General features: G+C 40.5%; 55 protein-coding genes (2 of these 55 cut by a window edge). 33 read left to right on the top strand and 22 right to left on the bottom strand.

Annotated features, from left to right (window positions below; genetic code table 11):
* Together FTU62_RS03005 and FTU62_RS03000 are read left to right on the top strand one after the other, a co-directional pair.
* Positions 1-321 carry the end of an MFS transporter gene (locus FTU62_RS03005; RefSeq protein ID WP_180101799.1) on the top strand. Its footprint begins 885 nt before the window's first position, so the window shows 321 of its 1206 coding nt (coding positions 886-1206); its start codon lies beyond the left edge, outside the window; it ends in the stop codon at positions 319-321.
* Entirely contained in the window at positions 321-1214 is an 894-nt protein-coding gene (locus FTU62_RS03000; RefSeq protein ID WP_180034494.1) for a LysR substrate-binding domain-containing protein, read from the top strand. Before FTU62_RS03005 ends, FTU62_RS03000 begins: the two co-directional genes overlap by 1 nt.
* Before the next feature lie 120 nt (positions 1215-1334).
* Here FTU62_RS03000 and FTU62_RS02995 read toward each other — a convergent pair whose 3' ends face one another.
* Positions 1335-2243, bottom strand: a complete 909-nt coding sequence (locus FTU62_RS02995; protein ID WP_180101798.1) for a DUF4349 domain-containing protein — start codon at positions 2241-2243, stop codon at positions 1335-1337.
* A 215-nt stretch (positions 2244-2458) separates the two neighbouring features.
* Here FTU62_RS02995 and FTU62_RS02990 point away from each other — a divergent pair, with 215 nt between their 5' ends.
* Positions 2459-3067, top strand: a complete 609-nt coding sequence (locus FTU62_RS02990; protein WP_180101858.1) for a glutathione S-transferase family protein — start codon at positions 2459-2461, stop codon at positions 3065-3067.
* 212 nt (positions 3068-3279) lie between these two features.
* On the opposite strand, the gene FTU62_RS02985 is transcribed toward FTU62_RS02990, so the two are convergent.
* The 3 genes from FTU62_RS02985 to FTU62_RS02975 all read right to left on the bottom strand — a co-directional run bounded on the left by FTU62_RS02985 (position 3280) and on the right by FTU62_RS02975 (position 6216).
* Positions 3280-3924, bottom strand: coding sequence for a hypothetical protein (locus FTU62_RS02985; RefSeq protein ID WP_180101797.1), 645 nt, complete (start codon positions 3922-3924; stop codon positions 3280-3282).
* Between the two features lie 122 nt (positions 3925-4046).
* Positions 4047-5651: a bifunctional 3-(3-hydroxy-phenyl)propionate/3-hydroxycinnamic acid hydroxylase gene (locus tag FTU62_RS02980; protein WP_180101796.1), complete on the bottom strand. Its 1605-nt coding sequence runs from the start codon at positions 5649-5651 to the stop codon at positions 4047-4049.
* Positions 5652-5994: 343 nt separating this feature from the next.
* The gene (locus FTU62_RS02975; protein WP_078191424.1) at positions 5995-6216 is read right to left on the bottom strand and encodes a hypothetical protein; all 222 of its coding nucleotides are present in this window, start codon (positions 6214-6216) and stop codon (positions 5995-5997) included.
* 568 nt (positions 6217-6784) lie between these two features.
* Here FTU62_RS02975 and FTU62_RS02970 point away from each other — a divergent pair.
* The 4 genes from FTU62_RS02970 (at position 6785) to FTU62_RS02955 (ending at position 11224) form a co-directional block, all read left to right on the top strand.
* Entirely contained in the window at positions 6785-7798 is a 1014-nt protein-coding gene (locus tag FTU62_RS02970; protein WP_180101795.1) for a GTP-binding protein, read from the top strand.
* A gap of 65 nt (positions 7799-7863) precedes the next feature.
* Positions 7864-8394 carry a YaeQ family protein gene (locus FTU62_RS02965; protein WP_168379277.1) on the top strand — a complete coding sequence of 177 codons (531 nt, stop codon included), beginning with the start codon at positions 7864-7866 and terminating at the stop codon, positions 8392-8394.
* Between the two features lie 507 nt (positions 8395-8901).
* The gene (locus FTU62_RS02960) at positions 8902-9240 is read left to right on the top strand and encodes an FKBP-type peptidyl-prolyl cis-trans isomerase (protein ID WP_078191421.1); all 339 of its coding nucleotides are present in this window, start codon (positions 8902-8904) and stop codon (positions 9238-9240) included.
* Between the two features lie 187 nt (positions 9241-9427).
* The gene (locus FTU62_RS02955; RefSeq protein WP_180101857.1) at positions 9428-11224 is read left to right on the top strand and encodes a diguanylate cyclase domain-containing protein; all 1797 of its coding nucleotides are present in this window, start codon (positions 9428-9430) and stop codon (positions 11222-11224) included.
* A gap of 129 nt (positions 11225-11353) precedes the next feature.
* Here the strand turns inward: FTU62_RS02955 and FTU62_RS02950 are convergent, their stop codons facing one another.
* The gene (locus FTU62_RS02950) at positions 11354-11800 is read right to left on the bottom strand and encodes a GNAT family N-acetyltransferase (RefSeq protein ID WP_180101794.1); all 447 of its coding nucleotides are present in this window, start codon (positions 11798-11800) and stop codon (positions 11354-11356) included.
* Positions 11801-12235: 435 nt separating this feature from the next.
* Between FTU62_RS02950 and FTU62_RS02945 the strand changes: the two genes are divergently transcribed.
* Positions 12236-12724 (top strand): hypothetical protein, encoded by a 489-nt coding sequence (locus FTU62_RS02945; RefSeq protein ID WP_180101793.1) that lies wholly within the window; start codon positions 12236-12238, stop codon positions 12722-12724.
* Here FTU62_RS02945 and FTU62_RS02940 read toward each other — a convergent pair.
* Genes FTU62_RS02940 through FTU62_RS02930 form a run of 3 tightly spaced genes read right to left on the bottom strand, consistent with a single transcriptional unit; the run spans position 12706 to position 15050 of the window.
* The gene (locus tag FTU62_RS02940) at positions 12706-13269 is read right to left on the bottom strand and encodes a TetR/AcrR family transcriptional regulator (RefSeq protein ID WP_180101792.1); all 564 of its coding nucleotides are present in this window, start codon (positions 13267-13269) and stop codon (positions 12706-12708) included. The two genes, FTU62_RS02945 and FTU62_RS02940, sit on opposite strands and share 19 nt — an antisense overlap.
* Positions 13270-13319: 50 nt before the next feature.
* Positions 13320-14210, bottom strand: coding sequence for an alpha/beta fold hydrolase (locus FTU62_RS02935; protein WP_180101791.1), 891 nt, complete (start codon positions 14208-14210; stop codon positions 13320-13322).
* Between the two features lie 54 nt (positions 14211-14264).
* Positions 14265-15050, bottom strand: a complete 786-nt coding sequence (locus FTU62_RS02930; RefSeq protein ID WP_078192229.1) for a crotonase/enoyl-CoA hydratase family protein — start codon at positions 15048-15050, stop codon at positions 14265-14267.
* Between the two features lie 222 nt (positions 15051-15272).
* Between FTU62_RS02930 and pnuC the strand changes: the two genes are divergently transcribed.
* The 4 genes from pnuC (at position 15273) to FTU62_RS02910 (ending at position 17492) form a co-directional block, all read left to right on the top strand.
* Positions 15273-15863, top strand: a complete 591-nt coding sequence (pnuC, locus tag FTU62_RS02925) for a nicotinamide riboside transporter PnuC (protein ID WP_111885562.1) — start codon at positions 15273-15275, stop codon at positions 15861-15863.
* Between the two features lie 263 nt (positions 15864-16126).
* On the top strand, positions 16127-16426 hold the full coding sequence (locus tag FTU62_RS02920; protein ID WP_180023193.1) for a hypothetical protein: 300 nt from the start codon (positions 16127-16129) through the stop codon (positions 16424-16426).
* Between the two features lie 235 nt (positions 16427-16661).
* Positions 16662-16829 carry a hypothetical protein gene (locus FTU62_RS02915; protein ID WP_180101790.1) on the top strand — a complete coding sequence of 56 codons (168 nt, stop codon included), beginning with the start codon at positions 16662-16664 and terminating at the stop codon, positions 16827-16829.
* Between the two features lie 165 nt (positions 16830-16994).
* Entirely contained in the window at positions 16995-17492 is a 498-nt protein-coding gene (locus tag FTU62_RS02910) for a DUF2505 family protein (RefSeq protein ID WP_078192225.1), read from the top strand.
* A gap of 407 nt (positions 17493-17899) precedes the next feature.
* Here FTU62_RS02910 and FTU62_RS02905 read toward each other — a convergent pair whose 3' ends face one another.
* Entirely contained in the window at positions 17900-19180 is a 1281-nt protein-coding gene (locus tag FTU62_RS02905) for an MFS transporter (RefSeq protein WP_180021219.1), read from the bottom strand.
* 378 nt (positions 19181-19558) lie between these two features.
* On the opposite strand from FTU62_RS02905, the gene def reads away from it, so the two are divergent.
* From def to FTU62_RS02875, 6 genes are all read left to right on the top strand, one after another.
* Positions 19559-20041, top strand: a complete 483-nt coding sequence (def, locus tag FTU62_RS02900; RefSeq protein ID WP_180101789.1) for a peptide deformylase — start codon at positions 19559-19561, stop codon at positions 20039-20041.
* Between the two features lie 191 nt (positions 20042-20232).
* Positions 20233-21444, top strand: coding sequence for a GGDEF domain-containing protein (locus FTU62_RS02895; protein ID WP_180101788.1), 1212 nt, complete (start codon positions 20233-20235; stop codon positions 21442-21444).
* 18 nt (positions 21445-21462) lie between these two features.
* Positions 21463-21915 carry a hypothetical protein gene (locus tag FTU62_RS02890; protein ID WP_180101787.1) on the top strand — a complete coding sequence of 151 codons (453 nt, stop codon included), beginning with the start codon at positions 21463-21465 and terminating at the stop codon, positions 21913-21915.
* A 64-nt stretch (positions 21916-21979) separates the two neighbouring features.
* On the top strand, positions 21980-23257 hold the full coding sequence (locus FTU62_RS02885) for a glutaminase (RefSeq protein ID WP_180101786.1): 1278 nt from the start codon (positions 21980-21982) through the stop codon (positions 23255-23257).
* A 90-nt stretch (positions 23258-23347) separates the two neighbouring features.
* On the top strand, positions 23348-24388 hold the full coding sequence (locus FTU62_RS02880; protein ID WP_180101785.1) for a molecular chaperone DnaJ: 1041 nt from the start codon (positions 23348-23350) through the stop codon (positions 24386-24388).
* A gap of 171 nt (positions 24389-24559) precedes the next feature.
* A complete protein-coding gene (locus tag FTU62_RS02875; protein ID WP_180101856.1) occupies positions 24560-24925 on the top strand; it encodes an endonuclease domain-containing protein in 366 nt (121 codons plus the stop codon).
* A 197-nt stretch (positions 24926-25122) separates the two neighbouring features.
* On the opposite strand, the gene FTU62_RS02870 is transcribed toward FTU62_RS02875, so the two are convergent.
* Positions 25123-25929, bottom strand: coding sequence for a hypothetical protein (locus tag FTU62_RS02870; RefSeq protein WP_180101784.1), 807 nt, complete (start codon positions 25927-25929; stop codon positions 25123-25125).
* A gap of 134 nt (positions 25930-26063) precedes the next feature.
* The gene (locus FTU62_RS02865) at positions 26064-28958 is read right to left on the bottom strand and encodes a valine--tRNA ligase (RefSeq protein WP_180101783.1); all 2895 of its coding nucleotides are present in this window, start codon (positions 28956-28958) and stop codon (positions 26064-26066) included.
* Between the two features lie 184 nt (positions 28959-29142).
* Here FTU62_RS02865 and FTU62_RS02860 point away from each other — a divergent pair, with 184 nt between their 5' ends.
* The 3 genes from FTU62_RS02860 to FTU62_RS02850 all read left to right on the top strand — a co-directional run bounded on the left by FTU62_RS02860 (position 29143) and on the right by FTU62_RS02850 (position 31756).
* Positions 29143-29814: a hypothetical protein gene (locus FTU62_RS02860; protein WP_180101782.1), complete on the top strand. Its 672-nt coding sequence runs from the start codon at positions 29143-29145 to the stop codon at positions 29812-29814.
* A gap of 44 nt (positions 29815-29858) precedes the next feature.
* Positions 29859-30665, top strand: a complete 807-nt coding sequence (locus FTU62_RS02855; protein ID WP_078191399.1) for an SDR family oxidoreductase — start codon at positions 29859-29861, stop codon at positions 30663-30665.
* Between the two features lie 74 nt (positions 30666-30739).
* Entirely contained in the window at positions 30740-31756 is a 1017-nt protein-coding gene (locus FTU62_RS02850; RefSeq protein WP_180101781.1) for a hypothetical protein, read from the top strand.
* 33 nt (positions 31757-31789) lie between these two features.
* On the opposite strand, the gene FTU62_RS02845 is transcribed toward FTU62_RS02850, so the two are convergent.
* The 8 genes from FTU62_RS02845 to sdsA form a co-directional block, all read right to left on the bottom strand.
* Positions 31790-32233: a YbjQ family protein gene (locus FTU62_RS02845; RefSeq protein WP_078192213.1), complete on the bottom strand. Its 444-nt coding sequence runs from the start codon at positions 32231-32233 to the stop codon at positions 31790-31792.
* 3 nt (positions 32234-32236) lie between these two features.
* Positions 32237-32593 carry a YbjQ family protein gene (locus tag FTU62_RS02840; RefSeq protein ID WP_078192212.1) on the bottom strand — a complete coding sequence of 119 codons (357 nt, stop codon included), beginning with the start codon at positions 32591-32593 and terminating at the stop codon, positions 32237-32239.
* 150 nt (positions 32594-32743) lie between these two features.
* On the bottom strand, positions 32744-34198 hold the full coding sequence (gene adeK, locus FTU62_RS02835; protein WP_180034600.1) for a multidrug efflux RND transporter AdeIJK outer membrane channel subunit AdeK: 1455 nt from the start codon (positions 34196-34198) through the stop codon (positions 32744-32746).
* A complete protein-coding gene (locus tag FTU62_RS02830; RefSeq protein ID WP_111885287.1) occupies positions 34198-37377 on the bottom strand; it encodes an efflux RND transporter permease subunit in 3180 nt (1059 codons plus the stop codon). Before FTU62_RS02830 ends, adeK begins: the two co-directional genes overlap by 1 nt.
* 12 nt (positions 37378-37389) lie before the next feature.
* Positions 37390-38655: an efflux RND transporter periplasmic adaptor subunit gene (locus tag FTU62_RS02825; protein WP_180101780.1), complete on the bottom strand. Its 1266-nt coding sequence runs from the start codon at positions 38653-38655 to the stop codon at positions 37390-37392.
* A 42-nt stretch (positions 38656-38697) separates the two neighbouring features.
* Positions 38698-39294, bottom strand: coding sequence for a phosphatase PAP2 family protein (locus FTU62_RS02820; protein ID WP_180101779.1), 597 nt, complete (start codon positions 39292-39294; stop codon positions 38698-38700).
* 152 nt (positions 39295-39446) lie between these two features.
* On the bottom strand, positions 39447-41498 hold the full coding sequence (locus tag FTU62_RS02815) for a site-specific recombinase (protein ID WP_180101778.1): 2052 nt from the start codon (positions 41496-41498) through the stop codon (positions 39447-39449).
* A gap of 31 nt (positions 41499-41529) precedes the next feature.
* The gene (sdsA, locus tag FTU62_RS02810; RefSeq protein ID WP_078191391.1) at positions 41530-42507 is read right to left on the bottom strand and encodes an All-trans-nonaprenyl-diphosphate synthase; all 978 of its coding nucleotides are present in this window, start codon (positions 42505-42507) and stop codon (positions 41530-41532) included.
* Between the two features lie 459 nt (positions 42508-42966).
* On the opposite strand from sdsA, the gene rplU reads away from it, so the two are divergent.
* From rplU to FTU62_RS02760, 9 genes are all read left to right on the top strand, one after another.
* Positions 42967-43278, top strand: a complete 312-nt coding sequence (gene rplU / locus FTU62_RS02805; protein ID WP_078191390.1) for a 50S ribosomal protein L21 — start codon at positions 42967-42969, stop codon at positions 43276-43278.
* A gap of 19 nt (positions 43279-43297) precedes the next feature.
* Positions 43298-43552, top strand: a complete 255-nt coding sequence (rpmA, locus tag FTU62_RS02800; protein WP_067764378.1) for a 50S ribosomal protein L27 — start codon at positions 43298-43300, stop codon at positions 43550-43552.
* Between the two features lie 183 nt (positions 43553-43735).
* Positions 43736-45136 (top strand): YadA-like family protein, encoded by a 1401-nt coding sequence (locus FTU62_RS02790; protein ID WP_218948568.1) that lies wholly within the window; start codon positions 43736-43738, stop codon positions 45134-45136.
* A 232-nt stretch (positions 45137-45368) separates the two neighbouring features.
* Positions 45369-46064: an outer membrane lipoprotein chaperone LolA gene (lolA, locus tag FTU62_RS02785; RefSeq protein ID WP_111885313.1), complete on the top strand. Its 696-nt coding sequence runs from the start codon at positions 45369-45371 to the stop codon at positions 46062-46064.
* A gap of 161 nt (positions 46065-46225) precedes the next feature.
* Positions 46226-47017, top strand: a complete 792-nt coding sequence (locus tag FTU62_RS02780; protein WP_180101777.1) for an RsiV family protein — start codon at positions 46226-46228, stop codon at positions 47015-47017.
* Between the two features lie 117 nt (positions 47018-47134).
* A complete protein-coding gene (gene serS, locus FTU62_RS02775; protein ID WP_078192204.1) occupies positions 47135-48406 on the top strand; it encodes a serine--tRNA ligase in 1272 nt (423 codons plus the stop codon).
* A gap of 73 nt (positions 48407-48479) precedes the next feature.
* A complete protein-coding gene (cysG, locus tag FTU62_RS02770) occupies positions 48480-49880 on the top strand; it encodes a siroheme synthase CysG (protein WP_180101776.1) in 1401 nt (466 codons plus the stop codon).
* 265 nt (positions 49881-50145) lie between these two features.
* Positions 50146-50625 (top strand): tRNA (cytidine(34)-2'-O)-methyltransferase, encoded by a 480-nt coding sequence (locus FTU62_RS02765; RefSeq protein WP_180025806.1) that lies wholly within the window; start codon positions 50146-50148, stop codon positions 50623-50625.
* A 168-nt stretch (positions 50626-50793) separates the two neighbouring features.
* Entirely contained in the window at positions 50794-51294 is a 501-nt protein-coding gene (locus tag FTU62_RS02760; RefSeq protein ID WP_218948566.1) for a hypothetical protein, read from the top strand.
* A 114-nt stretch (positions 51295-51408) separates the two neighbouring features.
* On the opposite strand, the gene FTU62_RS02755 is transcribed toward FTU62_RS02760, so the two are convergent.
* Both FTU62_RS02755 and FTU62_RS02750 read right to left on the bottom strand, forming a co-directional pair.
* A complete protein-coding gene (locus FTU62_RS02755; RefSeq protein WP_180101775.1) occupies positions 51409-53010 on the bottom strand; it encodes a PT dipeptide repeat lipoprotein in 1602 nt (533 codons plus the stop codon).
* Between the two features lie 70 nt (positions 53011-53080).
* On the bottom strand, positions 53081-53476 hold the full coding sequence (locus FTU62_RS02750; protein ID WP_078192198.1) for a hypothetical protein: 396 nt from the start codon (positions 53474-53476) through the stop codon (positions 53081-53083).
* Between the two features lie 152 nt (positions 53477-53628).
* Here FTU62_RS02750 and FTU62_RS02745 point away from each other — a divergent pair, with 152 nt between their 5' ends.
* From FTU62_RS02745 to FTU62_RS02735, 3 genes are all read left to right on the top strand, one after another.
* Positions 53629-54825, top strand: a complete 1197-nt coding sequence (locus FTU62_RS02745; RefSeq protein ID WP_180101774.1) for a cupin-like domain-containing protein — start codon at positions 53629-53631, stop codon at positions 54823-54825.
* Positions 54826-54891: 66 nt separating this feature from the next.
* Positions 54892-55704: a DUF6502 family protein gene (locus FTU62_RS02740; RefSeq protein ID WP_180101773.1), complete on the top strand. Its 813-nt coding sequence runs from the start codon at positions 54892-54894 to the stop codon at positions 55702-55704.
* Positions 55682-56320, top strand: coding sequence for a hypothetical protein (locus tag FTU62_RS02735; RefSeq protein ID WP_180101772.1), 639 nt, complete (start codon positions 55682-55684; stop codon positions 56318-56320). Before FTU62_RS02740 ends, FTU62_RS02735 begins: the two co-directional genes overlap by 23 nt.
* Before the next feature lie 64 nt (positions 56321-56384).
* Here the strand turns inward: FTU62_RS02735 and FTU62_RS02730 are convergent, their stop codons facing one another.
* Positions 56385-57671, bottom strand: partial view of an APC family permease gene (locus FTU62_RS02730; protein ID WP_111885298.1) — the 3' portion only. Its footprint extends 111 nt past the window's final position; 1287 of the gene's 1398 nt are visible here — the last part of the coding sequence; its start codon lies beyond the right edge, outside the window — the gene reads right to left on this strand; its stop codon occupies positions 56385-56387.

Below are 57671 nucleotides of genomic sequence, written 5' to 3'. Positions count from 1 at the left end.
GTGAGTTTTCTCACGAATCAATGGGTGCTTTGGATATCGGCAGTTTTTATGGGCATCGGCTACGGTTCAGTGTTCCCATGCCTGCAAACGGTCGCGATTCAAACGGTAGAAAAAGCCCGAATAGGACATGCAATATCCACCTTTTTTGCCTTGTTTGATATTGGCCTTGCTGTCGGTTCGGTCATTATGGGTGTGCTGATTGCATACTTTGGATTTCAGGCAACCTATTTATTTTGTGCGGTGATGGTGCTGTTCACTTTGTGGATGTATCGTCTATTCGTGGCAAACCAATTTAAACGCAGTGCTTTAGGAGCTGAATAATGGAATTACGACATCTACGATATTTTGTTGCGGTTGCCGAAGAGCTAAATTTTACCAAGGCTGCGCAGCGAATGTGTACTGTGCAACCTTCTTTAAGTCAGCAAATTAAAGACCTAGAACAGGAAGTTGGGGTGCAATTATTGATGCGAACCAACCGAAAAGTTGAGCTGACTGCAGAAGGTCAGGCCTTTTTAAAAGAAGCGCGTTTGAGTTTAGAGCATGCTGAAAAAGCCATGATAGATGCGCGTCAAATCGCGCAGCTCAGTAAAGAACAACTGAATATCGGCTTTGTTCCTGTGGCTGAAATGAAGGTCTTTCCTTATATCATGCCAAATATTCGAGCTCAGTTTCCTGAGTTAAAAATTCATTTTCATAGTTTAATGGATGTCGATCAGATCAGTGCAGTGCGTAAGGGAGAGATTGATATTGCCTTTACCCGTTATGTCGAAGAAAGCCCTGATATAGAATTTGTTCAGATTTTTACTGAGCCTTTGGCGCTGATTGTACCGAAAAATTCGCCTGTTGCAGAACAGCGGCATATCAGCATTAAAAACATGAATAATCAGGATTTTATTATTAGCGATGAACACTCATCACCTGAGCTATACCGAATTATTCAAGATTTCTTTAAGCAAAATAAACTGAATGTGAACTTGGTACAGCATTCGACGAATATTTTGTTAAATGTCAATTTGGTCGGTATGGGCGTGGGATGGAGTTTGGTGCCGTCTTATGTCATTCCATTGCTCGGTGATAAAATATTGGTTAAAAGTACAGTTGAACCCTTGCCGACCATTGGTCTGTATGCGAGCTATCGAAAAGATCGTAAAAATGATGCGATCGAGTTGATTTTAAAAGTATTAAAAGAGCAGTTCTATATGGGCTTTTTCTAAGCCTTTAAATATTGCCCTAAGATTTAAATGAAAAAATCCCGAATTAAGCGCTTCGGGATTTTTTTATTTATCGTATTTTTAATCATAGATTAAATGAAGAATGGAGCTTGTTCAGCTCATTCATTTAAACCATTTTTGTAAATAGGGTTTCATCACACGGTAGGCAATCAAACCGATAAAAATAATCAGATAGAGTGGCCAAATCGTAATGAGAATAACCAGTAGGCTCAACACAAATTGCCAACCTTTTTGAATACCATACCACGCTCTTTGCCAGAAACTATCGCCATTTAACTGCGCAACAGCATCAAGGTTAATATCGATATGTTCACGGACAGTGGCAGGTTGAGTAAAGCCAATCACAATCGTGCTATAGCGGACACGATCTTGAACTTCTAAGCGAGTCAGGCGTGAGATCTCATTGACTTGCGCTGCTGCTACATGGTCTGGCACGACCGTTGTTTGCGACATTTTTTCTTCGAGTAGTTTTAGCTCATAGCGTTTTGCCGAATATTGCTGACGGTTCAAAAAATGCATAAGGGGCAACAGTTGATTAACGAAATGTGCAGCTTTTTCACTTGGCACACGAATGATCATTTCCGCTTGCGGATTTACTTTTTCAAAGATTTTAATTTTGCCGTCAGCAATCGGGTAGGATCGACTCTCTTGCACCACAAAGTCGATATTTTTCTGTTCAATAAAGCCGCCTAAACTTAGCATCAGTTTTTCAATTTCTAAGGCCGTTTTAACGACATCTTTCGACTCAAAACTGACATTGGCTTCTCGTACCATTTTACGAGAGGCTTCGGCTGGGTTGACCTGCTCATTTAAAATAGTTTCAGGTTTTTGTGTTGTTGCAGGCGTGGTAGACGGCTCATTGGATGTGCTTTCCGCTGCTTGATCTTGCTGTGTACTGACTTGAGCAGGTTGTGCATCTGCGCTGGCTTCAGTTGCCATTTCTTCGGTTTTCTTGGAACAGCCTGAAATTAAAATCACCGTAAACATGGCAATTAAATATTTATTTTTCATCGATGTAGAGCTCAATTGTTTGATTATCAGAAAGTCGGAGTAAATACTTTTTGCTTTAAATATCAATTCAAATTTAGCGTAATTATTAGTCGGGCGTATTGTATCGGAAAGTGTTTAAAGCAGGGATGAACGCAACATAATTCTACATAAAGCCGCGTATAGTAATAGACAGAACAACAAGGATGAAAATAAGGATATCTACAATGAACCCAGCAATGAAACTCTACAGCAATCCACGCTCACGCAGTAATACTATTCTGCCTTTATTGAAAGAATTAGACATCGAGTCAGAAGTTGAGATTATTGAAGTGCCATATGAAGAGATGCACCAAGCGGCATATCTCAAGATTAATCCCATGGGCAAAGTTCCCTGCTTGGTCGATGGTATTGCCGTGATTAGTGAGACCGCCGCCATCTTTAGTTATTTAGCTGATACATTCAGTGACAAAGGTTTGGCACCCGCCTTGGATGATCCCAAACGTGGTGAATATTTGAAATGGATGTTTTTCTGTCATGGTCCGCTGACTGAATATATGGACATGAAAAATGTCGGCATTAGCACAGAGTTGATGGATGAGAAACGTGGCAGTTTGAGTTTTGGTAATGAAAAAATACTTTTAGATTTTATTAAAACAGGGCTTGCACAGGCTCAACCATATCTGTTGGGGGATAAAATTAGCGCAGCAGATTTGTATTTAGCTTATTGGATGGTGTATGCAATTTCATTCAAAATATTGCCATATTTAGATGAATTTAAACCTTTTATTCAGCAGATTCAGCAACGTGAATCGGTAAAAGATGTGCATTGGTTTCAGTCGGTTTAACTTGGAAGCTTATTTGATTGTTGGCTGAACGTGGTATTGCTATATGTCTATTCATATAACTCTTTCTTTGAGAACTAAAAAGAAAGAGTTTTAAATATCAATCACTAAGATGATAAAGCGATTTTAATTATTGCCATAAATAATGTATGGCATATATTGCGCTAAATTAAATAGACTCAATCGTTGTTGGTTCTATTTAAAAAATCATGGGCTTAATCATCAGATAGAGGTGGGCCTAAATCTCTTTCAAGTTTGGCATATATTTCGAGTAGTCTTTTTTGTTGTGGATCCATATCTAAGGCACGATGCTGCTGATATGTTAATTGATCATTAATCCAATAATAATGCTGAACCGCAGCCCCTGCGAAACTGGTTTTCAAATGGAGTTTGTAATAACCAGAAAATTTATGTTTCTTGGTATCTAGACAGAGATACGCGAAGGTAGACCAACCACTTTCGGGAAATTTAAGGCGAGCTCGGCAGGGCTTCTTTTCTAGTGTAAATGTAGGTGAATAGACTTGGCCTTTTAGAATGATATTTTTATCTTGACCAAAATATTGAGTTTGTAATGCAAATAAAGCAAGAATCACTGTGGTGAGAAAAAAGCTGGCAATGACTGCATAAAAAAATGAAATGTATAAATGGAAGGACAAAAAATTAGATTCTTCGTTTTTGTTCACATCTTTTTCTAAGCGTAATAAATAGCAATTCAAAGAAATAAGAAAACAGAGGCAAAAAACGAAAATAGGTAACCAACTATTGGCATGAAAATGATGTATCTCTACGAAAATGAGTGAACAGATAAAAATAAAACCTAACAAACTATAAATGAATAATTTCTGAAATCTTTTTTGCATTTTGCGAAGCTTATAATTATGTATTGAACGATTATAGCATCTGATGTTTATAGTGATTGTAGAAAAAAATCACCATGCTTTATGCAGGTGATTTTTTAATTCTTGCAGATCTATTTGGATTATTAAGCATGCAATTTTGCAAACAATTGTTGGCTCACGCTGTCTAAAGTTTGTGGAATTGCAATCGCTGCAACAAAACGGTCTGGGCGAAGAATCGTAACAGATTCAGTGGTTTTACCAAACCAACCACGAATATCGGTACCAATATCACCAATCGTAATCACATTGTCGTACTTGGTGCGATTTTCATTGCTAAGCTGAACAGCAGGCAATACTTGGATAAATTTAACGCCCAATTTTTGCCATTTTTTCATGGTCGCATCTGACAGACCCCATTTTGGATCGACGCCCCAAGCAATGATTGCAAAGTCGTTACCGATGACTTCATCAAGTAGGACTTTTTCACCAGATTCAAGTTGAACATATGGTTGAATGAACATTTTACCCACAGGTGAATCTTTAACACCGTTATTGATCAATGCACCATCGTTGTACTTCGGCATTGGCTTGAAGCGCATTTCCAATAGATATTGTTTGATCGGTTTGATGTAATTGAGCGCATACGCGATACCATCACGCACGAAACCTTGCCATTTTTTTGGTGGCGCAAGGACATGACCCGCCATTACAGAAAGATCAATCATCGCTTTGGCATGATCTTTACGTTCAACTTGGTATGTATCTAAAAGCGCTGGGCCAGCTTTGCCTTGTACAACCATAGCAACTTTCCACGCAAGGTTGAATGCATCACGCATACCACTGTTATAGCCTTGACCTTGCCATACTGGCATGATGTGCGCAGCATCGCCTGCAAGTAAAATACGGTCTACACGGAATTTATCTGCAATACGGGCATTGTGGGTATAAACACGCTGACGAATCACTTCAATACCATCGGTCGTTGGAAGTACTTTCGACAATAATTTGGCAATGTTTTCAGGTTTGCTTAATTCTTCTTGAGTTTCACCAGGCATCACCATAAATTCGAAACGACGAATACCGTGTGGAAGTGCAGCAGATACATAAGGACGCACAGGGTCACAGCATAGGTAAATGTGTGGCGTTGCAAGTGGGTCATTATTGATGTCGATCACGATCCATTGGTTCGGTGCAGTTTTACCATCGAAGCCGATGTTGAGGGTACGACGTACCACAGAGTTACCACCATCACAAGCAATCAAATACTGCGTTTGAATTATTTCAGCTTCACCGTCTTTATTTTGAATATTGAGCGTTACACCCTTGGCATCTTGGCTAAAATCAGACAATTGACGAGAGAATAAAACATTTGTGGTTTCGTACTGTTTTAAACCTTGTAGCAGTACATTATCGACTTGTGGTTGAATAAAGGCATTACGACGTGAGAAACCAAATTCACGAGTGAGCGGTTGAATGTCTGCGAAACAACGGCCTTTAGGGGTTAAGAAACGCATCGCGTGGTTCGGTGTCGTATGCGGTAACACTTGGTCCACTAAACCTAATGATTGGATGGTACGTAATGATTCATCATCAATACCAATCGCACGTGGGTAGTCAATCAGGCTGTCTAGTTGTTCAATCACAGTGACTTTGACACCTTGCTTACTTAAGTAGTTTGCAATGGTTAAGCCGACAGGACCTGCGCCCAGAATGGCAACTTCCGTTGTGTAATTTGCTTTATTGCTCATGCGTAAACATCCAATCACTTCACATATGCCACTATTAAGTTCTAAAGCTAGGCTTTCAACAAGCTAGGCATAAGTCGAAACGATGAATCGAATTATCGTGTTTTTTGCAGGGTTTTATTTTAAGTGAATGATATATATTTATTTATATGAAAATCATCAATCATTTTGAATGATTTATCGATCATTAAAATCTATCAATCAGTAGCTTTGAGCATAAAAAAGCCGAACCATTTTTCAATGATCCGGCGACTTTAATTCATTTAGCACAACATTCTATTAGTGAGGGATAAATGTTGAGCAGCAGACTAAATGAATTTAGCGTGTGGAGTACGCTATTCGTCTATTACTGAGCAGGTTGAGCTGGTGCAGAACCTTCAGCATTTGCTTCTGAAGCAGGTTGAGCAGCAGTACCTTCAGCAGCAGTTGTTTCAGTCGCTGGCTGTTCTTGAGTGCTAACCACTACTTTTTCTTGTTCAGGCGCTTCTTGTTTATCTTTGCTCGCAGCAAAACTTGTTGCAGCTGCAGCAGCTAGAGTAGAAGCAAGTAAAATTTGAGTTAATTTCATTTTGAGCATCCTTATATATTTTAGTAAGTCCTGAAAAGATCATCACGTCCATCAGGAGAGAACTCATGCTAAATCGAGAAAACCGAGTGATCAATGCGAGCAACAAAGTGAAACAGACTGGTTAACTGGATGAATACATAACCGTCCATCCTGTGTTTCAAATGTAAAAAAATATCGGAATCTTCATTTAACTTTGCAAGAAAAAATGACCAAATCGGCTTCATGATTCATTCATTGTTTACATGATGATTACATCGATGTCGTAAATAAGCAGAATCCAGAAATTTCACTAAAATCCAAATGTAAGGATTCTTTTCGAGATAACCATTTTTTAAAATATAAGAGTTAACTTTGCCAATAAAGTGTGACCAGATATGTCATGCATTCATGCAAATGGAATAAACAGGCTCTTAATAGCCAGATGATTATACAATTCGTTGGAATACGAGACTGATCTATGCTTTAGGAAAATGAAGACAGAGAAATGAAGACTGGGCTTGCAGCATTTTTTTGAAATCATTATGGTAAAGGCCATCAATCATTGGCTATTTATTTGAGTGAATCACTTTTGAAATTAGTTTCTACCCACGGTGCGATTCCTGTTCATATTATTTCTGGCTTTTTAGGTGCGGGTAAAACCACAGTTTTACAGCAGTTATTGAAGCAAAAGCCAGCGGGTGAAACTTGGGCCGTACTGATGAACGAGTTTGGACAAATCGGGGTCGATCAACAGATGTTGTCGCAAGATCAAGGTTTTGCGGTGAAGGAATTATTGGGTGGTTGTTTATGTTGTAGCAGCCAACTGCCGATGCAAATTGCGTTATCACGGTTATTGTCAGAGGTGAAACCCGACCGACTGTTTATCGAGCCAACAGGTTTGGGGCATCCTGGACAACTTTTGGAGCAATTGACTGAGCCACATTGGCATCCGCATTTAGCCATGCGGGCATTGGTGACCGTGGTCGATGGCTCACGCTTACATGATCAAGATTGGACTTCGCAAAACCTGTATGCCGATCAACTCAAAGTAGCGCAAATCGTGGTAGTGTCTCATGTCGATTGTATGAGTGATGCCGATCAAGCTGGTTTGGAACGACTCAAACAAACGTATTTACCGTATCAGCAGCAATGGATCAATGTCGTCAAAGGTGATTTAAAACTGACAAATATTGATCTCGCCTATGTGGGAAGTCCGCGTAAAATTCAGCCTTTATTGGCCATACAAAAGCAAACGTTGGTCGATGTACCCACAGAAATTAAACAGTTGCCTTATCATTATGTTGAATCCGCTCAGGGCTATAGTGTCGCAGGTTGGAAACTCCCAAAACGATGGACCTTTGATTTTTTTGAGTTGTTAGATTTACTCTGTGAGCAGCAAGATTGGCTACGGATCAAAGGTATTTTTCAGACCGACCAAGGGTGGAAAACCTTTAACTTTAATCCCGATCAGTTTAATTATCAGTCGAGCGAGGAAAGTATCGATAATCGTGTCGAAATTATTTACCAGACTGAACGTGAATGGCTCGAATTTGAAGATCGTTTAATGCAGTGCCGTATCGATGCCGATAAAGCTGAGAAATAAGTAAATCAACGCAGCAAAAGCTTGCTAAATCTTATATGCTAGGCGCCAAATTTGAGGACTTTACCATGGCGCTAAAAGCTACAATTTATAAAGCAGATTTGAACATTGCCAATATGGATGTACACCAATATGGTGATTATCAATTGACGATGGCTTTGCATCCTTCTGAAACGATTGAACGTTTGATGGTGCGTGTCTTGGCATATGCACGCTATGCAGATGAAGCATTAGAATTTACCAAAGATCTTTTCGAAACAGACGAACCAGCGCTGTGGGAAAAAGATTTAACAGGGCAATTGGTGAAATGGATTGAAGTCGGTTGCCCTGACGAAGACAAAGTCAAAAAAGCCAGTGCTCGTTGCCCACAAGTTGCTGTGATTACCTATGGTTCTTCAGTAGACGAATGGTATAAACGCAACAGCAAACTGAAAACCCTGAAGAATGTTGAGATTTGGCAATTATCTGAAGCGAGTACAGCCGCCATTCAAGAGTTATGCGAACGGACCATGTCTTTACAATTAAATGTGATGGACGGCGAATGGACTTTGATTGGTGATAAAGCTCAAGCGGTGATTGAATGGACACAATTGCAATAAGCTCATGATTTGATTTAACTTTTTATGATGGATGCGGGTTTAGGCTTGCATCCTTGTCGCTATAACTATTTTTTCAGCTAATACGATTCTGTTAATTTAACTGTCGATTTAAAACTCAGTTGACCTAAAACCATCATAAAAATCTAATTTGGGGAAAATTTCCAGGCCTCAATTTATGTAATGCTCATGGATGAATCCTCTTTATTATCATTGTAAATAGCGTTGTTCTTACCGCATAAACGTCTTCATTCAATGAACGTTCAAACTTTTAGAGCGCTTTAAATTTTTTATTCGTTTCTTCCCAATGCATCTTAGTGATAACGGAATACTCCTAAATGTTTCAAGACATGTGAGCTTTACTAGTAAATGTTTATTTGCATGCTGATCTAAATCATTGTGTTCTCAACTTTGAGTCGGTAAGTTCTAACGCATTCAAGGGCATCATGTTCAGACTGATTCTGTTTATAATAGTGCTTTATTTAGATTGCGGCATTTGAGGTTGAGAGCATGAGCACGGAATTAGAAATTATTGACTTAGTGGTAGGTGAAGGTAAAGAAGCGGTTAAAGGCGCTTTGATTACAACGCACTATACAGGCTGGTTAGAAGACGGTACAAAATTTGATTCATCACTGGATCGTGGTAATTATTTTGAAACAGTGATTGGTACTGGCCGTGTGATTAAAGGTTGGGATCAGGGCATCATGGGGATGAAAGTCGGTGGTAAACGTAAGTTAATCGTGCCATCACATTTGGCTTATGGTGAACGTAAAATGGGTAATGTAATTCCTGCCAATTCAAATCTTATTTTTGAGATTGAATTGTATGATGTAAAAACTCGCGATTAATACAGCGACTGTTTTAGATCGATGACATGGAAGTTATTGATCAATTTGATAAAATAGTAGTTGTTATTTTTGTCTTTTACCGTAGATTAGAATAATTGCTCGAGTATAAACGCAGGAATCAAAGCCGTTGTCTTTACAGTTGCCTTGCACCAGATTGTTCTGGGTTCTTACCTTTATTATTTTTACATTGGCATTCACTGTATCGACTGCTCAAGCACAGTATGAAACTGCTCCTAAATCGTTTTATTTAAAACATCAAAACGAAGTTAACCAAATCTACTTCACGGAAGACACCAGTAGCCTCTTACAAGGCAAATGGTTGTTTTATCCAAATCAATTTTTAACGTCTCCGAGTTCGGTTCTAGTCGGTCAAACGGTCTATCTGCCTGCATCATTTAAAGACATCACAGGGGACAGTAAAGGTTTTGGGACATACACTGGGCATTTCCAAATTCCCAAACAATTTATTGGCCGACGTATCGCGGTATTGATTCCAAATCAGTACGGTGCATATCGGGTATTTTTAAATGGTGATGTGATCGTTCGTTTGGGAGAAGTTGGGCGTACTGAAGCAGAACAAAAAACGGAGAATGCGCCGCGAATTGCCTATTTTGTGGCACAAGATGAATATTTCACTTTAACCATTCAGGCTTCAAGTTTTAACAGTATGCATGGCGGGTTTGAAAACCCCATGCGTATTGGTATCGCCAAGACAGTAAACCGCCAATTCCAACAACAAATGATGAGTATTGGGATGGTGTCTGGCGCCGTCTTGGGTGTGGGATTATTTACGATCCTATTTTCAGTCTTTCGAGGTTTACGCGGTCGCAATAGCCGAAGTAATTTGGTGTTTGGCTTATTTATTGTCTTTTTAGCACTCCATAATTTATTTTCAGCACCTTATGCCTATACAACTTTTACCGATATTAATTGGTTGTGGGGCACGCGATTAGAATACTTATTTACCTATTTGGCATCGATTTTCTTTTTAAGTTATATCCACTTGCTCAGTCGTCGCTATTTATTTACCTTAAATTATCAGATCGCGATGTTGCTGTTGTCTTTGAATATTTCAGTGACTTTTGTTTCGACGCCTGAAATTTTTCAACCTTTGGCAACTTACAGTTTTGCCTATGTGATCGTTGTTCTAAGTAATTTTGCTTATGGTTTTTACCTAACACTGAAAAAGAAAGAACCGTATTCAAAATTAAATTTAATCGCGGTTATTTTCCTATGCATTACTTTTTTAAACGACTTTTTGCTGATGATGAATTTGATTGATTCCGTCAATTTATCGTTCATTTCAACCAGTTTGTATGCCTTGTTGATCATGTTTCAGCAATCGCATCATTATGCACAGCAGTCGATGCATACCGAGCAGTTAAATAATAGTCTGCTTGAGCTAAACAGTTCACTCGATCAGAAAGTCAAAGAGCGCACCTTACAGCTCCATGAGCTGAATAAAAAATTAGAGCTACAAATTCGTATTGATGCCTTAACGGGGGCATTCAATCGTCGTGCTTTGAATGCAGAAATTCAACGTTTATATTCAGAAGTCCGTTTTCATAGTCATCGAACATTGGTCTTTGCCATGTTAGATGTCGATTATTTTAAAAATTATAATGACCACTATGGACATCTCAAAGGCGATGAGGTGTTACAGCAGATCGTGAAAACCATGCAAAATACCCTGCCAAGTTCAGCCTATGTGGCTCGCTACGGTGGAGAGGAGTTTGCCATATTGATGCATGATGTTCCGTATGCGATTGCCCAAGAACAATTGCAATTGGTACTCGAAGCCATGCGTAATGAACAACTTGAACATGTTAATCGGGGGGATGACAAAAATTACGTCACACTGAGTTTGGGCATGGCATGGATGGATAAACAGAATGACTTCAACAGTATCGAAGCCTTAATGAAGCATGCAGACCATTATTTATATATGGCTAAACAGGCAGGACGCGATCAACTTAAGCCTTGATACACAGTTGTAAACGGTTAAAACTTTGCGGTGCTATTGTTAGTAACATTACCAATACTCATTTAAATTCATCTCTCAAATTCATGCTGTTTGAAAATTTATCCCTCTATAAACGTTATTATCTCTCTACTAACAGAGCTGTTTAACCAATTTGAGCGGAACATCAGCAGGTTCAAAATCCTGATGTGCGACAAAGCCATATTTTTGGTAAAAGGCGAGTGCTGTATGGGTACTTTCTAGACTGATCTCGGTAATATTCTTTTTCCTGACACAGTGAATCGTGTTTAACAATAATGCCTTACCAATGCCTTGGTACTGACGTTCAGGGCAGATATAGTTCAGTAAAATTTGTCCTTGATCACTGACTAAAATAAAGCCGACCACTCGATTATCACTGACGTAGACCCAACTGTCGTTGTAAAGCATCCACATTAAGATATTTGATTGATTTGCCTCCTCAAGCCAAGTTTGAATCACACTTTCATTACGTTGATGGTCCTGGATACATGAACGAATGCTGTTGTGAATCACGTGAATAATTTCGGGTATATCCTGAATTTGTGCTTCGCGTATCATAATTTTTTCTTTTTATAGAAAACTCCAACAGCCTGTCATTTCAGAAGATATCGCCTTGTGCTTAAAGAGGCTTCTTGTTGCGTTTTATGTTTTTTTGCAGCCATTGCGCCGTTGGGTTGGGTTTTTATTTCAAAATTGTTGCAAAATTTACAAATGTATATTTATAAATTAATCGTTAAATACGGATAAATAACCACATAAATGCATCTAACTATACTGTTTTTAAAGTAATAATAGATTTTTTAGAAATGTATACATACTCAATGATTTCAACAGGTGTAATAGTTTGAAATAAATTAGCAAAGAAAATTGGCAAGATTTCAGCTTTAAAATAATTTTGTATGAATTTTAAACGTTATTGTGCGTTATATTAGTCCATAAAAATATTCGATGATTCAAGATGTGCATGCGCGTCATCGGCAGTAGGTTGTTATTATGGTTAATTTTCTCATTGTGATGTGTATTCTGATTGCGTTGTCTGCAGCAGGAATCGTGGTCAAAAAAATAATAAAAACAGAAAAATATCGTCAAAAATATACGCGTTACCAAGCACCAAAAAAATCGAACAGTATCTCTTTAGCATCGAATGATGATGCTATTCGTGACGTCGATCAAGTCATTGAAGTAGATGAATATGAACAGCAACTTTTTGATGATATTGCGGAAATTTTCTTTCAACAACAATACAAACTAGATTCGCTACAGGCAGCCGAACAGTTACAAGAAGTTTTTTTACGTCGCATGCCAGTCAATTGTAAAACTCAAATTCGCCAATTAGATCTGAATGAATGGTCGATTTATTGGAGTTTTTACAATCAATCGCTCGAGTATTATTTAGGTCGATACGGTGAGTTTTATACACATGTCGACCGTTTTGGCGAAGAACATAAAATTGAATATCGCTATCAAGACTCCGCAAGTTGAAGCAAAATGCGATCTTGGACTAAATCGAGATAACTCAAATCATCGGTTATTCGGGCCATTAAAATCGCGCCTTCATAATCCGCCAAGCTGACTTTGGCAAGTTGAGCGGCATGTTCGATGCTCATGCATCGCTGAAAAAACACTTCAAAGGCCAGTTGCCACTCCTGAAAGATGGACTGTAATTTTGCAAAAATCTCGGTAGGCAAATGTTGCCGTTCCATACTTAAAATCCCGACCAAACAACCTAATCCACCTTGGCTAAAAAACTGGATGGCCTGTTGATGGATGTGCGAGAAAGCCTGTTGAGGGGATTTAGTAGTTTGCTGTAATTGCTGAAAAATACTGTGTTGTAACTTTATATGCGTCAGGTTTAAAATTTCCATCAGTAAAGCGTCTTTATTCGGATAGTCATAATAAAACGCAGCTTTTGAGAGTCCACAGGCTCCAGCCAATTTCCCCATGCTGCAGCCCATATAGCCATAGCGTTTAAAGGCGTGTGCTGACTGTAGCAATAGATGTTCAGAGGTGTTTTTCCGTGGACGCATGTAACTCTCTATCCGAATAATTCAATATGATGTGTATGAAGTAAATTGGTCTAGGCAACTAACAGTTCGTCAAACCGTCCGATCACTTCCTGCCATAAGGGTTCAGCACCTTTGCGGAAATATCCCATATGACCAATATGTTTTAGACCATAATCTTGCGCTTCAATATTGATATAGTGCATTGACGCTTGTGCATAATGCTGCATAAAAGCATGTCTTGAATTGGGTAATGCCCAGTCATCATCGAGTGCAGCGACCGCATAGATCGGCGTTTGAACTGCAGCATATTGTTGAGACAGCTCACTCAGCTCAGGGTCGGCAAAGAAATAGGTTGGGTTTTTACACCAACGGCGCCATTGTTTATAGACATCGACAGGAAGGTCAGCGCCCATATTGAGTTTGCTCCAAGGCAAATACCCTTTGATGGCAACCATCGGCGGAAAAACGATATTCCACATTACATGAACCTTCATTTTTTCTTTAAAGGGCATATAGCCATGCCAACCTGCGCCAGTGCCAAAACAATACATGGCACGTATCTGATCGTGATTTGAGGTAAGTCCTAGTGCTTGGCCGCCATAGGAGTGTCCCACTAGAAAAGTTTCCTGACCGTGTTGTTGCATATAAGCTATGGCACCAGAAAGGTCATAACGTCCCCAGTCGAGGTAGGACATCTTAAAGCCTTTAAGTTTTGACGGTGCAGAACGTCCTATACCACGATAATCAAAAGTCAGTACTTGATAACCGAGTCCTGCGGCATACTCGGCAAAACGACGGTAAAATTGTTGAGGTACACCTGTCGCACTTGAAATAATAATATTGGCCTTAGCGGCAGTATTAGGCCGATATTCAACGCCTGAAAGCGTATAACCATCGGTTGCAGGGAAACTCACGGGTGTACTATGTATTTCTTGCGCTGCCGGTTCTAAATCCGTTGACATAATTTTTCTCTTGATAGGCAGGACGGAAAGGGTTTACTCAGTTTAAATAAAGGGTTATTTGCCCTGAAAATTGGCTGCGCGACGTTGTAGCATGGCCATCACACCTTCTTGTACATCTTGTGTTTTTAGTAGTGGTTGTAAATGCTGATCCAATTGAGCAAAGGCAGCATCGGCTCCCAAATGCACACCTTGCTGTGCTGCAGCGAGTGTTGCCTGAACCGCCAGTGGTGCAGCCTGTGCAATTTGTTCTGCAAGTTCAATGGCACGAGATAAGGGTGCTTGGTCAGTGATTTCAGTCACCAAGTTCATGTCATATGCCATTTGCGCATTGAAACGTTCACCCGTGAGTAAATAGCGCATGGCTTTATTCCAACCTGCTGCTTGCACAAAGCGAACTGTTGCACCACCAAAAGGAAGAATGCCACGTTGCACTTCCATTTGAGCGAACTCGGTCTGACGCTGTGCGATCACTACATCGGCATTCAGCATGAGTTCAATACCCGCTGTAAAACAGAATCCTTGTACCGCGACCACAACTGGTTTTTTTCGTTGTCGTGAGTTGGTTCCCCACGGATTAATTTGCTGATCAGGAAAATTAAACAGCCCGCTGCCAAGTTTGGGTTGTAGTTCGACCAGATCTAGACCCGCAGTAAAATGATCGCCATGAGCAAAAATTACCGCACAGCGTAAATTTGGATCATCTTCATATTCAGTGAGCGCCAGTGAAAGGTCATGAATTAAATGACTGTCAAACGCATTTCGTTTATCTGCACGGTCCAAACCGATTAAATAAAGATGACCACGGATTTCTCGACTTACACGACCTTGTTGTTCTGACATTTTAATGATTCCTTCTGATTATTCTTTAGGCATAGATAGGTTTTTAAACGATTGTTAGAAAACTGTCAAAACTGATGCGTTCAAAACATCAAAATCATCGTCTGGTGGATGAGTGGTTTGATTTAAAATTTACAGAGTTGATATGAAATAGTGTGGGATATAGCTTGCCTTTGGGCTGATTTTTTCCATAATAGCTGCAGCTTTTTTAAGGCCCAATCAACCATGTCGAACTTAGAAATATTTGCAGTCATTATTAGCTTAATCGGGGTGACTTTAACCATAAAGCGAAATATGTGGTGTTGGTGGTTTAACTTTGCAGCTTTTTTGCTGTATGCCTACTTGTTTTATACCTACAAACTTTATGGCGAAACCATTTTGCAGTTTTTCTTTGTGGTGGTGAACTTCTACGGTTTTTATCACTGGTTGAAGGGCAAACAACAAGATCATGACATCCGTATTGAACCGATTGCGACCAAAATTGTGATCTTTCAAATGCTCTTAGCTGCGGTGGGCGGTTTGATTTTTGGTTTAAGCCTGCACTATTTTACCGATGCAGCCGTACCAATTTTGGATGCACAATTGGCCGCGTTTAGCTTACTCGCAACGTATTGGACCAGCCGGAAACATATTGCTACTTGGGTGCTTTGGGTATTTGTCGATATTATCTATGTGGGTATGTTTATATACAAAGACCTGTATCTCACTGCGGCGTTGTATGCAGGTTTTGTGGGCTTGGCGGCATTTGGTTGGTGGCAATGGACACAAGTCAAAAATAAACAGCAGCAACAGGCGATGAAAGCTTTATCCATTTAGCCCACAGATGTTTTTTTCATTCCCAATTTGACAATTTATAAAAATATATTTACTTTGTAACTATAAAGGGCATTTCATAATCGGGCTTCACCCCGATGAGAAGTGCCTTTTTTATGCCTTAAGAAATGTGGCTGTGTTCATTTGAGTCTAAGACATGTCATAAAATCCTCTGTGAATTTATAAGCAAAATTGGGTGTCTGCGAAGCTTGATTTTAATAGCCGATGATCCGATCCCGATGAATAAGTAAAGAGCGTGCAGAGTCATGATTATCGACTTTCAACTTGAGCAGCAACTGCGTTTTGACCGACAAGCTACGGTTCTACTGCAGCAAAAGGCGAGCTTTTTTCAGTTTGAGCAAATAGCAGATGTGTATAACGCTGAATGGCTCAAGGCTTTTCCACAAGGGACGCAATGTAGCATCAGCGGTTTGGATGATGGTGCAGATGAATACGGCATCCAAATCAGTTATAAACACCAAAGCATCTTGATCGATTATTCACAACCGATCAAATTGGTACACCGTGATCGGGATGGTGTAGTGCATAGCATGCTGTTAAATTAACAACTTAAATTAAACTGAGATTTATAAAAGCAGTACCACAAAGATTTGTTATAGAAATATAAAAATAAGCGCAAGAAGAAATGAAAAGATATGGGAAGTTATTAAAGCAATGATGCAACTTGACCCAAAAGATTCAACATTTAAAATTTTTAATCAGCTATGTTTCGAACTTTTTCATGATTATGGCTCGCACTGCACGTCTTTTGAACCCAGCGCTTTGATACATGCAAAACCAATGCAACAGCTCCCTGAACAAGCCCGCTTTGATATTGTAAGACTAGACTTTGGTCATTGGTACGCAAAGTTGTCCTATGCAGGGATGTATTTAAAAATTGATGCGGGCTGGGAATTTCAGCTCGAGTTTAAAGATCAGTATGGGCAAATCTATCAAAAAGTCCTTTAAGGCAGAGTCCAATGAGTTGCAGTATGGCAATTCTGTTTTTTCAGTTTGGTTTCAGGTCAATGACAGCCATAACGCTTTTCGATTTAATTCAAAGCACAGTTTTAGCAACTGTAAACTGGGCGAAATAAAACAATAAAACCAATATTGACCTTAAGGATTACGAGAATGGCACATCAATTTACCGTCAATGCCACAATTCATGGCGTTTCACTTGAAGATTTTAAACGACTAGCCGCAGATATCAGCTTGCATGAAGCGGTGTGCAAACGCATACCGGGTGAAAATCTAGAAATTTTAGAATCAAAAAAAACAGGTGATATGTATACCTTAAAACGTGCCTATAACTTGGATGTAAATATTCCAGATATTGCCAAGAAGTTTTTAAAAGATGCGTTTCGTCTGAAACGTACGGATATTAGTAATTTGGCGGCATTAACCTCTGACGTCAAACTAGATCCGAACCTACCGCTCGAAGCCAGTTGTAAACGAAGTGTCAGTGGTGATGCAACACAAGTGAGTTTCAATTTGGACTGGACGGTGAAAGTCAAAGTTCCACTGATTGGTGGATTACTTGAAAAACATGCAGAAGGTGAAATTCGTCGTTTTAGTCAGCTTGAGATTGAAATTGTAGAAGATGAATTGCGTAAAAATTTAAAAGCCTGAATTGATTTGAAAGTGATTTAAAAAAACCGGTCATTGACCGCTTTTTTTAGGGACTGATGTTACGCACGTAAAAGTAATTTCACAATTTTTAAATGATATTTAAGTCTATTCGACGGGGTCTTACATCTATGGATTGAATAAAGGGATTAGCCTTCGGCTGGAGGTACTCTTACGAAACAATGTTTCTCATTAGGCAAAATGAGAAGCGAAGCTTCGCAAGGAAACCATCTTGCGGAGCAATGCTCCTCACCGCAAAACTCGTTCACTAGCGTCAAATTTTTCAAAGTATTGCAAAAAACAATTTTGATTAAAAGTAGTCCTGTCTCAAACACTTGCGGATGACCTTAGCGCGTATCGTTCATTTATTTGAATCAAATTGCGCTGCTGATGTTACTTCGTAACATCAGTTAGCGAGATGTTTTTTCAAAACGTTGACGATAAAGCATCGCAGTAAAGAAGGTCACCAAACAGACAGTCCATATATAATACATGGCGCCAATGTTGCTGTATAAACTCAACCATTGAACCAATGGCAAAGTGATACCACCCGCGATGGCATAGGCCAAATTGTATGAAAATGAAATGCCCGAGAAACGAATCTGTGCAGGGAACATTTTCACCATACTATAAGACACCATACCAACCGTACCTGATGCCAAACCGAGCAACATATAGAGCGCAAACACGGTCGATGCTGCCACATGGCCCAGGCTGTTATAGAACACGCCCGCGATTATTGCGACAAGGAGTGAACCGAACAGCATCACTTTACCCGCACCGAAGCGATCTGCCAAAAGACCTGCCAAGATACAACCGACCATTTGCATCACAATAGCGGCACTTTGCATTTTAAAGGCATCTGCACGTTCAAAACCAAAGGCGCCTGTGAGTAGATTTGGCATCGCTAAAATCAATACAACAACGCAGCCGGTTAAGAACCATGTAAACAGCATACCAATCACAACGCCTGTTTTGTGCTGTTGCAGCACTTGTTTCACTGGAAGTTCTTTAGCCAATTGTTTCTTTTCTTGCATGGCTTTAAATACAGGCGTTTCTTTTAAATAACTGCGTAGATAGAGCGCAACAAAACCAAAGATTCCGCCTAGAATAAATGGAATCCGCCATGCCCAGTCATGGATTTCTGACTCTGTAAATTGTAATGAAATAAACAAAGACATCAGTGCGCCCAATAGGATACCCAAAGATAAGCCGGCAGTGAGTAGGCCATTGGCGATCCCAATTTTTTGCTCAGGCACATGCTCTGAAACAAAAGTCCATGCCGCAGGGATTTCACCACCAATCGCGATGCCTTGAATCACGCGCATCAGTAGGAGCAAAAGTGGTGCTGCATAACCAATACTTTCAAAAGTCGGCATCACACCAATCATCAGTGTAGGCAGAGCCATGAGTAAAATAGACAAACTAAATAAACGCTTACGACCAATCAAATCGCCAAAATGCGCCATTACGACACCACCCAATGGGCGGAAAAAATATCCTGCTGCAAAAATACCGTAGGTATTCAGCATCGCCCAAAATGGACTGAGTCCAGTGGGGAAAAACAGTTCCGAAATAATTTTGGCGTAAAACACATAAATGACAAAGTCATAAAACTCAAGTGCGCCACCGAGGGATGACAGTCCGAGGGTGCGTTTATCTTGACGAGTCAGGCGTGGCTGAGCTTCCATGCAAATATTTTCCAGCAGCAAATAGCATTTGACGATTTTAGTGATTCAAATTTTTATTGAATAATCAAACTTTTTTGCCTTATTAAAAACTTATAGTTATGAAAATATTATTAATTAAGAACAAAATAATATAGATAAAGTCGCATTAACTTAAAGAATGATTGGTAATAGATAATGGCGTACCTTGATGTATAAATGATAAATATCAATGGTATAGGGTAGTATGATCTACTATTTTACTTTGTGCTCTATATAAACCACAAAAGATTCAAAGCCATAGCACGCTGTTGTTTTATACTCAGAACCGATAATAATGCATATTGCATGGTTGTTTTTTTTACGTGATTTAAGCCCGCTAGACTTAAAAAGGATAAAAACATGAGTAATGTTGCTGCTGTTGCACAGAGTGGTGAAGCAATTTTGACGCTCACTGCCGCAGAGGTACAAGCATCTGAAATAGGTTCTGCATGGTTAACTGCACTAAGTGAAACACTGCATGCCACTATGCTTGAGCGTCAAGGCGTAGGCATTGCCGCGCCGCAAATTTATGTTTCAAAGCGGGTGATTATCGTGGCTTCACGTGCAAATTTACGCTATCCCGACGCGCCTGAAATGGAGGCGATCGTGATGGTGAATCCAGTGATTACATCTCGATCTACGACCACAGTTTTGGGTGAAGAAGGCTGCTTAAGTGTGCCGAATGCACGAGGACAAGTCCCGAGAGCCGAGCAAATTCACGTGCGATATTTGACCCTTCAAGGTGAAGTCAAAGAGAAAACCCTGAATGGCTTTCCTGCACGGATCGTACAACATGAGGTCGATCATCTGAACGGGATCTTATTCACCGAGCGTTTAGAATAATAAACCGTGTTATTTCAAAAATAAAAAAGTGACCAATTGAGCTAAAAAAATAACGGAAAAGTAATTTGAATAGTGGTGCAAGTGAAGTTTAAAGGCTTCAAAGATTGCATGCTTAACTGTGAAAATAGACTTTCTTTTTGAAGCTAAAACCTTGTATAACTAGCGAAATAATAAAATAAAAAAGAAGATTAATGGGGAAAAATTGGGGCAATGCTGTCTGTACGAAATGGGGCGTACAATGGCGTAAATTGAAGCATCTTTTATTTGAATCCGACTATCTCATCATCAATTGGTCTGACTATGATAAAGGGCGTTTACTCCTCATCTTTGGCATGCTGAGTCAAGTTAGCGTGTTGAAGTGGTGCATCATGAATTTTTATTATTCGACCAATCGGATTTGGTTTAATCCGAGTGAACTCAAGTTCAGGATCATCGTCGCTTGTATAGTCCTACTCAGTTATGGCGTATTGGCAGTACTCAGTCTTTATTTTAAAAAATATTTAAATTTTAGACTGTTTTTTAGCTATTTTGCGCCCGTCCTGTTTGGGATCGGCATGATCTATGGTGGCTATATGATCGGGATCTATAGTCCTGCCACTATGGCGGGGACGGTCAATCTGCTGATGGTCGGTTTGGTTTTTTATCGTCCTGCGATTATGCTCAGTATTACATTTCCGATCACACTGTTTATTGGCTACATTTGCTATCAAACTTCGATTGACCATCTAGAATATGCACCGATTTTCAGCCCAGCTTTAAAACAGAGTGAGTTTTACGACAACGCCTTTTGGCTCATGAGTATGGCGGAGTTGTATTTACCCATATTGATCGTCAGTGCAGTATTTTTTCAGATTTTGCTTTTACAGTGGCGACACCGTGAACAAAAGATGGAAGTCCTCAGCCGTGTCGATGGGCTGACCAATGTGTTTAACCGTCGTTATGTCAGTCATGAACTTGATACGCTCAGCAAACTGACACGGCTTGAATTTGCAGTGGTTTTGCTTGATCTCGACCATTTTAAATTGATCAATGACCAATATGGACATGATGCAGGAGATGCCGTTTTACAACGTGTTGCTCAAATTTTAAATGACAATACCCGTGTGCAAGATGTGGTTGGACGTTATGGCGGTGAAGAATTTATTTTAATTTTAAAAAATCAGAGTTTAGAGCAGGCGATAGAGGTCGCTGAACGCTGTCGATTGGCCATTTCTGAAGCTGAAACTATGATAGCCAACCATCAAATGTTGAAGATTAGTGCAAGTTTCGGTGTAGCAACTGCGATCGAGGGGACACCGTCTGCTGTGGTCACGCGTATGGCTGATCAAGCGCTGTACATGGCAAAGCAACAAGGTCGTAACCAAGTACGCAGCTTTCGTGAGTTAAACTTGGCAGAAGATTAAAAAAGTTAAACGATAGTTATGCAGCAATTACAATTTCAGCTCGGATTAGCGCAGCTCCACTTTCAGACCGAGCAAAAGAATATTCATTTTGATCATGGCTTAGTCGCTTTGGTGCAAAAATGTGTTCGACATCAGCGCTTCGATGCTTTAGCGATTGAATATTTGATCTATGAAATTGAAGAAATTTTAGAACGATTACAGCTTAATTATCAGACGCAGCGTTATGCTCAGTCGAATGATGCGATGCTGCATATATTGGCGCAGACCTTTTTTGAACATGCGACCCGCATTGAACGACAAAGCTTAGAACATGGCTTTAATGAAATGATTGAACATACTGAATATTATCAAGATCTCTTTGGTGAACAGGCAATCATTCAACTCAGTTATTTCGTTTTTATTCGAGAAATGATGCACCATTTGAATATACAGCACATACAGGTTTTAGCTCAGAACACGGCTTCACCATAAGGACTTATACAGAGGCAGCTCAATTTGTTATAAATAAAAAAGCACACAACAAAAAATAGCCCTTATGAAAACGCCTGTTCCAGATTATTTACAGCATGTCCTTAATGCCTGCGATGCCAATCAGCACGGAGCTTTGGCAGATTATATTCCTGAGTTAGCTAACGCCAATCCGAATAGACTGGCTTTGGCACTGTCTACCGTAGATGGCACGATTTATTCTACAGGTGATGACGAGGTCGAGTTCACCATTCAATCGATGTCTAAACCTTTTGCTTATGCCTTGGCCATACGTCATCAAGGTTTGGATGTGGTATTAAAAAAAGTCGGGGTTGAACCCTCCGGCGAAGCCTTTAACCAAATTGCCTTAGATAAAAATACCAATCTGCCCAAGAACCCGATGATCAATTCTGGGGCAATCACCACACATTCACTTTTACCGTATGACGAGCACAGCACTCGAGCTGAAAAACTCCGTGAATTTTTAAGTGAACTGGCGGGGCGTGAGCTGAGTTTTGATGAAGCGGTTTACCAATCTGAAGTGAAGACGGCTTTTCGAAATTTGTCGATTGGTTACATGCTACGTACAGTCGGTGTGCTTGAAGAAGACCCTGAAGATGTGGTGAATGGTTACATTCGTCAGTGTGCAATATTAGTGACGGTTAAAGATTTGGCAAAAATGGCCAGTGTGCTTGCCAATGGTGGTGTGCAAGCAGCCACAGGTAAACGGTTGCTGTCACGTTCGGTGGTGCGCCAAGTGTTGAGTGTGATGATGACTTGCGGCATGTATGATGCTGCGGGTGATTGGCTGACAACGGTCGGTATTCCTGCCAAAAGTGGTGTGGCCGGTGGCATCATGGGGGCTTTGCCGGGGCAGGTTGGGCTAGCGGTCTTTAGTCCGAAACTGGATACACATGGGAATAGTGTTCGAGGCGTCGAAATATTTGAACGACTGTCTAAGGACATGGGACTGCATGTCATGGAGGGAACACCTTCAGCGCAAACGATCGTCCAAAGTCGCTATACCTGCGGGATAGATCGTTCGGTGGTGGTGTATGAACTGCGCGGCGTATTGCAATTTACTGAGTCGGAAATGTTGCTGCGGATCTTAGAGGATGAACCTGTTGCGAATAACCATATCGTTTTAGACCTGACCAATATTTCTTTGATACACGATGTTGGTGTCCGAATGCTCTTTGAAGGTGTAGATCGCTTGATTGCAGATGGTCATCGTGTGGCAGTGATCGACTCAGAACATCTCTTGGAACAAAGTCGAAGTCATGCAGGGCATGAGGTGGTTGTTCGGGAAGAGCTGAGTCAATATTTGCAACGGTTTGAGCGTTAATTGATAAAAATCCATTGTTGATTCATACAAGGTGCTCATAAGTTTAGTGCTTAGATCGGCTATAATTTTCTTTTTGCGTTAAATTTGCTTATGTCTTTTGAGTTAAAAGTCAGTTTACTCCCGAGTGTTGAAGCTTTATCGCCACAGCATAAAAAGCTGAATAAACTGATTGAGCAAATCGAACAGCAAAAGCTGGATTTAGATCTTTGGCAAAACGCCAAAAGTGAAATTCAAAGTTATATCCAACTCAAACTTGTGCCGATCTACCGTGATTTGCATGTGGTGTACTACCGTCAACTAACTCAGCTTTGGCAACATCTACAGCAAGAAGACTTAGCCAAAGCAGATTTAGCACAGCTCGATGCCAAACTCACGAAATTGGCAAAGCAGCTGAAAAAATCTAATTATTTAAATACTGCTGAACTTGAAAAAGTCTCGGAGGTTGATGCTTTTTATCAGCAGCATCATGCACATATGCAAAAGCCGAATAAAAAAGCTAAGTTAGCGCAAGCTGAACAGAGCAAAGTAGAAGGTCATGTTGATATAGAACAAGAAACTATAGAACAAAATGAGTCTTATGAAGAGTGGGACAGCGAACAATATCAACGTGAGAAAGAAGAACATCAGCGTAAACGCTTAGCGCAAAAACGTGAGCAAGCTGAAAAGTTAGTGAATCAATCGCTGAAAACCGTGTTTTTAAAAATCACCGCCATGATTCACCCTGACCGTGAGCCTGATGAAACTAAAAAAGCTGAAAAAACCGAGTTGCTGCAAGTGGTGAACCAAGCCCATGAAGCACTGGATTTGTTTTATTTATTAAAGTTGCAATTACAGCTAGAAACCAATAAGGGCAAAAGCCCCAAAGCCTTAACAGATGAACATTTAAAGTTTTATAAAATGGCTTTAGAGGCACAAAGCCAACGCCTTGCAAGTCAGATTGATGACATCACGGATAGTTTCCACTGGAGTGAAAAGCCGAAGCCTAAAAATATGCAGGTGAAAGATGTATATAAGGTGATTGATGGCGATGTTTCAGTGCTGAAAGAGCAAGTGAAGTGGGAAAAAGAACGGCTGAAATATATGGAGAAGGTGAAAGGGTTGGAGGTGTTGCTGGAGAATGGGGTTTTATAAAAGCACCTCTCCCTAACCCTCTCCTAGGAGGAGAGGGGATTTCCATTATTGATTGAATTTTGGGTAAAATTTAGCTGTTATATTTTTTAAATTTGATAATTTAAATTAAGTGATGTCACAATGAATGTTCCCTCTCCCTATGGGGAGAGGGCTAGGGAGAGGGAAATAAAAATTAAAATTGACCCTGCATTATTAGAATTCGCCAAATCTATGCGCCACACCGCCACAGATGCAGAACACCTGATGTGGCAACTTCTCCGCGCTAAGCGTTTTATGAATCTGAAATTCCGTCGTCAGCATGTGATTGAGCCTTATATTGTGGATTTTTACTGCCATGAAATTGGTTTAGTGATTGAGTTTGATGGTAGTCAGCATGGAATGGAGGATGCTGTTGAATATGATGCTGAACGGACTAAGTTTTTAGAGGCTTTGGGTTTAACTGTTGTGCGGTATTGGAATCATGATGTTTTGGGGCGGACGGATGTGGTTTTAGAACACCTATGGTATGTATGTGCCGATTTAAAAGTAAATAAATGATGAAAGCTCCTTCTCTCTTTGGGAGAAGGCGGGGGGTGAGGGATGAAGTAATAATGAATAAAGCTAAAAGTACCTCTCCCTTGCACGGCAGTGCTGCTCATCTCCTACAAGCAGAGGAAACCTCAATATAAAATTCACATTTGCATTAAATTAAAAGATGCTCTCTCTCACTATGGAGGAGAGCTGGGGTGGATTAGCTAAGAACGTAAACTTTGGATTTCCTTTAAAATCCAAGTCTTAACTTGATCATTTTTAGATAAAGAAAACTCTAAAGCCGGTGAGTCACTTGATACGTCAACACTACCCTCATATGGTGAAATTATGAGTAATTTTTCATCGAAAAGCATAAAGAAGTTCCAGTGAAATTTAGTGCTGTAGATGATTTTTATCGTTCCTTTCTTATTCACTTTTTTATGGATGCCATCCAATTTTGTTTTACAGTTATTAATCTTAGTTTTTATATCCATAGGAGACTTATTGAAACGGCTAGCTATAATTTTAAGATGTTCATTATTGTTTTCATCAGGAAGGATAAATTCTAATTCACCTCCTTTTTTTAAAAAAGCTTCTAATGTCTTTGAATGACTAGATATCCATGAATCAAAATAATGGGTCACAACGGTAACTTTCTTATGATTTTGAAATAGAAGTTTCCAATTTTTATTCTTAAAAAAATCTTGAGTTTTCCAATCATTATTAAAATATGGCTTTACTTCATCTAGTGTTCTTCGAGCAATATCATCAATCAATTTTTCATCACGTTGATTTTCGAAGAAATCTGTTAATGATTTTAAGAGTAATAATGAAACAGATAGAATTATTAAAGTTGGAATTAATGCATTCGATACATCTTTTCCTAATGAGAAAAAAGTTTTTGACCATGAAAAAGGATCAGAACTCAGAAGATATGAGAAAAAGAGATAAAGTCCAATTAAAATTATTGCTGTAATAAAGCTAATAATTCCTAAAAATTTTTGAACTGTTTTTAAGAATTCTGAATTCATACGCCTCTTTATTAGATTGCATTTTTTTAGAGAGGCTATTTTATAGTCTTTAGTGTTTAATGCAATAAAGATTATAAAATAAAGGGCTGAATAATCAGCCCTTTATACACAAATTAGATCTAACTAACAACACATTAAAGCGCTGCAATCTGCTCCATATTCGCTTTAATCTTCGCTAACTGATCGGCAAACTCAGCAAGTTTAACTTTCTCACCCTCAACTACCGCAGCAGGCGCTTTCGCTACAAAACCTTCATTACCAAGTTTAGTGGCAATTTGGTCATGCTGTTTTTGAACCTTGTCTAAGTCTTTTTGCAGACGACCCAATTCCGCTTTAGGGTCAATTAAGCCCTTCATTGGAACGAATACAGACACGTGACCAACGACAGATGAAGAAGACAATGGCGGTTGTTCACTGTCAGCAAGGAAAGTAATGCTTTCAACTTTTGCCAATGCTTTAAACAATGGTTCAATACGTGCGATTTGTGCTTTTTCAGCATCCGTTGTATTTTGAAGAAGAACAGGCAACAAACGCGCATTACCTAAGCCCATTTCACCACGGATATTACGTACCGCACCAATCAAACCTTGCAGCCATTGCATATCTGCTTCAGCTTGGTCATTAATTAATGCTTGGTCAGCAACAGGGTACTGAGCTAACATGATTGTTTCGCCAGAAATGTTCAGTTTCGGCGCAAGTGTTTGCCAGATTTCTTCTGTTAGGTAAGGCATCAATGGATGAGCCAAACGTAACGATGCTTCCATTACAGCAAGCAGTACACGACGTACTTCAGCTTTACGCTCAACAGATACGTTTTCGTCATTGAGAACTGGCTTAGTGAGTTCTACATACCAGTCACAGTATTCATTCCAAATGAACTCGTAAATCGCTTGTGCAGCCAAGTCTAAACGGTAGGTTGCAAATGCTGTTTGCACCGCTTGTTCCGCTTTTTGCAGACGGCTCACGATCCACTGTTCAGGCAATTCCCAAAGGTCTTGACGAGCATCGATACCAATCACTTGCTCTTCGCAGTTCATCATCACGAAACGCGTTGCGTTCCAGATCTTGTTGGCAAAGTTACGGTAGCCTTCAACACGTTTCATGTCGAACTTAATGTCACGGCCAGTGTTGGCAAGCGCACAGAATGTGAAACGTACAGCGTCAGTACCGTAAGATTGAATACCTTCAGGGAATTCTTTACGCGTTGATTTCTCAATCTTCGACGCTTGTTTCGGGTTCATCAAACCAGTTGTACGTTTTTGTACTAAAGTTTCAAGGTCAACACCGTCAATCAAGTCTAATGGGTCAAGTACGTTACCCTTAGATTTAGACATTTTCTGACCTTCGCCATCACGTACCAAACCGTGAACGTACACTGTTTTGAACGGAACTTGCGGTGTGCCATCTTCATTTTTCATGAAGTGCATGGTCATCATGATCATGCGGGCAACCCAGAAGAAGATGATGTCGAAACCTGTTACTAGTACATCAGTCGGGTGGAAAGTATTTAAGAAATAGTTTTCTTTATCTTTCGCCGCGTCACCAGTCCAACCTAAAGTTGAGAACGTCCAAAGACCAGAAGAGAACCATGTATCAAGCACGTCTTCGTCTTGTTTCAATTCAACTTCAGGTGCAATGCCGTTTTTCGCACGAACTTCAGCTTCGTCGCGACCGACAAATACGTTGCCTTCAGCATCGTACCAAGCTGGAATACGGTGACCCCACCACAATTGACGCGAAATACACCAGTCTTGAATGTTGTTCATCCAAGCCATGTACATGTTGCTGTATTGCTCAGGTACAAATTTGATCTCGCCATCTTTCACAGCTTTGATTGCAGGTTCAGCAAGCGGAGCGATCTTCACATACCATTGGTCAGTCAGTAATGGTTCAACGATCACACCTGAACGGTCACCGCGAGGTGGCTTCAAGGTATATGGTTGAATTTGGTCTAACCAGCCTTCAGCTTCCGCTTGAGCAACCAATTTTTTACGTGCTTCAAAACGTTCTAAACCAATGTAATCCGCAGGTGCAGGAATGGTTTTAGAAATTTGCTCGCCCGCTTTTGCGATGTATTCAAACTCAGCCAGCACTTCAGCATTTTTGTTGAAGATGTTGATGATTGGAAGTTCACAGCGTTTGCCCACTTCATAGTCATTGAAGTCGTGCGCAGGGGTGATTTTCACACAGCCTGTACCAAATTCTTTGTCTACATATTCGTCTTTTACGATAGGAACAGCACGGCCTGTAATAGGTAGGATGATGTTTTTGCCTACAAGCGCTGCATAGCGTTCATCATCAAGCGCAACCGCAACAGCTGTATCGCCAAGCAATGTTTCAGGACGTGTTGTCGCCACAACAATGTGATCTTTGCCGTCATGGGTGCGGATTGATTTGTCTTCAAAGAAATATTTGAAGTGCCAAAGTGAACCTGCTTCTTCTTTATCAGACTCAACTTCTAAGTCAGAAAGGGCAGTTTGTAGTTTAGGGTCCCAGTTTACGAGGCGTTTACCACGGTAAATTAAGCCTTCTTCATGTAGCTTAACAAATACTTCTTTAACCGCGTTAGAAAGACCTTCGTCCATGGTGAAGCGTTCACGTGACCAGTCTACAGATGAGCCTAGACGACGAATTTGACGGGTAATGTTCCCGCCAGATTGTTCTTTCCATTCCCACACTTTTTCGATGAACTTTTCACGGCCAAGGTCGTGACGGCTGATGCCTTCAGCACCCAATTGACGTTCAACAACCATTTGCGTTGCGATACCTGCATGGTCGGTACCCGGCTGCCAAAGGGTATTTTTGCCAGACATGCGGTTATAACGAGTCAACGCATCCATAATGGCATTGTTAAAACCATGACCCATGTGCAAGCTACCAGTGACGTTTGGTGGCGGAATCATAATACAGAATGAATCACCTTTTTGAGATGGCTTGAAGTAGCCTCTCTCTTCCCAAGTCTTGTACCATTTTTTTTCGATCTCGGTCGGATCGTAGGTCGTAGCAATATTTTGCGCTGAATCAGTCATAGTCTAAACAGATCAAAAGTGGATAAAAAATTAGATCTATTGTAGCAAAAAAAATGGTGAATTAGGGATGTTGGGCGAATGTTAACTTTTAGGATTTGGCAGTAAATAAAAGAGTCCGTATGATAGGACCTAAGATAAGAAGTATCCATTGATCCCAAAACTAAGATAAAAGGAGCAATATCAAATGACTTATTCTATTTCTTTAAAGATTCAACCTACGACATATCAACGTTTTGAGACGATTCATCAAAAACTCAATGCAGGTGAAACAGAAAGTCAGTCCAAAGCCTTAGGGGATAATTTAGCGGATATTGCATGTGAAATTTTAGATCAAGTTTTTGGCCAAATGGCGCGCATGAATAAGTCTGGAGACAATGAATCCGAAAAAATTATTCAGCAAATACGTGAAACGACCCGTAAATATATGCCGTGGTCGGTGTCTTTTTTTGGCAATGACCGCCTTGTACCGATGGTAAATTATTTATATGGACGTTTTTACAGCAAAGATGGTCAGCATTATATGCATTATCCGATCGATGCCTCTTTAGCAACCGACTTGCTTGCCTATGTCAGTCAAATGAAAGAAGGGCAGAATCAATATGTCCCACTCGCATTGAAGGCATTTACACAAGTGGTCGATGCCGGGGTGACGCATTTGGTGCGAGAACCAAAAAAAATGCTGAAATTTAATATGGTGGTGGATAAAACTTTAACCGGTGTCATCAATCTCACCACGCAACTCGGTTATAAACGTTTTGATAAACTCGGCAAAATTTATGATGCACAATCGATGAGTCATTACTTTGATCATTTTATGGTGTTTTTGAACAATGAGCCTGTACTACGTAAAGCATAAAATATATATAAATGAATAAATTAGTTATTTAAAAGGATGTCAAAATGGCAAAACGTGATGATTTGAACGGAAAAGTGGTATGGATTACTGGGGCATCGTCAGGTTTGGGTGAAGCTTTAGCAAAAGAATGTGCTTTGCAAGGGGCGCAGGTCATTTTGACCGCACGTCGTTTTGAAGAGTTGGAAAAAGTCCGTGTTTCATTATTACATCCAGATCAGCATCTTTCAGTGTGTGCAGATATTACCAATGAAGAACAAGTTCGCCATGCTTATGAACAAGTCCTTGCGCATAAAGGTCGAATTGACTGGCTAATCAATAATGCGGGATTGAGTCAGCGTGCATTGATTACGGATACGACTATGCAAACTGAACGTGCCATCATGGAAGTCGATTATTTTTCGCAAGTCTATTTAACCAAAACCGTTTTACCGACATTTTTAGCACAAAAGTCTGGTCGAATTGCTTTTGTTTCAAGTGTTGCAGGCTTATTAGGGACACAATACCGCGCGACCTATTCTGCTGCAAAAGCTGCCATTCATATGTGGGCGAACAGTCTACGTGCGGAAGTTGCGGATCAAGGGGTGGGCGTATCGGTGATATTCCCCGGATTTGTCAAAACCAATGTTTCATTTAATGCACTCAATGGTGCAGGCAAGCCACAAGGGCATCAGGATGAAGCTATTGAAAATGGTCTAGAAGCCAATGAGTTTGCCGAAACGGTGGTGCAATCTTTACAACGTGGGGAAGAATACATCGTGGTGGGTGGTTCTAAAGAAAAGCTCGGTGTTTGGGTATCTCGATTATCACCAACAACGTTATATAAAATGATTCGTAAAACCAAAGTGAAGTAAATTTTATCAAGTTTAAATAGTTTAAAAGTCACTCTTAACAGTGACTTTTTTAATGAGTAACGAGATTATAAGAAATGAAAAAGAATAATTTTAACAAATGGGGAATAGCCATCATTTTGTGCGCAATCATTGGTGCAATCGGTACAGTGGCATATTTTTATTTTAAACAGAAAACTCAAAAAATTGAGCAGAAGTCAACGCTCGAAAAGCCTGAAAAAGAAATAGGAACTGTATCAGAACCAGTTATTGAATCTGTTGAGATTGAACCTAAAGTTGAAGCGGCGAGTGCAGAAGTTGTTATGCGAGGACCAAATGAGGGGTGGTTACCGATCGAAGCACTGTTTGATGAAAAAGGATTATTGAAGTCTGAGTATTACAGTCAAAATCCTCAAGATTCAGATGTTGATAAATTACCTTATAGCTCGAATAAAATTGGTGATTTTAAATGGCGAGCTGAATTTCATCCTGTTGATGATTTTAAAGGCGATCAGGCTATATTCAAAGATCAATGTTTTGGATATTGTGTTTTAGTGAAAGGTAAGTTGCTGACCAGTGTTGAATCGACTGTATTTACGGGCGCATTTATTGCGAAAGATCATTTGATCGAAGTGATTGCACATAAGGGGAGTGGCGCATATATGCCTGTCAACTATAGCTTTATCAAAATCGACAAAGCTGGTAATGCAGAGTTAATCTCAGATGATCATAATTCTTACAAAGATCAATTGGCTCGTATCAATCATTCGGGACTCGAGATTGACTTAAAACCATTTAGAAAACTTCAATATTTTCTTCTAATGAATGAAAATGGTTTAAATGTGTCGATGCAAAAACCCAATAAGGTGGATGTTGAACCGACTCAGTGTAAAGAGTATTACGAAGGAACATTAGAGGCATGTCCAACTTTATATGGATGTAAAGCTGACATTGTGGTGCAAGATCTGGCACGTGCTTATGCTGGAGATGTTGCATTTAGTTATCATGATCCAAATATTGATGAAAAGAAATTTAATGAAGTTTGCTTTAAAGTTTGTCGCAATGAAAATGTGAGTTATGAAGAGTTTGAAAACACATTGTGTAAAGTAAATTAAATAGTAAAAATGAATTGGGGAGAAGTAGAGAGATCAGATGTCTCTCTTTTGAATTGCTGTTCCATACGCAAAGACTTCGACCATGCCACCTTGCATACCCAACTCAGTGGTGCTTAAACGTAAGCCCATAATTTGGTTTGCGCCCATCTTTTCAGCTTCTTGCTTTAAACGCACCACGGCTTCACGACGTGCCCGATCGACGATGCTTTCATAACTGGTTAAACGTCCGCCAAAGAAGTTCTGAATATTGGCAATCACATATTTAAAATAATCATGTGAAATCACTACATTACTCGAAATAAGTTGTCCGAAATGTTCAGTAGTTTTAAAGCGGTTGTTGTCTATGCGAATATGTGCCAATCGCTTTTCTTGAGCTTCGAGTTCTTTGAGATGTTTTTGTTCGATATGGCGACCGAAGCCCCAACCAATACAAAAGAGCACCACAAAGATCAGGACTTTAAAAATAAAGGCATCCATGACTTAGTCCTGAGTTGGAAATGGGTCTGGGAGTTTTGCTGAGTTGGCTTCTACGCGAACAGCCGTGCCATACACAAATAATTCAGAGGCGCCTTGAGCAATATTTGAGGTTGAAAAACGGATACCGACGACCGCATTCGCGCCTAAGGCACGTGCTTTATCAATCATACGGCTCATAGCTTCTTGACGGGATTCTTCGAGTAGTTCTGTATAACCTTTGAGTTCACCACCCACGATATTTTTTAGGCCAGCCATAAAGTCACGACCAACATGTTTACTGCGGACAGTACTGCCATAAACGACATCAAGTTGTTGTGTAATGGTATGACCCGGAACAGATTCAAGATTACTTAAAAGCATTTTTAGTTATCAATATAAAAAGGTGAATTGAAGATAGAAAACTCTTTAGCAAAAAGCAATAAATTCATTTTTATTTTAAAGCTTCGATCTAAAAATGAAAAAGCCCACCGAAGTGAGCTTTTCAAATATTACTGGCTAGGCTAAATCAAATTATTGTTTTGATGCTGCTTTACGTTCGGCAGTAGAAGGTTGGTATTGCACAGCATCAGAAGTGTTGGCTTTGATACCACCACCAAGTGTTTTATACAATTCAACTTGGTTGTTGAGATTTGCTTGTTCAAGCAACAACAAACCTTGCTCAGCTGCATAAGATGCACGCTGCGCATCCAGTACAGTTAAGTAGCTATCAATACCAGCACGGAAGCGAGCATTTGATAGTTTGTACGTTGTGTTGGTTGCATCAACTAAACGGCGCTGTGCTGCAATACGGTCACCAATGTTTTGGCGAACTGCAAGCGCATCATTCACTTCACGGAAAGCTGACTGAACTGATTTTTCATAATCAGACAATGCAATTTTCTGGTCAGTTTCAGAAACTTTAATATTTGCCTGACGTGTACCCCAGTCGAAAATTGGAATATCTAGGCTAGGGCCAGCAGACCATACAAAGTTGCCTGATTTAAATAGATCACCTAAGTCCGTTGAAGCATAACCCGCTGAACCTGTCAGACTAATCGTAGGGAACAGACGTGCTTTAGCTGCACCAATGTTCGCACCAGCAGCAGACAGTTTATATTCAGCTGCACGTACATCTGGACGGTTGTTCAACAAGTCACTTGGAATACCTGAACCAATGGTATTGGTCGAAGTAATTCGACTGACACGTTGGTTCGGCAGCAAGTTCGCAGGCACTTGTTGACCCACTAATAGGTTCAATAAGTTTTGCGCTTGAGCAATTTGAGTCTTGTAATTCGCAACATCATTACGTGCAGTTTCTACAGAAATTTGAGCCTGACGAACAGGAACTTCACTGTCAATACCGACATCAAAACGCTTTTTGTTGAGGTTGTAAGATTCAAGCTGAGCCTTTAAGGTTTGATCCGCAAGCTTCAAGTTTGAGTTAGCGTATGCATAGTTTAACCATGCTTGAGCCACTTGACCGATCAACGCAATTTGTGTTGCATCACGGGCACTTGCAGTTGCAAGGTAACTGTCTAAAGCGTTGTCTTTTAAGCTACGTACACGACCCCAAAAATCAAGTTCATAGGCAGTGACACCTAAACCGACATTATAAGAGGTGATAGGCTTTTGTGTATTCAACGTGTCTTGACGAAGTACACTACCACTTGCACCAATGGTTGGTAATTGACCATTGGCAGTGATTTGATACTGTTGCTGTGCACGTTCAATATTTAAAGCAGCCGTACGTAGGTCACGGTTATTGGCTAAAGCTAAGTCAAGAACTTGTACCAGACGTTGGTCAGCAAAGAAATCTTTATATCCTTGTTCAGCAACAGAAGTACCAGAAGCACTTGCTGTGTAGCTTTCGGGGATATTGGTCTGAACAACCGGCTCTGGACCACGCATGCTTTGGCAGGCAGCCAAAGCAAGCGCAAGTGAAGAAACCGCAATGCTACGACCTGCAATAGACCATACATTTTGCATCACGATAAATGCTCCTGATTATTTTGTTGTTTTGGTTTGTACTTAAAGATACTTCGGATCCATACATAGAACACAGGAATAAAGAAGATACCAAGTAGGGTAGAACTGATTACACCACCCAATACACCATAACCTACGGAGTGCTGGCTACCTGCACCTGCACCTGAAGAAAGCGCAAGCGGAAGTACACCAAAACCAAAGGCTAAAGTGGTCATGATAATTGGACGTAGACGCATTTTAGCGGCATGCAATGTTGCGTCAAACAGATCTTCACCTTTTTCTTGAAGTTCTTTGGCGAATTCTACGATCAAGATCGCATTCTTCGCGGACAAACCAATGACGGCAATAATAGCCACCTGGAAGTAAATGTTATTCGCCAAGTTTGGATTTTTGAAGAACACCATTCCAAGGAAAGTCAGTAATAACGCACCCAATACACCTAATGGTACAACCAGTAATACTGAGAACGGAATAGACCAGCTTTCATACAAGGCAGCAAGACATAGGAAGACGATTAACAATGAAAGTGCGTATAGGAATGGTGCTTGTGCGCCAGACTCACGTTCTTCTAGAGATAGACCAGTCCATTCATAGTCAAAGCCTTGAACGCCCATCGAAGGAAGTTTTTGTACAATTTCTTCCATCGCTTTCATCGCGTCGCCCGAACTTACACCCACACCCGGTGAACCTTGAATGTTCACAGATGCGATACCGTTATAACGTTCAAGACGTGGTGAACCATAAGTCCATTCACCAGTAGCGAAGGTCGAGAATGGAACCATTGTGCCTTGGTTGTTACGGACATACCACTGGCTCAGGTCTTCAGGCATCATACGTGCCGCAGCTTCACCTTGTACATAGACTTTCTTCACACGACCACGGTCAACGAAGTCATTGATGTAAGAACCACCCCATGCCATACCCATTGTAGTGTTAATCTCAGAAATACTCACACCCATTGCACCGGCTTGAGCTTGGTCAATCGTGATTTTGTACTGTGGTGTATCTTCTTGACCGTTAGGACGAACACCCATGAGGCGTTTATCTTGAGCAGCCATACCGAGCACCATATTACGGGCATCGATAAGTTGTTGATGGGTTTGACCTGCAGAAGCTTTTAACTGCAAGTTGAAGCCGGCAGTTACACCCAATTCAGGCATTGCTGGTAATTGGATTGGCATGATGTATGAAGCATCCTTCACGATCATGTTCAATGCCATACCACGTTGAATAATCGCACCCACTTGAGATTCAGGTGATGTACGGTCTTCCCAATCTTTTAACTTGATGAATGCAAGACCTGCGTTTTGACCTACACCTGTGAACGAGAAACCGGCAACACTGAATACAGAATCGACATATTTTTCTTCGTTTTTCAGGAAGTAATCGGTCATTGCAGTGACAGTTTTATCCGTACGCTCAAGTGAGGCATTCGGTGGTAACTGTACCAGTGTCATTACAACACCTTGGTCTTCTTCAGGTAAGAATGATGATGGTAACTTTTGGAATAAAAGCACTAATAAGCCGATTACAACTGCATAAATCACACCAGAGAAAATCTTGTGGTGTGTCATGAAGTTCACGCCGCCTTGGTATTTATGCGCAACTTTATCAAAAGAGCTGTTAAACCAACGGAAGAAACGGGCAAAGATGTTGTTGCTTTCAGGTTTGTTTGGATCATGTTGTTTCAACATGGTCGCACATAGGGCAGGGGTAAAGGTCAATGCCACAATCAATGACAGAATCATTGCTGTTACCAGTGTGATTGAGAACTGACGATAAATTACACCTGTTGTACCACCGAAAAATGCCATCGGCACGAATACAGCGGTTAACACAGAGGTAATACCGATTAAGGCACCCGAGATCTGTTTCATTGAGATTTCAGTTGCAGTCACTGGGTCAAGATGATCTTCAACCATGACACGTTCAACGTTCTCTACGACAACAATCGCATCATCCACGAGGAGACCAATCGCCAGTACCATCGCGAACATGGTGAGTGTGTTGATCGAGAAACCAAACATGTTAATGACAGCAAAAGTACCCAATACCACTACAGGTACAGCCAATGTCGGAATAATCGTTGCGCGCCAGTTCTGTAAGAATAAGAACATCACAAAGAATACAAGAATCACGGCTTCTACAAGGGTATGTACAACACTTTCAATCGATAACTTAATGAATGGAGTCGTATCAAATGCAAGCGTGTCTTCTAAACCTTCAGGGTAGTTTGGACGTAGTTCTTTTAAACGTGCTTCAACAGCTTCGGCTGTATCTAATGCGTTTGCACCAGTTGCTAGTTTGATCGCTACACCACCAGCAGGTTTGTTGTTGAACTTAGAGTCGAACTGATAGTTGTCAGCACCTAATTCAACACGTGCAACATCACCTAAACGTACTTGAGCACCATCACTACTGTTACGCAGGAAAATGTTTTTAAACTGCTCTGGTGTTTGCAACAAACTTTGTGCTGTAACTGTCGCGTTCAGTACTTGACCTTCAGTTGCAGGCGCACCGCCTAACTGACCAACAGCAACCTGAGCATTCTGTGTACGGATAGCCGCAGCCACATCACTCGGTGTAACTTTCAGGTTTGCCATTTTGGCTGGATCTAGCCAAATACGCATCGCATAAGAACCACCGAATACTTGGACTTCACCTACACCTGCCACACGGCTGAGAGGTTCAGAAATATTCGAGTTTACATAGTCCTTAATGTCGTCCGCAGTCAACTTACCCGATGGTGAGTGGAATGCTACAACTTGTAGGAAGCTTGCGCCAGATTTGGTGACTTTTACACCTTGACGTTGTACGTCTTCAGGTAATAGCGCTGTCGCAGACTGGAGTTTGTTTTGGACTTGAACTTGGGCGATATCTGGATCGATCCCTTGTTCAAAGTTCAATGTAATAGATGCTTGACCGTTACCCGCACTGTTTGACGAAATATAACGTAAGCCATCCAAACCATTCATTTGTTGTTCAATGATTTGGGTTACGGTGTTTTCAACTGTTTCTGCAGACGCACCAGGGTAAGTCGCAGAGATTGAAACCGTTGGCGGCGCAATGGTCGGATACTGTGCAATTGGCATATTAGATAGCGTGAGTACACCCGCTAGCATAATTACCAATGCAATCACCCACGCAAAAATGGGGCGATGAATAAAGAATTGAGCCATTCAGTCTACTCCCTATGCGTTTGAAGTAGCTTTTTGTTCAGATTTAGGTGCTGCTTGTTCTGCAACTTTAGCATCTGGCTTTGCTGCAGCAGGTTGTTGCGCACCTTGAGGTGCAGCAGCCTGAGGTTGATACGGTTTGGCTACAACTTGTTGTTCTGGCTTAACTTTCGCAATACCGTCAACAATCACTTTATCGCCAGTGTTTAAGCCTTGAGTCACGATCCAGTTTGCACCTTGAGTACCGACTGTTGTTACAGGACGAGATTCAACAGCACCTTTTGCATTCACAATCATTGCAATCGCTTGACCTGTAGGAGTACGTGTAATAGCAGCTTGTGGAATCAGGTAAGCATTTGGAATCACACCTTGAACGATGCGAGCATTGGCAAACATACCCGGAAGTAATAAATGGTTCGGGTTAGAGAACACAGCGCGAAGCGTAACCGTACCTGTATCTGGGTTTACACTCGCATCAGAAAATGCAAGACGACCTTCAATTGGGTATTCGCTACCATCTTCAAGACGTAATTTCACTTTGGTGTTATTACTGCTGTCCAAGTTGCCTTGGCTTAATTGTTGACGTAAGCGAAGAAGTTCAGCACTTGATTGGTTAATGTCAACGTACATTGGATCAAGACGTTGAATTGTGACTAATGGATCAGCCTGAGATGCAGTAACTAATGCACCAGCAGTCACAGTTGAACGGTTTGTTTGACCCGAAATTGGCGCACGTACAGTTGAATAACCTAAATTAATTTCTGCATTTTTAAGTTCTGCCTGAGATGCAGCAACGTCTGCTTCAGCCAGTTTAACTTGAGCAACAATATCGTCGTATTCTTGTTTTGAAATCGCATTTGATCCCACAAGCTGACGGTAACGACCTTCTTTAACACGTAACACGTTTAGGTTTGCTTGTTGACGTGTTAAAGCAGCACGAGCACTGTCAGCTGAAGCACGGTTTGTACGCGAGTCGATCTCGTACAAGGCTTGTCCTTCGCGAACATAGCTACCTTCTGCAAATAGACGTTTCAGTACTACACCACTGGTTTGTGGACGTACTTCTGAAATTTCATAGGCAGATGTACGGCCTGAAAGTTCAACAGATTGTTCAACGCTTTGCGGTTGGGCAACAATGACACCGACTTCAGTTGGTGGCATTTGCTGTGCAGCAGCAGCTTGCTGTGCATCTTTAGGATCTTTGCTACAACCAACAAGTGCAATACTTGTTGCCAATGCGCAAGCAGTCAGGGCAGGAGCCCAAAGCTTTGCAGACATCATTGTTCCACCTCAATTAGATATTTATCTAAATTATTCATTTGTTTACGCTTTACTGATTTTGATGTAACTCAAATAAAGTAGCGCGATCCAAATAAAACTTATGCTCCAACCGGATAAGACATCTGTCGGAAAATGAACCCCAACATATACTCGCGAAACACCCATACACAGCATCCATAACAATGCCAAAATGGTGATCAAGCGATGTTGAGCATGTTGTCGGTAAATCAAGATCATAAGACACGCAAGCGATGCAGCATAACAACTGTGTGCACTTGGGAATGAACTCCCGTAAGACGCTACAAGATGGTACATTTCTGGGGGTCGCGGTCTGGTGAACGTAAATTTAAGCAACCATGCAAGGCCGATACTTCCAAAGATCCCTATACTGATAAAAACAATCTCTGTGTATTTTTTATACCACGCAAAGTGTAAACACCATAGCGTGGTGAAAAATAATACAAAAGGCATGCCGCCTAGCGCCGAAAGTCCGATGGCAATTTGATTAAAAACAGCAATACGGTGCTGACTCATCCATTCCACGATATTTAAATCTAATAGATTTAAATAGGTAGAATAAAGCGACAACACACTGATAATTAATGCAAAAAAACCAACAAACAGTAGCGTTCGTGGCATATTTTATTCCTTGTCATTTTAACCGGTTTGAGCTCGGTTAATTAATGGACTAAAGTGTACTCATCAGTACACTTTATTTCAAGTATGTGTAAATCATACTGATTTTATTTTTTGTGTTCATTTACATCTTACTAAAATAAAACACAAATCTGCTAATGATTGTTCTTACTGGCTTGTGTGCCATCTTCAACTTCAAGTGGGGTTTTCGGTGGCCAGAAAAAATCACTTGGTCGCGTTAGAAAATGAGTCATCACCAGTTTAGCCAGTGGTTTCCATTGTTCAAATCTTACGCGACGTGCCCGTAGTGCCACAATAATGGTTAACGTGAAACTGACGAATAAGTTAGTCAGACCGATCAGAATAACCCCTAAGAATGACACAATGATTAAGCCAATGTCTGGTGAACCATTAATATTGATGAGGCCTTGAATGAAGTTGGCCGAGGCGAAGGCGATATGGCGAATATCTAAAGGTAAACCAAAAATAAATCCAATTGTTCCCATACTGCCCAGCATGATCCCGAATAAGAAGTTACCTGCTAAAGCACCTAAGTTTCGCTCAATGTAAGCGGCAAGCTTATCCAGTCTCTCTTGACCCATGATGCGTTTTAACTTTGGATGTGCTTGAATCCGTGGTCCAACTTTGCGATAGATCGCCATGTTGTCAAAGTATCCAGCAAGCAAACCTGATAAAAACAAACATACCCCAGCAATCGCAGCATGTGGCACAGCCAATGAGGTAAATGGATTGAGGTCGTGTAAGGTTTTAGCTGCTTTTGCATGATTCATTAATGGCTCATGTAAAGCCATGTCCCAACTTAATGCGATCAATGCTGCAACAGGAATCGCAATACTGATGTTGCCTAAGATTGCAATAAACTGGGTTCGAATGATGTTAATAATTAGCGCGGCAAGTTCGGCAATCTGCGCCATTTTCGAGCCTTTACGATGCTGAACCGTCGAGGCAAGGGCGGCAGCTGTCATCGCAGGCTGTTTAGTGGCAACAGTAAAATGTAAGACATGAATCAGCATAAAGCCGAGAGAGTAATTTAGGCTGTATGAAATGGCTTGCATTAAAGGAGCCATTGTCAAACGTGTCATCAGTACTTTTAAAGTTGCCATACACGCAATGATCACACCGGCACCTGCCGCAGACCGGTACATGCTCATAAAGCCTTGTTTGTCCGTACTTACATAGTGTTCGCCGGTTTTACTTGCGTTTTCGGTGACTTGTAGGGCAACCAATTCACTATTGGTGGCGAGCAAATCGCGCACACTGCGCTCGCTATAAATCGCTGACGTCACATCACTGAGTAAACTACCCATAGACACATAGCGGACATCATCTTCTTCAACAATCAGGTTGAGTAAGATTTCTAAGCGATCTAAACACTGTTCTAAAAGCGACAATAAGTAAGTCAGGCTGACACTTACACCAATTCGTTTGGTCGCACGCCGAATCTTCAGCACCACATCACGACATTGTTCCAGCATTACCAACGCTTGAGAAGCATCTGGCGGTAGCACAGCACTCATTTCTTCAGCACTTTGATGCAGCTTTTTATACTGCTGAATAAAATCATTTATTTCGCGGTTTTGCACCAAAAATGGTGATTCATATTCGGTCAGTTCAGGCTGTGCATTAATAAATTCAGGATATAAGCCAATACCACTTACCCGATAGGACAAAACGGTAATGGCTTTAATTAACTCACGGCGAATTTTCTTTTTTTCTTCCTGATTGCTATGACCTTGGTTAAACAGTCGCAATAGCTGCATCCATTGCTGATCATCAATACTGTCCAGCCAATATTTGTCGCTATGACGATAAAAAACTCGACGGACTAAATCTTGTAATTGAGTTTCGTCATTGATCAGAGGAAGAAAATGTGCGCCAAGCCGTTGGAACAGTTGTCCCCAAAAACCATCGAGAGACAAAATACCCGTGTCCGCATATAAACTGGTTTGTTTATATCGGCTAATGAGTTTTAGGACAAAACTTTGCAGGGTAGAGGCTGCATCTGGCGTGATGAGTAAAGCTTGGATGAAAGCCTGAAATTTTTTCTTAATTTCGTCGGTATTTTTTGTATCTTCTGGTCGAATTCGGTTGACCAATTCGATCAGCAAGTTTTCATCCAGCACAGCCCGAGGGGTATCGAGCTGTTGCTGCATGGTCAAAAAGATATCATTGAGTTTTATATGCATAGGCAAGGAGGATTACGATGAATATTGTTAATTATTGAATTCGGTGTAATGCCAAGTTTGCGAGGTTGATTAAAGCTTGACGATATTCAGTATCTGGTAGCGCTGCTAAAGCGGCTAGTGCTGCCTCAGTTTCTTCAGTCGCTCGTTGGCTACAATAATCAAGTGCCCCAGAGCTTTGTACAATCTGAATAACACGCTCTAAATCTGCCGTACCACCTGTGGCAATACTGCGGCGAATAATGTCATGTTCTTCGCCAGTGGTATTCTTTAAGGCAGAGATTAAAGGTAAAGTTGGTTTACCTTCCATCAAATCATCGCCAATATTTTTACCTAATGTTTCAGCATCTGAGGTGTAATCTAAAATATCGTCAATAATTTGAAAGGCATTTCCAAAGTGTCCGGCAAATTTTCTAAGCGGTTCACGGTACTCTGGTGTACCCGTCAAAATCGCTGCACCTTCGGTAGCGAGCTCAAATAAACGTGATGTTTTACCGTGAATAATATCTAAATAGGTTTGTTCAGTAGTTTCAGGTTGGTGTTGTGATTGAAGTTGTAAAACTTCACCTTCAGCAATTTCACAGGTACCCGTTGAAAAGTCTTTGAGTAATACTTTGCTGTCTAGATCCACCAATAAATCAAAAGCGCGAGAAATCAAAAAATCACCCACAAGTACGGCAGTTTGATTATTCCATGTCGCATTTGCTGTTGGGCGGCCACGGCGTAATCCCGATTCATCGACTACGTCGTCATGAACCAAGGTTGCGGTATGTAGCATTTCAATAATTGCTGCAAGTTTACGGTGTTTTTCTAAATCTTCTGCGCCACAAGCCTTTGCTGCAAGTAAGCACATAATGGGACGCATGCGTTTACCGCCTGCTTCGACTACATGTTTACTGACTGCCATGACCAAGGCAACTTTAGACGTGATCCCTTCATTAATAAATTTGTCCATCGCAGCAAAGTCAGTAGCAACAGGCGCGAGAATATCTTGCTTAAAGTCGATGGTCATATGAAGAGAAACCTCAATAATTTTTGAATTACAGACGTAGTGTAGCAATTTGTTATATGAATAACAGATAAGAACTTACTCAATTGACTTAATCTTAAGTGATTTTTTTCATCAAGCGGAAGTATTGTACTTATTTTTTAACAGACTTTTATCTTTAGCATGTTGTTTGAACAGCATGTTGTTGATGTCAGTCCAGTGTATATTAGCGAATTGTTGCTAAAAATCTATGTCAAACCTTGCCAAAAGCATGATAAGTGAAATAGAGCACTCATTTTAATGGTTTTAATGACACTGTTTATATAATAAACGCATACTCATCTAATATTTTACGGAAATGACTTGTTGTTTTTTGGGTTATCCCTTAAAATCTTTGCCTTTGCGAAACCCCAGTGACGATCGTTTTAAGATCGGTATATCCCTTTACCGGCACGACAACACGGGCATGTTTGGAGTACTTAAATGTACGCAGTAATCCAAAGCGGTGGTAAACAACACCGTGTAGTTGAGGGTGAAACCCTTAAAGTAGAATTATTGAAAGCTGAAACTGGCTCAACTGTTACTTTTGATGACGTGTTGATGCTTGTTAACGGTGACAGCATTCAAATTGGTGCACCAGTAGTAGCTGGCGCTAAAGTAACTGCTGAAGTAGTTAGCCATGGTCGTCACGACAAAATCCGCATCATCAAAATGCGTCGTCGTAAACACTATCGTAAACAACAAGGTCACCGTCAATGGTTCACTGAGTTGAAAATTACAGCTATTTCAGGCTAATTACGAGGAGTAAGTAGACATGGCAACTAAAAAAGCCGGTGGTTCGACTAAAAACGGTCGTGACTCGAACCCAAAAATGTTGGGTGTTAAAATCTACGGCGGTCAATCTGTGACTGCTGGTAACATCATCGTTCGTCAACGTGGTACTGAATTCCACGCTGGTGTAAATGTAGGTATGGGCCGTGACCATACTTTATTTGCAACTGCTGACGGCGTTGTAAAATTCGAAGTGAAAGGCCAATTCGGTCGTCGCTACGTATCTGTTGAAGCGTAAGCTTGAATAGAAAAAAGACCCGCATTTTTTTGCGGGTTTTTTTTCGTCTGAATAAAATGTGAGGTATTATTTTAGATTGTTACAAATGATGTATATATCAATAAATCACCATAAATAGCGATTTAAATCACAAAAAATAAAGAGCGTAATAGATGAGTACAAATACAAAAAAAGGATAAGGACATGAATAAAATATTGAATACAGTTTTTATCAATGCTGACTATCAGAAAAGGAATTGTCCTGATAAAAGCCAACAAATTGCATTTGAAAAGACACTAGGACTTGGTGAAATAACTTCAATCGCTATTAAAGTTGTACCAAAATTACTTGCTGTGAGTATTTTACTTTCTCTAGGTTCAATTGCATGGGCCGGTGGGAGTAGTTCATCACATCTTGGGCATACTTGTAATCGTTGCAATAGTGGTATTCCTGGTCCAGCAGGGCCAATAGGTCCTCAAGGTCCTGCTGGTGATAAAGGTGATACTGGAGCAACAGGCGCTACAGGTGCAACCGGAGCTAAGGGTGACAAAGGCGATACAGGAGCAACAGGCGCTACAGGTGCTACTGGTAAAGATGGATTAAATGGCCGAGACGGCATCGATGGTAAGGATGGGTTGAACGGTCTGAATGGTAGCAATGGTTTAGATGGTGCAAGTGCTTATCAAGTTGCGGTGAGCAATGGTTATGAAGGCAATGAAGACCAATGGTTAGAAAGTCTACGTGGTGCAGTTGGCGCACAAGGACTAACTGGTGAAAATGGTTTCAGTGCATATGAACTTGCGATAAAAAATGGATTTGTCGGTACTGAAGTTGAATGGTTGTTGAGCTTAAAAGGAACAGATCCGTACATTAAAATACAATCAAACGTTGCCAATACAGCACCTAAACCAACTGCGAATGGACAAGATGCGATTGCAGTCGGTGCAGGTAATAAAGCTGATGGTAATCATTCTATTGCCCTCGGTGTAAACAATACAGTCAGTGGTGATGGATCTGGTGCATTAGGTACCAATAATACAGTCACTGGTAATAATACCTATGTGGTTGGTAACAATATCAACACCTCTGCAAATAATGCTGTTGTACTTGGCAATGGTTCAAGCTCTGACCGCAATAATACGGTTTCCGTTGGCTCGGCTGGTGCAGAGCGGCAAATTATCCATGTGGCAGCTGGTACGGCAGACACCGATGCGGTAAACGTGAAACAAATGCGTCAAGCAGATCTAGAAGTGTTAAATAGTTCAAAAGCATATACAGATCAGCATGGGGCAAATGTACTTAATCAAGCCAATAGTTATACCAATCAACGTGTGAATGAATTGAACCATAATTTCAATAAAGTTAAAGATAATGTTTACGGTGCTGTTGCTTCAAGTATTGCAATCGCCTCCTTACCGCAACCCACAGATGCCGGATACAACATGTTTAGCGTAGGTATGGGGGCTTGGGAAGGTTCACAAGGCTATGCAGTTGGTTTCAGTGGAGTGAGTGAAACCAATAAATATGTGTATAAATTGGCTGCAACAGGGAATTCTGAAGGTGACTTTGGCGCTGGTGCATCGATCGGTTGGCAATGGAAATAACTCAATATTGGCATGTTAAAATTGCTAAATCATGGTTTAATTATTTGAAAGGCATTTGAATCAAATCAAGTGCCTTTTTATTTTATATTTCTCCATCATGATGAATAAAAAACAGCAATTTGCATTAATAACCATACAAAACTTCTTATTTTCTCTAAATTTAGTCAATGAAAGTGGTTTAAGATGGAGCCATCTAACAAATTGCGTTGATGCAAATATAAAAGGTGAATCTATGAAAATGCTTCGTAAAACCATCTGTGCTATGGCATTAGGTGCAGCGACACTGGCACCGGTTATGAGTACGACAGTATTCGCGGCACCAGTTGCAGCGTCGGAGCAGCAGGCAACTGCCAATTTGGTGAAACAATTATCGGGTATTAAAAGTTTTACTGCTAACTTTCAGCAAACTACAAAAGTGACCAACCCGAAAGCTACTCAAAAGAAAGGTTTAAGTGCGCAGCATATGAACCAAACTTTTACTGGGGTCATGAAAGTTCAGCGTCCGGGTAAATTCTATTGGGAAACAACCAGCCCATCTAAGCAAACAATTGCGACTACAGGTAAAACAGTTTGGATCTATGACCCAGACCTACAACAAGCAGTACGCCAAAGCTTAGATGACCAAGTTGCGAATACGCCTGCATTATTATTGTCGGGTAATACGGCTCAAATTATGAAGTCTTATCGTATTACACAGCCGAATAAGACGAAAACTTATTACACTTTATATCCAAAAAGTGATGATGGTGTGTTTCAAAGCTTAACTATTAGTTTTGGTGCGAAAAATGCGCCGACTTTAATGATTCTCCAAGACTCATTAGGTCAAACAACCCATGTACGTTTCAATAATGTGAAGGTGAATGCGTCTATTCCAGCGTCAACTTTTAATTTTGTACCTCCAAAAGGTACGGACATTATTGATCAATAATTCTCATAATCGAAAAAAAGCAGACATCCGTCTGCTTTTTTTATGGAGAAATGTAAAGCCAGCAAGCTGAATATAAGATAAATTTAGTAGTATGCTGATATTCACAGTTTGCTTAAATGAAGTGACTTGTGGTTTTGACTGTTGCTATAGGGAATTTTGGGATGAAAAAAAATCATATGAATAATATAGCTTGGGCTGTTTCAGCTGTGGTTTTAATCGGGTCATTAACGGCCTGCCATCCTCGAAATGAACCTGTTGAAGGTGAAACAACGGAACAGAAGCCAGCGGTCGTCGCTGATGCGACTCCACTTATTCAATCTAAATCTGTCGAGATGCAATTACCAAAAGCTCAAGCTTGCGATGCGGAAGGTTGTACCCAATATAGGATTCAAACAGTTGAAACCAATGTTGATTGGATTAATAAATATTTTACTGATCGGATTAAAAAAGCAGACCCGATTGCATTTTCAACTGAGCCGAATCAAAAAATCGATTTATCAGACAAGACGGATGCAGGCCTAAGTCAAAGTACCACTTCTGTTCGATATATTAGTCAGTGGGGACATATCGCAACTTTTGCAATCGAAAGCTATACCTACGCAGTGCATGCGGCTCATGGTATGTCCCATGTTGAATATGTCAATTTTGATTTAAAAGCCAAAAAACGTTTGGCTTTACAAGATGTCTTGGTCAAAGGTGCAGATGCGAAAGTGATTAGCGCACTTTTTGATGCCAACTATATGTGGTTAGATAGTCATGATATTGAACGTTCAAAACTTCAGTTAAGCGATAATTTTTATTATGGTGCGAACGGGATTGTATTTGCTTATCCACTGTATGAATTGGCGAGTTATGCGGAGGGCATGCCTGAGCTAAAACTTCCATATTTTACGGCTAAAGGTCTATTTAAACCTGAATATTTACCAAGTTTGCCAAATTACGACACCAAATAAGACAATTTGAAGCAAGATTATTGGTCTAATAAGGGGCAGCTGTAAGCTCGGTCACTGTATTTTTGAGTGTTAAGAGCTTACACTATAGCCAGTTTTTTTCTTTATTTAAGATTGGCTATGATCGACCCGAAATTACTCAGAAATAATATTGAGGCTGTAAACTTAGCCTTAGCAAAACGTGGTGTTCAACTTAACGTAGCAGAGTGGGCAGACCTTGAAGCTCGCCGTAAGGAAATTCAGTCTAAAACTGAGTCGTTACAAGCTGAACGTAATGCTGGTGCAAAACAAGTTGGTCAAATTAAAAAAGCTGGCGGTGATGCATCTGAAATCATGGCACGTATGTCTGCTATTGGTGATGAAATTAAAGCCGCAGAAGTTGCACTTTCTGAGCTTCAGGCTGAACTTGAAGCCAAATCTTTATCGATTCCAAATTTACCTCATGAGTCTGTGCCAGAAGGCAAAGACGAAAATGACAATGTTGAAGTTCTAAAGTGGGGTACACCACGTCAGTTTGATTTTGAGATCAAAGACCATACTGACTTGGGTGAAATGATGGGCGGTTTAGAATTTGAAACTGCAACCAAATTGACAGGTACTCGTTTTAGCGTACTCAAAGGCCCATTGGCGCGTTTACAGCGTGCAATTACCCAATTTATGTTAAATACACATACCTTGGAAAATGGCTATACAGAAGCTTATGTACCGTATTTGGTTAATGCAGATTCTTTACGTGGTACAGGCCAATTGCCTAAATTTGAAGAAGATTTATTCAAACTTCAAGGCGAAAAAGAATATTACTTGATTCCTACAGCTGAAGTTCCTGTAACTAACTTCGTGCGTGATGAAATCATTGACCCAGAACGTTTGCCATTAAAATATGCAGCGCATACGCCATGTTTCCGTAGTGAAGCGGGTTCGTATGGCCGTGATACACGTGGTTTGATCCGTCAACACCAATTTGACAAAGTAGAAATGGTTCAGATTGTAAAACCTGAAACTTCGATGGATGCGTTGGAAGAATTAACGGGTCATGCCGAAGGTATTCTTCAAGCATTAGGCTTACCATACCGTAAAGTCGTTCTGTGTGGCGGAGACATGGGCTTTGGTGCAATCAAAACTTATGATTTAGAAGTTTGGGTGCCAAGTCAAAATACCTACCGTGAAATTTCATCTTGCTCATGCATGGGTGACTTCCAAGCACGTCGCATGAAAGCACGTTACCGTACTGACCAAAAGAAAACTGAGTTTGTACACACGCTGAATGGTTCAGGTTTGGCAGTTGGTCGTACTTTACTTGCCGTGATGGAAAACTATCAACGTGCAGACGGTTCAATTGAAATTCCAGCAGTACTTCGTCCATATATGGGCGGTGCTGAATTTATCGATTAATAGTCGATAAAGTGCATACATTTGTGCACAAAAATTGCTTAAGACAATCAGATTTAAACTATTGAGGTCGTGTGTGGATATCTTTCCAATCTCTTTGAAGTTGCAGCAGCAACCTTGTCTGATTGTTGGTGGTGGTCGAATTGCATATAGAAAGGCTGTGCTGCTTGCAAAAGCGGGCGCTCAGCTGACAGTTTGCTCACCCGAAATTGAAGATGATTTATTGACCTTGGTTAATAAAACCCAAGGTCAATATCTCAACTCGATTTATCACGAATCGGTTTATCAAGAAAATGCCATTGCGCTGCGTCAGTTTCGTTTAGTGATTGCAGCAACCAATGACAAAGCGGTCAATCAGGCGGTTTTTGAAGCCTGCGAAGCTGAAAATGTCTTGGTTAATAGTGTCGATGATCCGCCGCATTGCCGTTTTATGGTTCCTGCGATCATTGACCGTTCTCCACTGGTCATCTCTGTTGCATCTAATGGCACATCGCCAGTGCTTTCACGCCAAATCCGCACCCAGTTAGAAAGTTCAATTCCACATGGCATGGGCAAACTGGCTGAGTTCTCAGGCCAATGGCGCGCAGCTGTTAAAGCTAAAATTGTTAATTCAGATAAACGTCGAATTTTTTGGGAAGACTTGTATGCAAGTCCACTGAAAGAACAGGTGTTTAACGACAATTTAGCTGAAGCTAATTGTTTGATTGAACAAGCCTTATTGGAATGGAAACAGCCGAAAGGTGAGGTGTATTTGGTTGGGGCGGGGCCGGGTGATCCAGAGCTATTGACTCTGAAAGCTTTACGCTTAATGCAGCAAGCAGATGTGGTGATTTACGATCGTTTGGTTTCACAGCCAATTATGGACCTCTGCCGTCGTGATGCCGAAAAAATCTACGTAGGTAAAGCTCGATCGAATCACGCAGTGCCACAGGAAGGCATTAATGCCTTACTAGTGAAATATGCAAGTGAAGGAAAACGCGTTTGCCGCTTAAAAGGCGGAGATCCGTTCATCTTTGGTCGCGGCGGGGAAGAAATTCAGGAACTCTTTGCGGCAGGCGTTGCCTTCCAAGTGGTTCCGGGAATTACTGCTGCCTCTGGATGTTCGGCTTATGCAGGGATTCCTTTAACGCATCGTGATTATGCGCAAAGTGTACGCTTCTTGACAGGACATCTCAAAGAAGGTTCACCGGAGCTACCTTGGAATGAGTTGGTTTATCAAAATCAAACGCTCGTGCTGTATATGGGCTTGGTCGGTCTAGAAAAAATTTGTGAGAAACTCATCGCGCACGGGCAGCGTCCAGATATGCCTGTCGCATTGGTTTCTAAAGGGACGACACCTGAACAAAAAGTCGTGGTTGGGACATTGGCAGATATTGCATCTAAAGTCAGTGAATACCAAATTCAGGCGCCTACATTGACGATTATTGGTGATGTGGTGAGTCTGCGTGAACAACTTCAATGGCATGAGCGAGGGTAAGCAACGCAACGCGTTGCCCGAGCGCAAGGCGAAGGCTATGCCTGAGCAAAGAGGATAAGCAGGCTGCTGAATTGTCCAAATGCAAGGCGAAGGCTATGCCTGAGCAAAGAGGATAAGCAAGCTCTCGTATAGTTCATATGCAATGCGCAAGCTAAGCAAAGAGGATAAGCGAACGCTTGTCGTAGCATCTAAACTTATGCTTTAGCTTTGTAACTATAGCCTGAGCTTTAAGCCATTATTTAACTAAAGAGTAGAGAAAAAAACTGTGATCCATGTTGTTTTATACGAGCCAGAAATTCCTGCAAATACAGGGAATATCATTCGTTTATGTGCCAATACTGGAGCGCAGTTGCATTTGGTCAAGCCATTAGGTTTTGAGCTGGATGATAAAAAACTCCGCCGCGCCGGTTTGGATTATCATGAATGGGCACACATGAAAGTGTGGGAAAACTTTGAAGAATGCCTTGCGGGCTTAAAAGCGCAAGGTATTGACATGGATGCCATTTATCCATTAACCACCAAAGGTTTTGAAACACCGCATACCTCTAATTTAAATCGTCCTGTGGCACTGTTGATGGGGCCAGAAACACGTGGTTTGCCGGAAGATGTCCGTATGATGTTCCCAAAAGAACATTGGATTCGCCTGCCGATGGCACCAAATTCGCGTAGTTTAAACTTGTCTAATGCTACTGCTGTGATTTTATATGAAGCTTGGCGTCAGCAAGACTTTAAAGAATTGGTCTAAGTGTGATCTGTTCAAAAAGCCGCTCTATCGAGCGGTTTTTTATTGGGAATGAACACAGTGAACCATTTACAGCAATGAAGTTTTGTAAAATACGGGCTTAAAAACTTCAGCATCAATATAAAAATGTGTATAAGAACACTGTGAAGAAATAAAACGGGTACTTAAAACTTGAAATCTATAAATTTAAAAGCTTTTGGTGTTGTGATTGCGATCGGATTCATTTCATCAATGAGTTGGGCTAATCCAACCGTATCAACCACAACGGAACAGATACCAGTCACCGTTACTGCAACTACAGAAAATGTTCCAGTTGTACCGAAGGCTGAGGTGATTAAGCCTTTTACTAAGGCTGAAGTACAGCAGGGCATGCTGGAAATGCAGCAAAGACAAAATCAGCGTATTGAGGAATGGGGGAAAACACTAAAAGCCGACGATTTTGAGAGGTCTTGGTATGGTGGTCGCCAATTGAAAAAAGCAAAGCGTCAGGAAGTATGTGGGCTATATCAAGACTTAGTCAATGAAACATACAGCTTGGCTCAAAAAAATAAAGCGCGTCTTAGCCCTGCCGATCAGCAGTTAGTAGCAGATCGAAATCAATTTATTCAAAGTTTAGGTTATGAAAAAAATATTGTAGATACCAAGATGGGTTTTAATTGCCGCCTAAAATAAGTGGTTTGTTGAAACCCTTTTGATCTATCTTAATATAATTAATGTCCTTGATGTCGAAACAACAAGGACATGGAAAAGCTTAAGTACTTTTAAAAGCTCGAGAAACCTAGTGAATTAATCAATTAGATTAAAGTCACTCAGCTCTGTTTGCAGATGTTTTGGATTATTTGCAAACAGCAGTTGACCGCTGGTGTATATCCAACCGAGTTGACCTTGCTGCTGGAGACGTTTCAGCAAGACGTCGTTAAATGTCGACGTTGCAAAGACAGTTTCACTAAAGACTTTAAACTCACCGACATTAGTGTTTTCACTGTCTTTCATAAACAGCATGCCGTTTTTGGTGGTTGAACTCATATCTAAAGCACGGCTGACTAAGCGGTAACCGTCTTTAGCTTGCTCATCAATCAACTCCTGTAATTTTAAGCTGCGCTCTACACTATTGCTGCCGGTTGGGTAAGTTTTATAGCGATAGCTGTAAGTGCCATGGTGTGCGCTGCTATTTATACAGGTTGCAACTTTAGGACTATTTTGTTTGCCGTTCAGAACTTCAGGTCGTAAACCTGTGAAATAGCTTTTGAACTGAATAATACGGCAGCCTTGAGAACCTAATGTATTGAGCATGGTTTCCAGTTGCACTGGGTCAACGAGTGGGGAAACATAGCCGCTGTCATAGGTGTATGTCGCGGTATCGTTTTCCTTTTTAATGAAATAATCTTTGAAATTCAGGGCATTGGTTGGTCTGACGCTATGCAAGTATTGATAGCCTGATTTGCCTTTTTCATTTAACTGATTACGCCATGTAAAATATATGTCAGCGGTAGAGGGTGCTGTACGATCTGCCACAATATGATTGAAACGCGTATTTTCACTGGCAAGTTTCATGTAGCTATTAACATTACCATTGTCCAAAGTTTTAGAATCATAGCCAATTAACTTATAACCGCTTTGTCCCATTGTATTAAGCTGAGCCAAGAAGTTCACAGTGTCGGTGGTATTAATAAAGCTCTCAGTCTTGAAGTCTGCAGTTGTGATTTTGGTTTTCGGTTTTAAATTGGTGAAGAATTCATTGGAATTTTTTGTATAGCAGCGGCTGTCCTTGAGTGGGTCGGTAATTAGACCTCGTTGCATGATGATATAGCTTGGATTTGAAATCGTCGCGTTAATCACGCAGAAAGAATGATTATTTAAAAAAGTTAAGACACGATTGCTCGTCGCGCCACCTCTGACTGGTTGAAACTTAATCGAATGATATTCAAAGTTATTTAGTGTTGCAGCTGGCTGTATTTCACTCATGACCATGTCATGAAGTAATTGATAGCGTTTGGAAACAAATTCACCGCTGCAAGTTTTACTTGAACTATTGTGTACCGCATATTTTAGTGCTTCGTTCACTGCACTGACTGAGTTTTCACTGGTTTTATGAATTGAAATTTGTGGTAAATCGCAATTACTGTTACCGAGGGCAGAGTTCCCTTGAATCCATTCTCCTGTGAATTTATCCGCTACAGTTGTTGGCGTTGGCGTTGGCGTTGGCGTTGGCGTTGGCGTTGGTGTAGGTGTAGGTGTAGGTGTAGGTGTAGGTGTAGGTGTAGGTGTAGGTGTAGGTGTAGGTGTAGGTGTAGGTGTCGCGCCATCATCATTGGAGCTTGATCCACCACAGCCCACCAATGTCGTAAATACAGCAGCGATAATGCTGATTTTGTGATTACTATTCATGACTAGTGCTCAATAGAGTGAAGTTGTTATGTACGGCTGATGCAGTTGTATAAACTTTTAAAATCAAGATTTATTGCACAAGGTGTGACTCAATCCAGCCGTTGCCATGTTCTGTAGTGACTTCTATCAAACCTGTTTTAGTCATGTTTCCCGCAAAAATAATGTCTGCATTTTTTGACAGTTTATTAATGACTTGGCTCGATTTATCGGCAGTTTGGTAAAGCGGTAGATTATTAATTTTAGGTCTGAGTTGCTGTCCCATGCTGAAACCATTTGCAGCATAATTTGAGTTAGTCGTGGCCCGACTACCTGTCCATTCTTTTGCGGTATTCGATACTTCTTTGGATGTTTCATTAAATTGATTCAGCGTATTTCTTAAATCACGCATGGTATCGGCAAAACCTGCATATACCGGTATTGAAGCTAAAGACAGACTGCTAACAATGACTAAATGACGAATTTTCATGAACTTTCTCCTTTACTTTGTTATGTCATTCCGCATGAGTTTTGTCGGATTCATAACATTCGCGGTGTTTAAATAATTATAAAATGCGAAAATTTAGCATTTTTAAAATAGATCATTTATACTTCACTTGTAAAGAGGGTGGAGTGGTGAAGATGAATGTAGAAAGCCAGAGTGAACATCTAAAGCAAAGTAAAAATTGGTATCAGTCCTTACCGACGGAATGGCAAAATTGGTTGAATGAAAATATTGAAAATGGTTGCGATGTACAGAAAATAAGTCTAATTTTACAATCACATGGATTAAGCCCAAGGGCGGATCAATACTTATTTTCTGATGCAGACCAACTTTCAGAACAGCTGCAAAATGAACTTTTGGAATACAGTCTTGAGGGCTTAGAGACAGATGAAATTTTAGAAAAAATTAAGCAAAAAAATATTTCAAATCATTTGATCATTCAGTTTCTAAAGCGTGTAAACAATAACGTAATTTTTAAAAAACTGAAGCAAGTACAGCAACAGCAGAATAAACAGCGTTGGCTATTACAGGTGATGGGTCAATTGAATCAATTGAACGACCACATTTCATCCACAATCGATTGCATAGAAACACCTGATTTTGAAACATTTATAGAGCGGTATTATAGCCAGATGCGACCGGTCATTTTAAAAGGTGGGATACAACATTGGCCTGCATTGCATAAATGGAGTCCTGATTATTTTGCAGAGCATTTTGAAAATGAGTTGGTTGAAGTCCAGATGCATCGTGAGCAGCATCAAGATTTTGAAAAAAAATCGGTACAATTGAAACGTATTATTTTGATGCAAGATTTTGTCGCACAAATTAAAGCCACTAAGCACAGCAATGACATTTATTTAACTGCGAATAACGCCGCTCAAAATAAGCAATTCATGCAAAAGATTAGTGAAGATTTAGGTGACTTCGCCAATGGTTATTGTCAAAAAGAGATCAAAAATCGACATTTTTTATGGTTTGGCCCTGCAGGCACATTTACACCACTGCATTATGACTTAACCAATAACATGTTGGCACAAATCTATGGACGTAAGAAAGTGACTTTGATTCCTGCATGGCAAATGCCGTATATGTATAACGATCAGTGGGTATTTAGTGAAGTTACAGATTTAAAAAAGGCTAATTTTTCTCAATATCCATCATTGAAAAAGGTCAGACCTATTGAATGTACATTGCATCCAGGAGAAACCTTATTTATCCCAATTGGCTGGTGGCATAGCGTTGAAAGTTTGGATATATCGATCAGCGTGTCATTTACGCATTTTAATGTAAATAATCATTTTTTTACTGAATATCCTCAAGATCTCATCAGATAAAAATTGTGAAGTAGATTAAATAATGCGAAAATTTCACTTATGCAGTCTAATTTTCATGGCAATTCAATGAGCAAACTTCTCACCAATGAGGCAGATCAAAATTTACAGCAAGTATTGGTGCTGATGAATGAGTTGAGCCAATGGTTGATACGATCAGGTGTTGGATATACTGAGTTTACTGCTGCATTGAAGCCTATATTTTTTCAACAAGCTTTACGTGAGTTAGAGCGTATCGATCAAAAACCCACGATTTCTGCGATCAGTTTACTTTCAGGCCTACACCGTAAAGACGTGACAGCTTATAAAGAAGTGATTTCTGAAGGTAAGGATTTGACCGAAGCGACTGTTTCAGAGCCGATTAGTGTGCCATCACGTGTGATTGGTTTATGGTTAGCAGAAGGTTGGGGGGATTCTTTACCATTTAGCAGTGAGTCAGAAAATAGCTTTGAAATGCTGGTGAAAAGAATTTCAACAGAACGTCATCCGCGTTCGGTACTCAATGAACTTGTTCGTTTGGAAATTGCCACTGAAAAAGATGGGCAGGTGTATTTACAACAGCGTCGTTTTATTCCAGATCCTTCACAATTAGAAGCACGCAAAATTTTAACGCGAAACGTTCAAGCGCATTTAGAAGCAGGTTTGCATAATTTATTGAATCCTGATGAAATGCCATACTTAGAACAAGCCATTTGTGCTGACGAATTAACAGAAGACTCGATTAATAAATTACATGAAATGAGTTTAGAGCTTTGGCAAAAATACTCACTACAACTTTTAAAACTTGCCGCGGAGCGTTGCGAAATGGATGAGGGAAATCCTGAAGCAAATCGTGTATTTCGCTTTGGAGTTTATCAACATGATACGAAAATTAAACTTTAAGACTTTAACCCTTTGTTGCTTGATCAGCGTTTTAGCGGGTTGTGACATAGAGTTTTTTCGAAGTGGTGGGGTTACAATTGAAGGTACAGGTGATCCAATCATTGATATCGGTCATGCAGGGGATGGCCGCGGAACAATTATCTTGGGGACACGATATTTAGAGTTTTCAGCTTCCGTGCAGGATTCTTGTTATGGCGTGGAACGTAAATTAGCCTTCCTCAATCCATTTGATCGTCAGTCGATTGACACAAAAACGTATGTAGAAATACCTGCTGCCCAAGCGGATCTTAATTCGCAAAATGTTCAATTGATCTTAAAAAATACCAATAGCGTACCAGTCACCATTCATTTGCAATGTGATATGCCATTAACCATGCAATTATTCGAGCAGGTTAGACCATATTTTCCAAAACAAGTATGTGATACACCTATAGATATCAAACTCTATCCACAACAACAGCATATATTTGAAGCAGCTGTAAATTTAGAGACTGTTGAAGATGGTATATGGTCACACGGTGATGGAGCATCGGTTGAATTAAAAGGCAATACACCAGACAAGTGTGAAGAAATTTCAATTCAATTTCAGCAATCTAGAAAAGCCATACAACCTTAATTGGTATATTTAGAATAACAAAAAAGGCGCTTTAAGCGCCTTTTTTGTTTAGAGATAAACTTGATTAGAATTTATCATCAAATTCGTTATGTTGCGGTGCAGGGTGTTTAAAACCTTTAGTTTTATAACCAAGGTATAAAATACCGAACATTGCCCACCACAAACCATATTTCAATGCAGTTTCTTCAATTTCTAACCACATCGCAAAGATACTGATAAAGCCAAGCATTGGAATAACCACGAAGCTAAAAATATCTTTGGCTGTTTTTGTGCGGCCATCACGAAGTGCATAACGTGAAATCACAGATAAGTTCACGAAAGTAAAGGCTGTCAATGCACCAAAACTAATCATCGAAATGACAATATCAAGATTCATAAAGCCCGCAGTTAATGCAACCGCACCTACGATCATGATGTTGTACGATGGTGTGAAGTTTTTCGGACTAATATGACCAAAAATCTTTTTGTTAATGACGCCATCACGACCCATTACATACATCAGACGTGATACGCCAGCATGTGCAGAAATACCTGATGCCATTACTGTCACAATCGCAAAAGTTAACACATAGGATTGGAACAGTGAGCCGCCGACGAGCAAGAGTATCTCTGGCTGTGTTTCAGCAATATTCTTGAAATAGTTACCCGGCTCAGCAGGGAAGAACAGCTGCATAAAGTAGGTACTAATAATGAAGATAATCCCTGCGATTAAAGCAGTTAAGAAAATCGCTTTCGGCAGTGTTTTCTCAGTATCTTTGGTTTCTTCTGCCAATGAACTTAATGAGTCAAAACCAGTGAACGAGAAGCACAGTAATGTTGCACCTGTAATCAGCGCACCCACAGACGTCAGCTCATTCCAAAATGGCTCAAGGCTCCATAATTGATAGCGTTCTGCCGCAGAAATCGGGCCATCAGCATTGAAGCCCATTTGAAGCTTGCTGTAGACCATCCACGTGAAAATACCAATTACTAATAACTGCACAAGTACAATCAGGCTGTTGAAGTTAGCAACAAAACGCGCGCCGCGTAAGTTAATTCCAGTCATGAATGCCGTTAGCACAATGACCCATACCCAGTGGTTTACTGTTGGAAATAGTGCTTCAAGGTAAATCACTGCAAGAATAATATTCACCATTGGAGATAATAGGTAGTCTAACCAAGAAGACCAACCCACCATGAAACCTACGTTCGGGTGAATAGATTTTTGGGCATAGGTATACGCAGAACCCGAAGAAGGGTAGCGACGGATCATATGACCATAACTAATCGAGGTAAACAGAATTGCAATAAGGGCAATAATGTAAGAAGTCGGCACGTGTCTATGACTTTCTTCAGATACTAAACCAAAAGT

It is taken from the genome of Acinetobacter sp. YH12126 (assembly GCF_013418745.1).
Taxonomy (GTDB): Bacteria; Pseudomonadota; Gammaproteobacteria; order Pseudomonadales; family Moraxellaceae; genus Acinetobacter; species Acinetobacter amyesii.
The sequence above is the reverse complement of the archived record's forward strand: the minus strand, read 5'-3'. Positions and strand labels throughout refer to the sequence as shown.

Excerpts from the sequence above, each read along its gene's own strand:
- FTU62_RS03000 (WP_180034494.1), top strand. The coding sequence starts at position 321 with ATGGAATTACGACATCTACGATATTTTGTTGCGGTTGCCGAAGAGCTA.
- FTU62_RS02995 (WP_180101798.1), bottom strand. The coding sequence starts at position 2,243 with ATGAAAAATAAATATTTAATTGCCATGTTTACGGTGATTTTAATTTCA.
- FTU62_RS02990 (WP_180101858.1), top strand. The coding sequence starts at position 2,459 with ATGAAACTCTACAGCAATCCACGCTCACGCAGTAATACTATTCTGCCT.
- FTU62_RS02985 (WP_180101797.1), bottom strand. The coding sequence starts at position 3,924 with ATGCAAAAAAGATTTCAGAAATTATTCATTTATAGTTTGTTAGGTTTT.
- FTU62_RS02980 (WP_180101796.1), bottom strand. The coding sequence starts at position 5,651 with ATGAGCAATAAAGCAAATTACACAACGGAAGTTGCCATTCTGGGCGCA.
- FTU62_RS02975 (WP_078191424.1), bottom strand. The coding sequence starts at position 6,216 with ATGAAATTAACTCAAATTTTACTTGCTTCTACTCTAGCTGCTGCAGCT.
- FTU62_RS02965 (WP_168379277.1), top strand. The coding sequence starts at position 7,864 with ATGGCGCTAAAAGCTACAATTTATAAAGCAGATTTGAACATTGCCAAT.
- FTU62_RS02960 (WP_078191421.1), top strand. The coding sequence starts at position 8,902 with ATGAGCACGGAATTAGAAATTATTGACTTAGTGGTAGGTGAAGGTAAA.
- FTU62_RS02950 (WP_180101794.1), bottom strand. The coding sequence starts at position 11,800 with ATGATACGCGAAGCACAAATTCAGGATATACCCGAAATTATTCACGTG.
- FTU62_RS02945 (WP_180101793.1), top strand. The coding sequence starts at position 12,236 with ATGGTTAATTTTCTCATTGTGATGTGTATTCTGATTGCGTTGTCTGCA.
- FTU62_RS02940 (WP_180101792.1), bottom strand. The coding sequence starts at position 13,269 with ATGCGTCCACGGAAAAACACCTCTGAACATCTATTGCTACAGTCAGCA.
- FTU62_RS02935 (WP_180101791.1), bottom strand. The coding sequence starts at position 14,210 with ATGTCAACGGATTTAGAACCGGCAGCGCAAGAAATACATAGTACACCC.
- FTU62_RS02930 (WP_078192229.1), bottom strand. The coding sequence starts at position 15,050 with ATGTCAGAACAACAAGGTCGTGTAAGTCGAGAAATCCGTGGTCATCTT.
- pnuC (WP_111885562.1), top strand. The coding sequence starts at position 15,273 with ATGTCGAACTTAGAAATATTTGCAGTCATTATTAGCTTAATCGGGGTG.
- FTU62_RS02920 (WP_180023193.1), top strand. The coding sequence starts at position 16,127 with ATGATTATCGACTTTCAACTTGAGCAGCAACTGCGTTTTGACCGACAA.
- FTU62_RS02915 (WP_180101790.1), top strand. The coding sequence starts at position 16,662 with ATGCAACAGCTCCCTGAACAAGCCCGCTTTGATATTGTAAGACTAGAC.
- FTU62_RS02910 (WP_078192225.1), top strand. The coding sequence starts at position 16,995 with ATGGCACATCAATTTACCGTCAATGCCACAATTCATGGCGTTTCACTT.
- FTU62_RS02905 (WP_180021219.1), bottom strand. The coding sequence starts at position 19,180 with ATGGAAGCTCAGCCACGCCTGACTCGTCAAGATAAACGCACCCTCGGA.
- def (WP_180101789.1), top strand. The coding sequence starts at position 19,559 with ATGAGTAATGTTGCTGCTGTTGCACAGAGTGGTGAAGCAATTTTGACG.
- FTU62_RS02895 (WP_180101788.1), top strand. The coding sequence starts at position 20,233 with ATGGGGAAAAATTGGGGCAATGCTGTCTGTACGAAATGGGGCGTACAA.
- FTU62_RS02890 (WP_180101787.1), top strand. The coding sequence starts at position 21,463 with ATGCAGCAATTACAATTTCAGCTCGGATTAGCGCAGCTCCACTTTCAG.
- FTU62_RS02885 (WP_180101786.1), top strand. The coding sequence starts at position 21,980 with ATGAAAACGCCTGTTCCAGATTATTTACAGCATGTCCTTAATGCCTGC.
- FTU62_RS02880 (WP_180101785.1), top strand. The coding sequence starts at position 23,348 with ATGTCTTTTGAGTTAAAAGTCAGTTTACTCCCGAGTGTTGAAGCTTTA.
- FTU62_RS02870 (WP_180101784.1), bottom strand. The coding sequence starts at position 25,929 with ATGAATTCAGAATTCTTAAAAACAGTTCAAAAATTTTTAGGAATTATT.
- FTU62_RS02865 (WP_180101783.1), bottom strand. The coding sequence starts at position 28,958 with ATGACTGATTCAGCGCAAAATATTGCTACGACCTACGATCCGACCGAG.
- FTU62_RS02860 (WP_180101782.1), top strand. The coding sequence starts at position 29,143 with ATGACTTATTCTATTTCTTTAAAGATTCAACCTACGACATATCAACGT.
- FTU62_RS02855 (WP_078191399.1), top strand. The coding sequence starts at position 29,859 with ATGGCAAAACGTGATGATTTGAACGGAAAAGTGGTATGGATTACTGGG.
- FTU62_RS02850 (WP_180101781.1), top strand. The coding sequence starts at position 30,740 with ATGAAAAAGAATAATTTTAACAAATGGGGAATAGCCATCATTTTGTGC.
- FTU62_RS02845 (WP_078192213.1), bottom strand. The coding sequence starts at position 32,233 with ATGGATGCCTTTATTTTTAAAGTCCTGATCTTTGTGGTGCTCTTTTGT.
- FTU62_RS02840 (WP_078192212.1), bottom strand. The coding sequence starts at position 32,593 with ATGCTTTTAAGTAATCTTGAATCTGTTCCGGGTCATACCATTACACAA.
- adeK (WP_180034600.1), bottom strand. The coding sequence starts at position 34,198 with ATGCAAAATGTATGGTCTATTGCAGGTCGTAGCATTGCGGTTTCTTCA.
- FTU62_RS02830 (WP_111885287.1), bottom strand. The coding sequence starts at position 37,377 with ATGGCTCAATTCTTTATTCATCGCCCCATTTTTGCGTGGGTGATTGCA.
- FTU62_RS02825 (WP_180101780.1), bottom strand. The coding sequence starts at position 38,655 with ATGATGTCTGCAAAGCTTTGGGCTCCTGCCCTGACTGCTTGCGCATTG.
- FTU62_RS02820 (WP_180101779.1), bottom strand. The coding sequence starts at position 39,294 with ATGCCACGAACGCTACTGTTTGTTGGTTTTTTTGCATTAATTATCAGT.
- FTU62_RS02815 (WP_180101778.1), bottom strand. The coding sequence starts at position 41,498 with ATGCATATAAAACTCAATGATATCTTTTTGACCATGCAGCAACAGCTC.
- sdsA (WP_078191391.1), bottom strand. The coding sequence starts at position 42,507 with ATGACCATCGACTTTAAGCAAGATATTCTCGCGCCTGTTGCTACTGAC.
- rplU (WP_078191390.1), top strand. The coding sequence starts at position 42,967 with ATGTACGCAGTAATCCAAAGCGGTGGTAAACAACACCGTGTAGTTGAG.
- rpmA (WP_067764378.1), top strand. The coding sequence starts at position 43,298 with ATGGCAACTAAAAAAGCCGGTGGTTCGACTAAAAACGGTCGTGACTCG.
- FTU62_RS02790 (WP_218948568.1), top strand. The coding sequence starts at position 43,736 with ATGAATAAAATATTGAATACAGTTTTTATCAATGCTGACTATCAGAAA.
- lolA (WP_111885313.1), top strand. The coding sequence starts at position 45,369 with ATGAAAATGCTTCGTAAAACCATCTGTGCTATGGCATTAGGTGCAGCG.
- FTU62_RS02780 (WP_180101777.1), top strand. The coding sequence starts at position 46,226 with ATGAAAAAAAATCATATGAATAATATAGCTTGGGCTGTTTCAGCTGTG.
- serS (WP_078192204.1), top strand. The coding sequence starts at position 47,135 with ATGATCGACCCGAAATTACTCAGAAATAATATTGAGGCTGTAAACTTA.
- FTU62_RS02755 (WP_180101775.1), bottom strand. The coding sequence starts at position 53,010 with ATGAATAGTAATCACAAAATCAGCATTATCGCTGCTGTATTTACGACA.
- FTU62_RS02750 (WP_078192198.1), bottom strand. The coding sequence starts at position 53,476 with ATGAAAATTCGTCATTTAGTCATTGTTAGCAGTCTGTCTTTAGCTTCA.
- FTU62_RS02745 (WP_180101774.1), top strand. The coding sequence starts at position 53,629 with ATGAATGTAGAAAGCCAGAGTGAACATCTAAAGCAAAGTAAAAATTGG.
- FTU62_RS02740 (WP_180101773.1), top strand. The coding sequence starts at position 54,892 with ATGAGCAAACTTCTCACCAATGAGGCAGATCAAAATTTACAGCAAGTA.
- FTU62_RS02735 (WP_180101772.1), top strand. The coding sequence starts at position 55,682 with ATGATACGAAAATTAAACTTTAAGACTTTAACCCTTTGTTGCTTGATC.